Consider the following 57671-nt stretch of genomic DNA (forward strand, 5'->3'; position numbering starts at 1 on the left):
AGTATGGTGGCGTGAGAGCCAATGGTGACCCGATCGGCAATCCGGGTGCGTCCCCAGGCGTCCGGATCCGGATTGGGTGCGCCTGCGCGAAACAGATCGTTGGCAAACATCACGCCATGACCAATGAAACAATCCTCGCCGATGGTGACATATTCACAGATAAAGGTATGGGATTGGACTCGGCTGCGTTTGCCGATAGAGACGTGACGCTGGATTTCCACAAAGGGTCCGATGAAGGCTTCATCATCGATATAGCTGCCATACAGATTCACCGGCCGGACGATTTTTACGCCTTGACCAAACTGCATCTCGCGGATCCCGCTATCCAGATAAGTCGGCTCTGCCATCTATGCTCCTGTCTTGTTAGGTCCCAAGTTTGAGTCTCGGGAGCATACCATAGGCGGATCCTGGTTCTTGCGGCCGCGATCCAGTACCAGGACCCGGTTACCCGTGTTCGGGGTCGGGCAACCTCGATTGCAGTTATGCGTCGGACGGCGGCGGGCTGTCGCTGCGGACGTTGAGGATCCGTGGCAGGTTCACCTCGATCCAGTCGGCGAGCCCGGCAACCTGGGCGGCCACTTCGGTGCCGAGCGGGGTGAGACTGTATTCCACATGGGGCGGCACCACCGGGTAGGCGATGCGCAGCACAAAGCCATCCGCCTCGAGCCACTGCAGGGTCTGAGCCAGCATCTTCTCACTGACGCCGCCAATCAGGCGCCGCAAATCGCTGAATCTGTGGGTACCGCCGCGCAGGGCCACCAACACCAGCACACCCCAGCGACTGGTGACATGCTTGAGCACCTCGCGGGAGGGGCACTTTTCAGAAAACAGCACGCCGCGCTGCATCAATTCGCTCAATGACAGCGGCTGGGAAGCCGCGATATCTGGATGATCATTCATTTCATACTTACCTTTTTGTGTGTACTTACAAAAAGTTTGTTAGGCGATTATTGTAGGGTCTCTGCGTTCATAACCCCAAGGAAAATGATCATGATTGTCGTGACAGGTGCTTCTGGCCAACTGGGCCGTTTGGTGATCGATTCCCTGCTGGCGCGCATGCCCGCCGGGCAAATTGTTGCTGCCGTGCGTAACCCGGAGCGTGTGGCGGACTTGGTCCAATTGGGCGTCCAGGTACGCCAGGCCGACTACAACCAACCGGATTCACTGGTCCGTGCCTTTGCCGGTGCCGACAAGGTGCTGCTGATCTCCAGCAGTGAAGTGGGTCAGCGGGTCGCACAACATGCGGCCGTGATTGCTGCCGCCCAGCAAGCCAAGGTGAAACTGCTGGCCTACACCAGCTTGCTGCATGCCGAACGCTCCCCGCTCGGTCTGGCGGCAGAACATCAACAGACCGAAGCCTTGCTGCGGGATTCCGGATTGCCGGTGGTGCTGCTGCGCAATGGCTGGTACACCGAAAATTATCTGGCCAGCATCCCCAGTGCGCTGGAGCATGGCGTGCTGCTGGGCAGTGCCGGTGAAGGCCGCATCGCTTCGGCGGCGCGGGCCGATTATGCCGAGGCGGCGGCCATTGTCCTGACTCGGGATCAACAGGCGGGGCTGGTGTACGAGCTGGCTGGTGATAGCGGCTATACCCTGGCGGAGCTGGCGGCGGAAATCTCCCGTCATGCCGGCCGGACCATTCCGTATCAGGATCTGCCACAGGCTGAGTTCCAGAGCATTCTGCTGGGTGCCGGTTTGCCCGAAGGCCTGGCCGCCCTGCTCGCCGATTCCGATGTTGGCGCCAGTCAGGGCGCACTGTTTGATGACAGCCATCAGCTGAGTGAATTACTGGGTCGCCCTACCATGTCGCTGGCGGCTCTGGTCGCGGCCGCATTCTGATTACGGTCATCCAGAGCTGGGCCTCGCCTTATGGCGAGGCCTTTTTATTGCCGGAATCGAACTGAACCGCGATGGTGACAGGACGCTCTGTGCAGGCGCCGACAATTCATCATTCAGAACACACGGAGTGCATGACAGAACTGCAGGTATCTGGAAATATGGAGAAAAGTGACCGAGCGCCCGTGGCCGCAGACTGACTGTTCGGTGTAGCACAGGATGTCGCAGCAGGGTAAAGGAAGGCTCTGTCGCAATGATTTTGGCATCGACAAAAGCTGGCATCCGTGTGGAATTCGGGCGATCGCAGACACGTCGTGAAGACATCCCTGTCGACTCGATGGTGGCATCCCTGCCACCCATGCTATTCGCCCAAACGCCACCGCACTTGATTCACAACCAATAACCGGGACGGAACCAAAAGGAATAGCATGCTTTCTCGTTGCATCAAGATGGTGGGTTGCGCTGTGACCTTGGGTCTCCTGTTCGCCTCGACTCGTCCCTTTGCGGCGGAAGGGGTCATCGTCAGCGGCCATGAGGAATATGCGCCTTTTATGTGGCGGCAGGGGGATGAAATCGTCGGCGTCGGTATCGATGTGGTGAACATCATCTTCCACGATTTGGGGATTAACGTGACCTCCCGCTATGTTGGTCCCTGGAAGCGGATCTTGCGCAAGATCGAACTCGGTGAGGTGGATATTCTGTGCGGTGGTTATATTACCGATGACCGCCTGAAATATATGGCGTTTTCCGAGGAGCCACTGAGTGCGGATCCGACGGCGGTGTTTGTCTGGCATACCCGGGCCTTTCCTTTCGAGACACGGGATGATTTGAAGGGCATCCGCTTTGGTGAGGTGCTGGGCGAAAGCCAGGGCCAGGAGTTCGATGCCTGGCGGAAAAAATATGCCAGCGTCGAAGAGGTACCGACCAGCATCCTGAATATCAAGAAGCTGGAGGCTAACCGCATCGATGCTTTTGTCACCGGCTTATATAGTGGACTGTTACATATCAAAAAAGAGGGATACGCCGGGCGGATTATTCCACTCAAGCACCCGGTCAATACCGAATACCTGCATATCGGGATCTCGAAGAAATCGAAATATATCCAGTATCTGCCCCAGATTGATCGCAAATTACGCGAGCTGCGCCGTAACGGCACCATAGAGCGGCTGATCCAATACCATCTGGAAGACTATTCGGCGACCCAACTCGGCATCAGAACACCGCAATAAGCGAGCATTGCGTTCGCGTCGCTCGGCGCGGGAAGCCGAAGGCTGGATCATCCGCCCTCAGCATCCCCTGGACTCGGTATCCCGGATCCCAGGATCCCGCCCTCGCACCTTTGGTTATGATGGCTGACGACTGTGGTACAGCGGCTGATCCGATGGTGCCTGTTCGGCCCAGAAGTGGATGTTGAAACGGGCATCTGCGGAGAGTTCGACCCGGTGCCAGTACTGGGGCGGGCTGGTGGCAAACTCACCGGCGCGGATCACCAGAGCCAGCTCCGGCTCTTCAGCTTGTTCGTTGGCAAAACCATAGTAAGTGACACTCCCCTCCATCACGCAGAGCTGGCCGAACACGCCGGCCGCCGTATTGTGATGGCTGAGCAGGGCTGGCGGCACGTTATCGCGGGTAAAGAAAGGGGTAGAGCGGCGGACGACCCAGTGGGCCGGGATCAGGTGCATGGACATGGCAATTCTCCTCAAATGGCCGGTTCAGCCGGCCGTTGTCAACCTAACAACTTAACGGGGCAGTTGGCGCAGCAGCGGGAAGGCGGCACTCATCTGATCGCCCCCGACCACAAAGCCGCACAGCTCGCCGTTTTCTCCCCGAGCCTCGGCCACCAATCCCTGTTGGTTCCAGCGGCACTGCCAGGCCAGATCCTCGCCCCGGGTGCGGCCTGCCAGTTGCAGCGGGTAGAGGGGCGTCTTCACCTTCACCAGCATGGGCGGCAGGCTCAGCGCCGTGGGCGCGCCGAGCAGGGTCTTAGCCAGGGCATTGGCGCCGAGCAGGATTGGTTGCAGGAAGGGCAGCAATTGCCCCTGCCATTCGGCACAATCGCCCAAGGCATAGATATGCGGATCCGAGCTGCGCAACCCCGCATCGACCTGGATGCCGCGCCCGACGCTCAGCCCGGCCGCCTGAGCCAACTGGGTATTGGGCTTGAGGCCGATGGCGGAAATCACCAGATCCTGCTCGCTCACTTGGCCATCGCTTAAGATCACCCGGCAGCCCGCGTCCGGCCGCTGCGGATCGCGCAGGGCGATTTCGCGGATCCCCAGGCCCAGCAGCAGGCTCACGCCCTGAGTCAGCAGTGCCTGGTGCAGCGGTTGGCTTAACATGGCGGGTAGCAGGGCGCTGAGCGGGCTGCTGGCCAGATCCACCAGGGTCACCTGACGTCCACTACTGGCCATGTCCATCGCCAGCTCGCAACCGATGAGGCCTGCTCCCAACACCAGAATGCGCTGGGCGTTCTGCAGCCGCGCCTCAATGGCGGCGTACTCCTGCTGGCTGTTGAGGGTCACCAGTTGTTCAGCGCCCGGAATGGGTGGGCGCACAGCCGTGGCACCGGTGGCCAGCACCAGCTGGCCATAGGAGTACTCCCCCTGCGCGGTCAGCACGATGCGGCGGGCAGGATCTATGCCCAGCACAGGGCAGTGCGGTACTAGTGTGATGCGTTGCTGCTCGGCAAATTCGGCGCCGCTTTGGCGGGTCATGGCGGCGGCGCTGCTGCCCCGGCTCACCACATGGCTCAAGTCCGGCTTGTTGTACTCATCCCCGCTGTCGGCGGTGATGAGGCGAATGGGGTGCTGGGCATCCAGCTTGCGCAGGCTCTTGATCAGTTGCTGGGCGGCGAAACCACTGCCGATCACCAGGATCTCCCGACTGACGCCGCAAGTCGCGCGCTCCAGGTTGCTCATACGCAGGCCTCCACGGCGCAGGGTTCGAACACCTCCTTGCCGATGCCGCAGCCGGGGCAGAGGAAGCTCTCCGGTACCTGGGCCCAGGGCGTGCCCGCAGCCACCAGCTGATCCGGCTCGCCGAGTGCCGGATCGTAGATCCACTGGCAGACGGTGCAGAGCATGCTCTGATCCTCATCCAGCGCCGGGCCTGTCGCTGCGACGGAGGGCTGCGCAGCGGCGGCCACAGCCGGCGTCAGCTCGGTGGCCTCGTGGGCGGATAGAGCGAGTTCTGGACTAGGAGCGAGCGGGTGCAGGGCCCACTGTCGGGCGAGCTGACGGCCATGGGCGCGGCACTCGGCCAGCGCCGAGCCATCCGGGCGCCACTTGGCCTTGAGGGAGAGGCTGATGTCGAAGCCGGCGTCCATCAGCCGGGTCTGGATGCGGTCCACAGCGCCACCGGTCCAGCCATAGCTGCCGAACGCTGCGGCGCGCTTGTTGCGAAACCGCAGGCCGGTGATCTCCTCGAGCATGCCCGCCACCTTGGGCATCATGACGTTGTTCATGGTCGAGGAGCCCACCAGTATTCCCTTGGAGCGGAACACCTGAGTCAGGATCTCGTTCTTGTCATGACGGGCGACGTTGAAAATCTTCACCGCCACGCCAGGGTCCACCTCGTGGATGCCTTGGGCGATGGCATCGGCCATCATGCGGGTGTTGTTGGACATGGAGTCGTAGAACAGGGTGATGCGATCCTCCTGATACTGTTCGGCCCACTCCAGGTATTTGAGAATGATCTGGGTCGGGTTGTCGCGCCAGACGATGCCGTGGGAGGTGGCGACCATGCTGACCGGCAGGTTAAAGCCCAACACCTCGTTGATCTTGGCGGTCACCAGCGGGCTGAACGGGGTGAGGATATTGGCGTAGTAGCGCAGGCACTGCTCCATTAACTCGGTCTGATCCACTTCGTCGTTGAACAGTCGCTCGTCGCAGTAGTGTTGGCCGAAGGCGTCGTTGGAGAACAGCACCGCATCCTCGGTCATGTAGGTCATCATGCTGTCGGGCCAGTGCAGCATGGGTGTTTCGATAAACACCAACTGCTTGCCATTGCCGATATCCAGGCTGTCGCCGGTTTTGACCGGGTGGAAGTTCCACTCCGGGTGGTGATGGTGACCGGTGATGGAGTCGATGGCGTTGTGGGTGCAATAGATGGGGGTGCCCGGGATGCGGGCCATCAGCTCGGTCAGGGCACCGGCGTGATCCTCTTCGGCGTGGTTGATGACCACATAATCGATGCTGGCCAGATCGATCTCGGCCGCCAGGTTCTGCACGAACTCGCGGCTGAACTTGTGATCCACGGTATCGATCAGCACGTTCTTGCCTTCGCGGATGAGGTAGCTGTTGTAGCTGGTGCCCTTCAGGGTCTTGTACTCGGTACCATGAAAGTCGCGGACTTCCCAATCCCGTTGCCCGACCCAGTGAATGTTGTTTTTGACGTGAATGGTCATGAATTGGTTCCTCAGCATGCAATAGCGAATAGATGACTGAACCAACTATTGCAGTCGCCGTGCCAATTTATAAATTATTGTTTTTAATGGGTTAGCGGTTCAGTCATTGTCGTTATGACAATCGGCGGTTATAGTCAAAATCACAAAGACACTGTCATTTGGACAATCATCATGATTTCGACCGACAGCCTGGCGCGCATCGCTCTCGATCTGCAACTGGGCATCTCCCATCAGGACAGGTTTCACCGGCTGATCCAGAGCGTGCGCCGCCTGTTGTGCTCCGACGCCTCGGCCCTGCTGCGTTATGAGGGCGGGCAGTTCATCCCGCTGGCCATCGATGGTCTGATGCAGGATGTGCTCGGTCGCCGCTTCCGGCTGGTGGATCATCCGCGCATGGAGGCGATCGCCCGGGCGGGGGATGTGGTGCGCTTCCCCGCCGATAGCCATTTGCCGGATCCCTATGACGGCCTGATCCCGGATCACAGCGACTTCAAGGTGCATGCCTGCGTCGGGCTGCCGCTGTTCTCGGATCAGACACTGATTGGCGCTCTGACCATCGATGATATGAACCCGACCCAGTTTGACGGCATCAGCGATGAGGAGTTGCGACTGGTGGGGGCGCTGGCCGCCGCCGCCCTCAGCAATGCCCTGCTGCTGGAGCGGCTCGCCCGCCAGAGCAGCGAGCCGCTGGCCCCCTCGACCCAGGCCGGGCCCGGACAGCCGGAGATGATCGGCCACTCACCGGCCATGGCTCAGCTGCGCCACGAAATCGCCGTGGTCGCCAGCTCGGAGCTCAACGTGTTGATCCTGGGCGAGACCGGGGTGGGCAAGGAGCTGATCGCCAAGGCGGTGCACCAGGGCTCGCCACGGTCGGCAATGCCGCTGGTCTATCTCAACTGCGCGGCTCTGCCGGAGTCGGTGGCGGAGAGTGAACTGTTCGGCCATGTGAAGGGCGCCTTCACCGGTGCCATTCACAACCGGGCGGGCAAGTTCGAGCTGGCCGACAAGGGCACCCTGTTTCTTGACGAGATCGGCGAGTTGTCCTTGCCGTTGCAAGCCAAGCTGCTGCGGGTGTTGCAGTACGGTGATCTGCAGCGGATCGGCGATGACACCCCGCTCAAGGTGAATGTGCGCATCCTGGCGGCTACCAACCGGGATCTGAAGCAGGCGGTGGTCGAGGGGGCGTTCCGGGCCGATCTCTATCACCGGCTGAGTGTGTTTCCAATCCACGCCCCAGCGCTGCGCGAGCGGCCGGAGGATATCCCCCTGCTGGCGGGCTACTTTTGCGAACGCTGCCGGGTCAGTCTGGGTCTGGAGCGCCTCGGCATCCAGCCCCAGGCACTGCAGCTGCTGGGCCGCTACGACTGGCCGGGCAATGTCCGCGAGCTGGAGCATGCCATTCACCGGGCGGCTGTGTTGGCCCGAGCCGAGCAAGGTAGCCTGACGCCGACGCTGGGCTGTCACCACTTCAATCTGGCAACATCTGCACCCGCTGCCGCCGTCACTCGCCCCGGCGCCGAGGAGGTTCCTGCCCCCATGGCGGCCGGTCTGGGGCTGCGGGCCGCCACCGATGCGTTCCAGATCCGGCTGATCGAGCAGACGCTGGCCGCCGAGAAGGGTAATTGGGCGGCTACCGCCCGGGCTCTGCAGATGGACAGCGGCAACCTGCACCGGCTGGTCAGACGGCTCGGTCTTAAAGAGTAAACCTGCGCACTAGGGTGTTGGGGGGTATGGCCTTGCCGGTACCTTATGGGACTGTATATATGCCGACTGGGGCTTGCAGCGCCAGGCGATGAGGAGGCTTGGCTGCGTCGGGCCACGCGCCCGGTGGTAGTGGATGACTCTCCAACTGATTGCTCCCCTGGGCGGCGACCAGAATATGACTGCCCCGTAGCCGCAGATCCCGGGGGGTATGACCACAGGCCAGCCGCCGGGCCAGGGTGAGCCGCCCGCTTTTCGCATCGGTGTGAAAGACCACCAGACTATTTTCACCCCGCACCGAGACCAGCAAATAACGCCCATCCGGGCTGATTTGGCAGGCGGCGGCGCTGATTTCGTTGGCTACCGCACTATGGGTACCATCGTCTTGCTCCAGAACGGAGATACTTTGCCGGCAAATATATCCAGTGGCGCTATATTCCAGTACCTCGAGATGATTGCTGAGTTCGTGCAGCAAATAAGCGAAACGGCCATCGGCACTGCTGGGCATTAATCGCGGACCCGAGCCTGCGGCACAGCTCAGGGATAAATGCGGTTGCAGGGTCAATACGCCTCCGGTAAAGCGATAGAGTAATACCTGATCCGTACCCAGGTCAGTGGCATAGGCTATTTCCTGATGCGGAATAGTGGCAATAAAATGGGAATGACAAGCCTGTTGTCGTCGATCGCTAGAATTCGGTCCGCTAAAGGGATGAGGGTAAAAGGAGCGCAGATGTGCAGGATTGTCGATGGCCATCACAGCGTCGGCGCCATCGCGAAAGGAGGCCGCTAATATCCAGGAGCCGGATGGATGGAATGAGGAATAATAATAGGGCGTGATGGTTCGTCTGATATGAATAAAGCCACTCGGCTGCAGCTGGTATATATCAATTCCAGCCTCATCGGTCTGCTCGTCAAGAAATGATACCCATAGCTGTTTTCCCAAACAGATAACCGCACCTGGTTTTTCCGCCATGGATAGAAAATCAACAAGCTGTAATTCACCGCTGGGATGATTCAACTGGATTTTGGCAATGCCACGGCCATGATACTGCTCATTGCCATAACAGACCACAAACAGGATCTCATCTATATGATTAGCACCGAACATAGGATTTATTTCACTCCATCCTGCGGCCTGTTTTCATCACCGGCAAATATAATGTTGGCGGAGTGACGAGCCTGTTCCAGCACCGAGGAGACCGTGTGTGCTATATCCAGCCAGGCATAACAGCGAGCATAATCTCGCGCCATATAACAATCCCGGAAGTCCTGAAATTCGTACTCCATATGATTGGGGATCGAAGGTTGATGATGGTATTGCTGGCCATTATTCAATACCACCTCGGCTCGGCCGCAGATATTGGGTGTATCCATGATGCGGGCATAACCGAGGCTGCCTTGCACCGTGAAATGCCCTGGGCTGGCCGAGTCTTTGGCGCCACTGCAAACGGCTATAAAATCAGCGTATTGCAGCAACAAGATCCCCGAGGTATCGATGCCATTGGCTCCTCGATTACAACGATAATGTACGGCTTGGGGGGCGCCGAATAATGCGCAAGTGACATACACATTGTAGAGGTTGATATCATATAAGGCACCACCCGACATGGCCGGATCGAAGGCGGGATGAATAATGCCCCGCTGATAATCATCATAGCGACTCGAATATTGCGAATAATTGCATTGCACCAGGCGTAATGGCCCGAGACTCGGGAGTTGGGATTGCAACCATTTCCAGACCGGGGTGTGGATCGAGGTTATGGCTTCAAATAAAAACAGTCGTCGTGATTTAGCCAGTGCGATTAATTGGCTCGCCTCATTCAGGCTCGAGGTTAATGGCTTTTCACAGATGACATGCCGGTTATGTTCAAGTGCCAGGCGCGCATAAGCATAATGCAGATTATTCGGGATGCCCAGATAGATAAAATCTACCTGCTCATCCTGCAATAATTGTAGGTATTCGGTATACAGATGGGGGATGGCATATTGGTGTTGCAGATTCTCTCCCTTCTCCCGACTCGATTCGCGGACACAGAGCGCATAAATAGTGACGCCATCCACCCGGCTTAATGCATCCAGACAGGAGTGAACAATATTACCTGAACCCACTAATGCAATCTTCATTCAACGCTCCTTAGGCCACGACGCGCAAATCAATATCATGCCGGGTGAATAATTCGATAAAACTAGCCGGTGGCGGCTGATCGGTAATCACACAATCGATGTCATCCCAGCCAGCGCCATGAAATACCAGACGTTGATTGAACTTGGCATATTCACAGACGCAAATACGATAAGCCGCCTGCCGGGTCATCGCATGTTTGAATTCGGCTTCCAGCTCCTGTTCACAGCCGAGTCCATGTTCCGAGAAGGCGGGCACGCCGATAAAGGCTTTATCCGCTTGATAGCGGCTGATTTGACGAATGGCTTCGGCGCCATAGATGGCCCGATTAAAGGGATTGAACTCGCCGCCCAGCATGATTTTCCGGATGCTTTCCTTGTCACTGCATTCCGCCAGAATATCCAGCGAGTTCGTGATAAAGCAGGCTTCGACGGCGGTGGCGCGTGCGATTTCTGCCGGTATGGTGCCGGTGTCCAATAACACCACATCCTGGGGCTGGATCAGGCTGGCGGCATAACGGGCCAGTCGCAGCTTGATGGCGTCCGGCTCGCTGCGCTCCCGGTAGGAGCGACCGGCTAATTTAGGCGGCTGCGATATGGCGCCACCCCGCACCCGCAAGATCCCTGTCACCTGACCCAACTTCAGCAGATCCCGGCGCGCCGAGTCGTAGGAGATCCCGTACCGCTGGCAGATGAATTCCTGAGTGACCTTTCCCTGCTGGTGGATGATCTCGGTGAGTTCCAGAATGCGCTCGTCCTGGGTCATAGCGGCCTCATGCTGATGAAAATAGCGGTATTTGTACGTGATTGTAAGTTATTGTGCGGCATTTGACACTAATCACTTAATTTAGCTTATGTCATCTTGGCGATCTGCTGGCTGGGCGAACCCGCGGTAAGCCGAGCCTGCAGTGCGGCCTGCGTCGGTATGGCCCTGATGCGGGTATTCGCTACTAATCAAATGAATATCAAAGAATTAGCTGAACTATTGCACGCTGGACTACGCTTTCATGGACTGAGGATCGCTAACCACCTATCTTGAATTCAGGTCCATTTGTGACTGTACATTGCAATATTGGCTGACCTGAGAGTGAATTCGGGTCCGTAATCCTAATGCTCATTCCTTATGTGTAGAGGCAAGCCAACATGGAAAATAACGACATCGCTGTTCTTGAAAAAAGATTAGTTGCCAGATTTCTGGATATGTTTATCAAGCTGGGTCTCATCCTGGCACTGGGTTCCTTCTGCTTTACCGTGTTCTCTCCCTTCATGAACATGATGCTATGGGCCCTGATCCTGGCGGTCACGCTCTATCCGCTGCACCAGTTTTTTGCCGCACGTCTGGGGGGGAAACAGGGGCGGGCTTCGACCCTGTTAGTGCTGTTGGGATTGTTGGTGATAGTCGCACCCACCGTCCTCATGGTTGGCTCTTTGGGGGATAGCGTCAGTGCTCTGGTCGACCAGATAAACAACAACACCTTGGTGATCCCAGCTCCCTCCGCCGATATCGCCACCATTCCGGTGGTGGGTGCCAAGCTGCATGCGCTCTGGCTGAAGGCCTCGCAGGATCTGCCCAGTCTTCTCATCAGCTACAAACCTCAGTTGGGGGATCTGGCCAAGCAGGTGGTCGGCACCTTGGCCAGCATGGGCGGTGGTTTGGTGGGCTTCGTCTTCTCCTTTATCGTGGCGGGCGTGATCATGGCCTGGGGCGAGTCTGGGGCTGTGAGTGCCAGCCGCATCGCCATGCGTATCACCGATGAGCAAAAGGGCCATGCCCTGACCAAGCTGTGTACCAGTACCATTCGGGCCGTCGCCCAAGGCGTCATCGGAGTGGCCCTCATCCAGGCACTGCTGGCGGGGGTGGTGATGGCGTTGGCAGGGATCCCGGCTGTTGGCATCTTCTTCGTATTGGCACTGATTTTGGGGATCGCCCAGGTGCCGGTCATCCTGGTCACAGCTCCGGCCATCGCCTGGATGTGGAGTGCCGGTGACCATGGCACCCTGATGAATGTCCTCTATACAGTCCTGCTCATCGTGGCCGGTATGGCCGACAACGTCCTCAAGCCGCTACTGCTGGGGCGGGGTGTCGATGCTCCCATGCCTGTCGTGCTGCTCGGTGCTCTGGGCGGCATGGCGACCGGTGGCATTCTCGGCATGTTTATCGGGGCCACCATGCTCTCCATTGGCTACCGAATCTTCATGACCTGGGTCAATGATGGTCTGGCGACTACAGGAAAATAACCCTATGGCGGCCCTTGCTTCCTCCATGCGTCTCTTACTCACGGGCGGTGCGAGTCTATTGTTCGGGGCTTGTACCATGCTGGGTCCCGACTATCAGACGCCGCAAGTCCAGGAAATGGCCAACTGGCACAGTGCCGGCGGGGGACCGCAGGCGGCATCAGCCACCGATTATCGCCAGTGGTGGAACCAGTTGCATGACCCTGTGCTGAGTGCTTTGGTCGAGGAGGCCTTGCTCAAGAATCCGGATGTGCGGATAGCGGGTTTGCGGATCCTCGAGACTCAAGCCCAGCTCGGCATCGCGGAAAGCCTGTTGAGTCCTCAAGCCACAGTGGGCACAGCGGAGTGGCTGCGGACGGGCAAGACTCGCAGTTATGGTGCCGGTTTCAATCTCGGTTGGGAGCTCGACTTCTGGGGCAAGTTCCAGCGCGGCATCGAAGCGGCGGATGCCAACTACTTCGCTACTCTGGCGCAGTACGATGATATGCAGGTGCTGATGATCGCTCAGGTAGCCCAGCTCTATGTGAGTATTCGCACCGTGGAGGCCAGACTCCAGATCGCCCGGGAAAATGCCCGCATCCAGCAGCGCAGTCTGGAGATCACCGAGCGACTGTTCAAGAGCGGCAACAGTGCCGAGCTGGATGTGCAGCAGGCTAAAACCCAGTATCTGGGGACCCTCTCCGGCATTCCGCAACTTGAGACCAGCCTGCGTCAAAGCCAGAATGCGCTGAGTACCCTGCTTGCCAGAACGCCAGGGCCGCTGCCGGAGATGAGCAGCAACACCGGTCATATTCCGCAGGGTGAGCTGGCCTTGGTCACCGAACTGCCTGCCGATCTGTTGCGCCGTCGTCCCGATGTGCGGGTCGCGGAGCGACAACTGGCTGCCCAGTCCGCGTTGATTGGTGTGGCCGAGAGCGAGCTCTATCCCTCCATCACCCTGCTGGGAACCATGGGTGTGAGCGCCACGAACGGCGACAGCAATACTTTCTCCTGGGCCATAGGACCCTCGCTCAGCTGGAATTTGCTCGATCAAGGGCGGCTCGGTAACCAGATCCTGGTGCAGGATGCCCGCTTCCAGCAGCTTCATGAACACTATCGCGATATCGTGTTTAAAGCGGCTCGCGAGGTGGATGACGCCGCAGTGGCTTACGCCAACGGTCAGGAGGAGATCACCCTGCTGGCCCAGACCGGCGAGGCGGCCCGCCGCTCACTGGAGATCGCCAACACCCAGTACCGCGAAGGAATGGCTGATTTCCAGCGGGTGCTTGATTCCCAGCGCGCCCTGTTCAACCAGCAGGAGCGTCTGGTCAATAGTCGCGGTGCCCGGATGCGGGATCTCATCACGCTCTACAAAGCGCTGGGTGGCGGTTGGGAACAGGGGCGACTGCGTCCTCTGGTATCCCCGGAGGTGGAGGCTCAGTTGCGTACGCGCGCTGCCTGGGCTCCCTTGCTTGATGCCACCCGTCCTGCGTCATCCTCTCAAACATCAACCTCCAAGGGTAACACGCCATGACTGACAGCATTGCTTCTCCCGGTCAGGCCAGCCGCCGTTCCACGTTCGGGTTGCTGGGTCTGATCCTTCTTCTGTTGATCTGGTATCTGCTGGCTGACCGACTGACCCCTTACAGCTCTCAAGCGCGTGTCCAGGCCTTTGTGGTTCCGATTGCTGCCGAGTTGTCCGGACAGATCAAACGGGTCTATGTGCATGACAATCAGGATGTCGAGGTGGGTGCGCCGCTGTTCGAAATCGATCCTGAGCCCTATGACATAGCGCTGGCCAAGGCGCGTTCTGACTATCAGACGGTGCTGAGCGGCGTCAAGGCGAATGGCGAAGGGGTCAAGGCGGCTGAAGCCGCTCTGATGGCCATGCGTGCCGCTTATGATAATGCGGCCAAGGATGCCGAACGCCAGGAGCGTCTCTATCGTGAGGATCCCGGTGCCATCTCGGTGCGGCGTCTTGAGGTAGCCCAGGCGACTCGCGAGACAGCCCGTAGCCAGGTCGCTGCGGCCGAGGCTGATGTGCGGCGGGCGATCGAGGCGGCGGGGGTGAATGGCGACAATAACTCTCAGTTGCTCAGTGCCCGGGCGGCTGTGCACAAGGCGGAGCTGGATCGAAAGAACAGTCTGGTCGTGGCCCCTAGTCGTGGTCTAATCACCGACTTGAGCACGGATGCGGGCCAGTTTATCGGCGCGGGGGCTCCGGCCATGACCCTGATCGCCATCCATGATGTCTGGGTGTCGGCCGATCTGACGGAAAACAACCTGAGCAACATGCGACCAGGCGACAGAGTTGCCATTCTGCTGGATAGTTCGCCTGGTCACCTGTTTGAAGGTGAGGTGCGCAGCATCGGCAATGGGGTGAGCGACGGAAAAAGCCAACCAACGGGATCCTTGCCGAGCGTCGAGAATAATCGGGACTGGCTGCGACAGGCCCAGCGTTTCCCGGTGAAGATAGCATTCAAGGCCGCGGATTTTCCCCCGGTCGAGGCGCTGCGGGTTGGCGGTCAGGCTGATGTGCTGGTTTATACCGGCGATAGTTGGGTCATGAACCTGCTGGGGGCATTCTATATCCGTCTGATGAGCCTCTGCTCCTTTCTCTATTGAGGCGCCATATGCATAACGCCGACAGGGCAGTGCTGCGAATAGGCTTAGGCATAGCGCTCGCGGTGGCGATCTGCTACGGAGTGTCGCTGCCCATGCCGCACCTCGGGGTCATCATGGCTTGGGTGGTCCTATGCCGTCCCGGAGAGGTGCTGACTTTGAAGAAGGGCGTGGTGGGGGGAGTCATGCTGCTGGGGGTCATGGTCGCTGGGGTGTTGCTGGTTCCCCTGTTGACTCACTATGCCCTGGCGGCTGTGCTGATCGTCAGTTTGTTACTCTATCTGCTGATGCAGCAGGCCATGTCCGGGAAGGGGGCTGCGGCCATGCTGCTCATCATGGCTATCACGGTGATCCCGATAGCAGGCCTCATCGAGCAGGCGTTGGCCATTGCCATCGGCCAGATGATGGCGGTGGGGATCCTGGTCGGCACGCTAGTCAACCGGGTCGCGCATGGCTTGTTTCCGCCACACCGGGTGACGGGAGCGGCGGTAAAGCTCGAGCCGCAACGTCCTGAATACCCACAACGACTGGCACTGCGCGCCGTAGCCATGGTGTTGCCGGTCTGGCTGCTGGCGCTGGGCAATCCGGCCTTTTACATTCCAGCCGTCATGAAGACAGTGGCGTTAGCCCAGCAGAGTACCGCCATACGAACCAAGCAGGCGGGGCAGGAGCTGGTACTCTCGACTCTGATGGGGGCCTTGCTCGCTTTCGCGCTTTGGCTGGGACTCAGCCTGTGGCCTTCACTACTCATGTTGGTACTGATGCTGGCACTGATGACCCTCTGGCTGGCCCGGCGTCTGGTGCGACTGGTGGCGAGTCACTTTTCGCCTTCGTTCTGGAGCAATGCCTGGATCACGGCGCTCATCCTGTTTGGCCCGGCGATCGAGGATAGTGCCAGCGGCAAGGACGTCTGGCTTGCCGCGGCGATGCGTTGTGGCCTTTATCTGTTGGTGGCTGGCTACGGTTGGCTGTGTATCTTATTGCTCGAGCAGTGGTGGCCGGTCGGCCGGCCACTAGCTGAAGCTCAGTTAGGAGAGTGACATGTTTTTCATTTTTCTGGTTGGTATTCCGGTGATCCTGGCCAACATGTTGTTGCAATCGCTGGTGTCCGTGTGGTGTATCCGTTTTTATCTCAAGCACTTTGGCGAGCGCGAAGGCATTATCGCCGGTGTGTTGGCACTGTTCGGTATCATCACCCTGGTGATGCTGGGCAACCTGGCACAGATTGGTATCTGGGGCGCGCTGTTTCTGTGGCTTGGCGAGTTCAACACCTTGCAGGAGGCGGTCTATCATTCGGGGGTCAACTTTGCCACTTTAGGGTATGGCGACATTGTCATGAGTGCCAAATGGAAGTTATTGGGACCACTTGAGGCGGTTAATGGCGCTCTGATGATAGGTCTATCTGGTGCATCCATGTTATCGATCTTGCAGCACCATATGCGTAAGCAACTGCCTAGGCTGGACTGAGCAGGTTGAGTTGGCTCCGATGCCCAGGTCGCTCCGGCCGCTTTCTCCGGGCGCTGCCGAGAGTGGTGGCTCAGGAGCTGTGGGAGCGTGAATCGGACCCAGTCTTCGGCAAGGTCGATTCACGCACAGCGAAGGGAGTGAGCGACTTATTTAGCCTTATCCACCTGGGTATCCGCTCCCGAGGTCAGAATGCGGACCTTATCCCCCTTGGCAAAACTCAGCTCAGGCGTGCTCGGCTGCACCACGGATATCAGCTTGCCGGCATCGGTTTTCACCGTTAATTCAACCATCTGCTGCCCTGCGGCACTGGCCGCCGTATTGGTTTCAGCCGCTTGGCGACGGCGTGAGGCTCTGGCGCCTGCCACAGCCCCGGCTGCGGTGGCGATATCCTGTCCTGAGCCACCACCAAACTGGTTCCCGACTGCGCCACCGATGGCCGCAGCGCCGAGGGTTCGTAAGCCCTGGCGATTGCCCGATGTCGAGCCGGACGCCGCATTGGCGCTATCGGTAAAGATCCGCGCCTCTTGTACCACGCCATATTGGATCTCTTGCGCCGTACCCGCCAGGACCGTATCTGCCGCCATAACCAGCAAGAGGAGGGCGGTACCCAAGTTCCTTTTCATCATGACCATCTCATTATCCTCGTAGCGAGAGAGCATAGGTGCGTGTTAACCGGTTCGTGTCAGTACGCGCTTCAGGCTGCAAATGATGTCGATATCATCACCACCACTCCCATGCCGTGCGGCGAGTACAGCGTCTCCGTCGTTGCTGACCCTGAAGCCATGGGATGTATTGCTGCGTCGTTTGTATCGCTATGAGTGTATGACAATCTTGGGGCGACGTAGTGTGAGTTCAGAGAAGATCTCTATGGCGAGAGGTGGTTCGACGGCGACAGACGACTTCATCACTACCGTTCCTGCCAAATGCCTGATGGGTCTAACCATGACGAAAGCGCTCCCACCGGTTCAAAGTGGGCGCTCGCCATCAGAACTTCATGGTTTCGCCATCTGCCGGAATGCGAACCAGTTCCTGAATACCGTGCTGCTTGACGAAATCCCGCAGCTCTTTTCGGCTCGAGGTCATGTGGTTGATGGCCTCGCCCTGTCCGTTCAATGACCAAGACGATTAGGGAACCGCGCCAAATTTTGGTCTTCATTACTACGAAATATGGACGAATCTATTCCAACTTTTCCGCCTACTCCCCCAATGCTCGTCTCTTTATGCTGGGCTCTGTCGGATGGTTTTGCCGCGAACGCGACGCTTGAATCTGACTCTTGTTACCAGCAGCTTTCAGGGCGCTGATGGTTCACAACGTATGAGTCCCTTGTCTGGAAGGAATAAAACATGAGTATTGGCATCATAGGTTCTGGCGCGCTCGGCTCGAATGTCGCACGGGCACTGGCTAAAAAAGGTCTGTCGGCCATGATTTCAAACAGCCGCGGCCCAGCGTCCTTGGCTCCCTTGATCGCAGAGCTGGGGGGCTCGATTAAGGCTGTTACTGTAGAAGAAGCCGCCCGTGCCGATATCGTCCTCGTCGCCGTGCGCTGGAGCGACCTTGGCAAGGCATTGGCAGGGCTGCCAGCCTGGAACGGCCGTATCGTTATCGACGGCACCAATCCGGTTGAGTTTCTTGATCCCCATTCGCCGGATGCCCAGGATCCCGCCAATCCATTGGCTGCCTATGGCATCAAGGCTATCGATCTTGGCCAAAAATATTCGAGTGAGCTCTTTTGTGAGATTGTTCCTGGTGCTCGCGTGGTCAAGGCGTTGAATCATCTGGATGTTCAGGTGTTGTCGCAACCCGAGGTATCGGGTGGTCAGCGCGTACAGTTCTACTCGGGGGATGATGCAGCGGCCAAGGCCGAGGTCCGCCAACTCCTCGAAGCGATCGGATATTTTCCGGTTGACCTGGGGTCGCTCGATGTCGGTGGACGGCTGGCGCAACTGCCGTTTGGCCCTCTGGCCGCGACCAACTTTATCAAGATCTAGTTATCTCATGAGCTAGCCCCGCGAGAGTCAAGTTATGGCGCGCCAACGCGCGTCACTTTGAGTCTGCTTAGTGTGCTTTTATCACTTCAAGGAACCTAACATGACGACCATTCTGCATATCGATTCCAGCATCCTTGGCGGTTACTCGGTAAGCCGAGATCTCTCTGCCAACATAGTCGCTCGGCAACAGGCACTTTATCCCGAAGCTCAAGTCATACGGCGAGATCTTGTCGCAGATGCTGCTATGCATCTATCGGATGGCCACCTTGCTGTCTTCCAGGGTGGAGCGGTCGGCGATACAGCGCTTGGCGAGGATCTCGCCACGGGTGCGGCTTACCTCGACGACCTGTTTACCGCTGACATCATCGTCATTGGTGCTCCCATGTACAACTTCTCGATCCCCTCGCAATTGAAGGGCTGGATCGACCGAGTCTGCGTGGCTGGCCGGACGTTCAAGTACGGTGCCAATGGCCCCGAAGGGCTGGTGACGGGGAAAAAAGTTTTCGTGGCTTCGACGCGTGGCGGCATCTACTCGGACGGTACGCCGATGGCCAGTCTGGATCATCAGGAGAGCTATCTGCTTGGCGTGCTCGCCTTCATCGGTCTGACGGATGTCACGATCATTCGTGCGGAGGGGCTGGCGCTGGGCGAGGAGCCCAAGAGCGCGGCGGTGGCGAAGGCCAAGTCCCAGATCGCAGCGCTATCCGCCGGATAGCGCTTCGGCCAGCCATGCATGATCGCCGAGCGGGCAATCTCTAGTCCCTGGCCCCCGGTGATGGTTGCAGCTCACTGAGTTTCTCAACGACCAAGTCGATAAATGCCGACACCGCCAAAGGCAGATGCCGTCGGCTTGGATAGAGCAGGTGCATGCCATGGTTGGCGCGGGTGTATTGCGGCAGTACCGGGACGAGCTGACCGGCTTGGAGGTCGCGCCAGATAACGGGTTGCGGTAGGAGTGCGATCCCCAGCCCGGCTAGCGTGGCCTTGCGCAATGCCTGGATCGTATTGCCACTGAAGCGCGGAGTTATCTGGACTTTTTCAGTGACGCCATCAGGCCCGACTAAGTTCCAGGCGGTGTAGCCGCCGGGGGCGGGAAAACTGACGCAGTCATGGTGGCTCAACTCGTACAGGGTTTCGGGGCTGCCGTGCGCGGCAATATAGGCGGGGCTAGCAACAAAGCCATCAGTGCTGGCATGTAACACTGGACGGCCTATGTAGCCGGAGTCCTGCATGGGGCCGCCGCGAAAGGCCACATCGATACGCTCGGCAATCAGATCTGTCTTCGCATCGCTGAGTACCATATCCAGCCGCACCCTCGGATGATGTGCCAGAAATTCGGCCACTGCTTCCATCTGTACAAAGTCGAAGAAATCAGCCGGTACAGCGACACGGACCAGCCCACTAGGCTCTTGGCTGCCCGTCATCAACTCCTCGGCCGCTTCGGTCAAGCCTTCAACCGCACCCGCGCAGCGTTCGTGGAATGTTTGCCCGGCGCTGGTGAGTGTGAGTTTGCGTGTGGAGCGCTGTAGCAGCCGCATGCCCAGCTGCGCCTCAAGCTGCTGAACTCGCCGGCTTACGGTGTTAGGCGGTACGCCGAGGCGTCTGGCGGCTTCGGCAAAGCTGCCATGGCGCACCACTTGTACAAATAGAGCTATGTCGTTCAGATCAACCATGAGGTGATTACCAGCCAAATTGGATGAGTTCAACCCAACCTTACCATCTAATCGACCAATGTCGGCAATTGTATCCTTATCACTTCAATGGGCTTGTTTGATTCATTCGTCATTAGGCAGGCCACTTAATCGTGATGAAGGACTCCATTATGCACACAACTACCACCTCTGTAGCGACGGCGTCGCGTGCCATCGTCTTGCGCACTCGCGGCAGCACTCATGGCTCCATTACACGACTCATGAGTCCGGGCGATCTCGGCGAATACCTGAAGCCGTTTGTATTTTTGGACCTCTTCAGCTTCAAACCTGATGGTAGGCAACAGGGCTTCGGCATGCATCCACACTCGGGGATTGCGACCTTGACCTTCACCCTGGAAGGCGACGTTGTGTATGAAGACACCACTGGGCAATCGGGACTACTGCCGTCGGGCGGCGTGGAGTGGATGCGAGCGGGCAATGGTGTCTGGCACAAAGGTGGACCGGCCGATGATTCCCGCATTCGTGGTTTCCAACTCTGGGTCGCCTTACCTGATACTGAAGAGAGCTCGCCTGCACAGAGCATTTATCTTGTGCCGTCGCAGATATCGCAACAAGGCCCGGCACGTGTGCTGCTGGGGCGCTATGGCTCAGCACAGAGCCTCATTCCTGCCCCGTCCGACATGAATTACCTAGCGGTGAACTTGAAAGATGGCGAGCAGTGGCGATATGTACCGCCCTCTGGCCACAAGGTCGCTTGGTTAGCAATCAATAGCGGCCAGTTGGAGGCTGGGGAAACGGTTCATGCCGGTGAGCTGGTGATTTTCCAGGAATCCAATCAACCCATCGACTTGGTGGCGAAAGGTGAGACCTCTTTCGTGCTCGGTTCGGCAGTGAAGCATCCCCATGATCTGGTGATGGGCATCTATTCTGTGCATACCAGCGAGTCGGCTTTGGCTCAGGGGGAAGCAGAGATCCGGCGTATTGGCGCGCAGTTGCAAAACACAGGTTACTCGTCCGCAGCTTTGACTGAGTGATGGCTGACGGGACTGTGGTTTTGGGATGCAACACAATAGCGCCCACCGGTTCAAGGTGGGCGCTCGCCATCAGAACTTCATGGTTTCTCCATCCGCCGGAATGCGAACCCGTTCCTGAATACCGTGCTGCTTGACGAAATCCTGCAGCTCTTTTCGGCTCAAGGTCATGTGGTTGATGGCCTCCATATGCGAGGCAATGATGGTGGCGTTCGGCGCCGCTTGAACCGCGTGGAGCACATCATCTTTGCCCATGATGATGGAGCCGGTAAAACCAACCAGACGTGCATCGCCTGCGTTCAGCACAATCACCTCCGGTTTGAACTTGGCTAAGGTCTGATCGACCTCGGGGCGCCAGATGGTGTCACCCACCACATAGACAGTTTTTGCCCCGGGAGCCTGGAAGACGATCCCCATGGCCTGTTCCAGCAGAGCCGCAACCTGGCTATGGCTGAACATTTGGTCCGAGCCGTGTTGTCCTCCGGTCTTGGTCAGATGAACGCCCTCAAAGACGGTATCTTCCTCCAGGATACGGACATCCTTAAATCCTTGATCGCGTATTAGTTTTGCATCCGCCGCATGCTGGACAAACAGGGGGATATTTTTAGGGATGAAATTGTGGTGGCCGCCATCCCAGTGATCCAGGTGGGTGTGGCTGACGATAACGGCATCGACCCCCTTCATCACCTCGGTGACGGGTATGGGGAGATCCACCAGAGGGTTGCGCCGCTCGCTATGAAACGTGCCGGGAAAACCGGGGTATTCCCCTTTCTTGGCCAGCAAGGGATCCAGCAGGAATGTTTTGCCTGCATAGTTAATTTTTACCGTGGCGTTGCGGATTTGCTGAATTTGCACCGGTTGCGGATCCGGCTGTGCTGTCGTCTTGGTTGCACCCTGTGCCAAGGTGCTGCCTACCGCCAGGCCCAGCAGGAGGGTGATGGCTCGCATCGTGTTCATCGGTTTCATGGTTTGCTCCAACGGGTATGAATTTGTAGTGCTAGTGTGGCGGCATGGGTTTGAATTCGACATTGGCCTGAATGACAATATATGATTGTTTTAGGCCATTGTGGCGTGATCAACACCGGAAGGGGGGTCTTATGACGGGTGCATCGCCGACTCGTGTGGCGGTTCTGGCTTTCGAGGGCGTCAGCCTATTTCAGATGAGCGTGCCTTCTCTGGTATTTGGTGTGGTCAATCGGCCCCTTAATTTTCCTGAGTACGACGTGAGCTACTGTGGGCTCACGCCGGGCCGGGTGTGCAGTGACCAAGGGATTGTGATTGATGTACCGCACGATCTGTCGGCGATGAACCATGCGGACATCATCATCGTCCCTGCCTGGTCCGATCTGGCGACACCGGCCCCCAGCGAACTGACGGATCTCCTGCGCAGGGCCCATGCCCGAGGAGTGGTGATTGTTGGTCTATGCCTGGGGGCTTTTGTGCTGGGGGATGCGGGTTTACTTGATGGTCGTGAAGCGACAACCCACTGGCTGGCGCGAGAACAATTTGCGCAACGCTTTCCCCGGACTTTGTTTCGTCCCGATGTGTTGTATGTGGCGGATGATCATATCGTCACCTCGGCGGGTAACGTCGCAGCCATCGACTGTTGTCTGCATCTGTTACGGCAGCGGCATGGCTCTGATGTGGCGAACCGGATGGCTCGGCATTTAGTCACACCGCCCCATCGACAAGGTGGACAGGCCCAATATATCGAGCGTCCGGTGCCACAGATTGCCAGTGAAAACCGCCTGCAATCTGTGCTGGCATGGGCCCGCGAGCATATATCCGAGCCGTTATCGGTGGATGCTCTGGCTCGTGTCGCCATGATGAGTCGGCGGACCTTTACCCGGCGATTTAGTGAAACCACGGGTACCACGTTTATCAAGTGGCTCAATGCCGAGCGGGTGACGCTTGCCCAGCAACTATTGGAAACGACCGATATGTCCATCGAATGGATTGCTTCTGAGGTGGGGTTCGGGACGCCACTGGCCCTGCGGCAGCAATTCTCCGTGCAACTGGGCACATCCCCTTCCGAGTACCGGCGCAGTTTTTGTGATGCTCAAAACAGTCCCGGACGCCTATAGCAACTAGGCCTCACTGTGCGGTGAGGCCTGGTTGTATATGGCGCTAGAGGCGACTGTCGAGCCCGGGAGAGCGTGAGGGGCAAGCCTGGGGTCAGCCGTTAATAATCGGTGTAGCCCTCGGCGCCCGGGGTGTAAAAGGTCGCCGCGTCTGGCGCGGTCAAGGGGTGTCCCGACAGCAACTTGGCGACCAGATCCGGATTGGCGATAAACGGCCGACCGAAGGCCACCAAATCCCCCCGTTTTGCCTCGAGATCTGCATTGGCGCGGTCGACATCGTAACCTCCAGAGAGAATGTAGTACCCGTTGAAGGCGGCACGGAGCTGGGCTTTGAGTTCCGGGCTGACTTCCGGCGCGCCCATGGCGCTGTGATCCACCACGTGGATATAGAGCAGACCAAGCGTATTCAACTCCTCGATCAAACGCAGGTAGAGGTCATTCATCTCGGCATCCGCGACTTGGGCATTGAAGACGCCATAGGGCGAGATACGCATGCCGACGCGCTTGGCGCCAATGGCGGCAACGCTTGCCCGGGCGACTTCCACCGCGAAGCGGATGCGATTCTCCACCGTGCCACCCCAGCGATCCTGCCGTTGATTGGACGCCGTATTGAGAAACTGGTCGATCAGGTAACCGTTGGCGGCATGCAGTTCGACACCATCGAAGCCGGCCTGGATGGCGAGTTTCGCCGCCGCTGCATATTCGGCAATGCTATCGGCAATATCGGCCTCGCTCATTTCCTGTGGCACCGGATAAGGCTGCATGCCAGCGGAATCGGTCCAGGTTTCGCCGGGAACGGCAATTGGCGAGGGTGCTAACACGCGGGCTCCAGCTGGCATGTTGGCCGGATGGCTGACCCGGCCGGTGTGCATCAATTGCACAAAAATCTTGCTGCCAGCCTGATGGACGCCATCGGTGACTTCTCGCCAGCCCTGTACCTGCTGGTCATTGAACAGTCCGGGGATGCGGGGGTAGCCTAGGCCATTGGGCGAGGGTGAGGTGCCTTCGGTAATGATCAGTCCAGCATCCGCGCGTTGCTGATAGTAGTGAGCCATCAGCGCATTGGGCTGGTTTCCGATGGCGCGACTGCGCGTGAGCGGTGCCATGACGATGCGATTTTTCAGCGGCAAGCTGCCCAATTGGGTGGGGGTGAATAACATGCTGTTCATAGAGAGTTCCTTGGTCTTCGATTCATGTTGAGTCGGACTCAATGCCGTGCTCAGGCTTGAGGCTGATAGCGTTCGGCAGCATGGGCTTGCCGCAGGTCGGACAACAGCCCTTGGCGCGCACCATCCAGTGCATCCCAGCGTTCGGCGACATGCAGTGGCGGGATAGTCACCAACTCGCGTCGGTCGAAACCGACCAGTGCCGCATCCACCAGCTGACCCACTTCCATCACCTCGGGGAGGCTGTTGATGTCAATGCCAGCCCGCTGCCAAATCTCGGTACGGGTCGAGGCTGGCAGTACCGCCTGCACATAAACCCCCTTGGACGATAGCTCCTGATCCAATCCTTGTGACAAAAACAGCGCGAAAGCCTTGGTCGCGCCATAGATCGACATGCCGAACTCGGGCGCAAACCCGACCACTGAACCGATATTGACGATCGCCCCGGTGCCGGACTGGGCGAGGCGCGGTGCGATCGCTGCGGCGAGCCGCGTCAACGCCGTGGTGTTGAGCGTGATCAGTCGTTCGATGGCCTCGGCGGATTGCTCCAGAAAGCCCCCCGATTGAGCCATGCCGGCATTGTTAATCAAGATGCCGATACTAGTGTCATGCCGCAGGCGCGTTTCAAGGGCTGACAGCTCCGCCGGGTTGGTCAGATCCGCAGGCAGCACGTCAACGGCCACCTGGTGTTCCGCACGCAGGCGCTCGGCCAGGGTATCCAGGCGTGATTGGTCACGCGCCACCAGCACCAGGTCGTGGCCGCGGCGGGCGAAGCGCTCGGCGTAGGTGGCACCAATGCCACTGGAGGCGCCGGTGATGAAGACGGTAGGAAGTTGGGTCATGGATTTATCCTTTACGTGAGTGGTTGGGTGAGCGACAAACACAGATTGTCATTGCGCTTTGATCCTGACGACGACTTTGCCTTTGGCGTGGCCCTCGGCCAGATACTCCAGCGCCGCTTTGGCTTGTTCGAACGGGAATACCTGGTCGATCACCGGCTTGATGCGTTGAGCGTTCAGCAGGGCGCCGATTTCGGTGAGTTGGGTGCCATCGGGGTGAACGAAGAGAAACGAGTACGCGACCTTCCGCTTTGCCGCCAACCGCCTGATCTTTGCGCTCATCAGCCCGAAGACGAATCGCAACAGGACGTTCAAGCCCCTGGCTTGCGCGAATGCGGCATCCAGCGGACCAATGAGCGAAACGATCTGGCTGCCCGGTTTGAGGATGGCGATGGCTTTTGCAAGCGTATCCCCGCGGACTGTGCCCAGTACGGCGTCATAGCCGCGCAGCACGTTTTCGAATGGCTGTTGCTTGTAATCGACCACCTCATCGGCGCCCAGGTCGCGCACCAGTTCGAGGTTGCCGGTGCTGACCGTGGTGCCCACGGTGGCGCCCAAGTGCTTGGCCAGCTGGATCGCAAAGGTGCCGATCCCGCCGGATCCGGCAGGAATGAACACCTTCTGGCCCGCCTGCAGATGGGCGCGCTCTTTCAGGGCCTGCCAGGCCGTGAGACCGACCATAGGGATCGATGCCGCTTGTACGAAGTCGAGGTTTTCCGGTTTCAGCGCGGCGGCGCTTTCCGGTACCACCGCGAATTCAGCCAGCGAGCCGCGGCCCAGGTCGAAGATGCTGGCAAACACGGCATCGCCAGGCTTGAAACGAGTCACCTGGCTGCCGACGGCTATCACTATGCCCGCCAGATCGCTGCCCAGGGTGGCGGGCAGTTGAAAATGCAGAACCGGTTTGAACATGCCGGTCGGGATCATGTTGTCGATCGGATTCAGGCCAACGGCATGAACCTGTACCAGCAGTTCGTCCGCCTTCGGCGTGGGACGGGGTACATCCGCGAGTCCAATCTCCGGCGACTTGCCGTAGCGTTTGAAGGTGAGTGCTTTCATGGTTGGGTCATTCATCCTTAGCTGTGTTTGCGAGTTGGAGCCGCGTCATCCGCGAGGAATTCCAGTACCTCTGGCACAAAGCGCCGATGGTGCTGGAAGATGCCGCCGTGCCCGGAGTCGGGGTAGATAGTGAGTCGGGCATTTGGTAGGCGGCGAGCCATGTCGGCGGATAGCTTGCTGTCGACCATCAGATCATGGTCACCATTGACCACGAAAACCGGGTGCGTGATGACTGACAGATCATCGGGCACACTCAGTCCCGCGGTGCGGATCGCCTTGAGCTGGGCATACCGCGCCTGCAGGGAAATAGGGGCGTCACGGTGAGTCGTGCGCTCTTTGAGCCGGGAGAAATAGGCTTTGGCGGCGCGCTTGCCATCTGGCGTGCGGGGAAAAAATAGGAAGTGCCGTGGATCGCTCAGCGTGAGCGCCGCTTTGAGGTAAGCGCTGACGGCAATCTTGTTGATCTCATCGATACCGTCGCCGCCCCGGGGCCCCGTTCCGGCAAGGATCACCCGGCGCACCAGATCCGGCGCCTGCAGGACCACCATTTGCGCGACGCCCCCGCCCAGCGAGAAGCCGAGCAGGTCGACTTTTTTGAATCCCATGGCGCGAATAAAAGCAATGGCATCGCGCCCCATCTCCTCGATGGTCTGCGGAACCGAGCCACCCGAGGCTCCGACTCCGCGATTGTCAAACGCGATCACGCGACGTTGTGCCGCTATGCCGTCGATAACTCGCGGATCCCAGTCATCGAGCACGGCCATCAGGTGGTGCAAAAAGATCACCGGCACCTCGGAGTCAGGGCCCAGCTCTCGATAGGCAAACGAGGTCCCGTCCACGTCAATGGTGCGATTTGGAACCTCTTTCCAGGTCACATTCCCTGTCCGCTGGGTCTGGGTGACCCGGCTGATACTTGAAGGGGCTGCGGCTGCCGGGGCTATGCTTGTCTGGTGTGAACCCATGTCCGAAATCTCCGTGCTGGGTGGATTGTTGGTCGTCAGAGTGTTACTATCAAATCGATACCAACAACGTTACTATCAATTCACAATCAAGTCACTATCAAAATAGTATGGACGATAAAAATAGTTACGATACCCCATGCCCGATCGCGCGTAGCATCGCGGTTGCGGGCGATGCCTGGAGCATTCTGATCCTGCGTGATGCCCATGCTGGCCTCACGCGCTTTGACCATTTCCGGAAAAGTCTGGGCATAGCGCCGACTATGCTGACCCGCCGGCTGGCGAGCCTGACGGAGGAGGGATTGCTGGAAAAGCGCTGTTATTCCGAGCGCCCACCGCGTGAGGAGTATCTGCTGACCGCGGCCGGTCGCGACTTTCTGCCCATCCTGTTCATGATCGGCGAATGGGGACGGCAATATCGGGGCGATGACAAGATGAGCCGTTTTATCGATGTCGAGGCCGGCACAGAAATTAAACCGGTCGTGGTCGATGAAGTCACAGGAGCGAAACTTGGAACCCGAGCCATGCGCCTGGTGATGCCAGACGAGAGCTGACTGGTGGTTTGGTTGAGCAGAAGGCGCCCGGCTTCGGCCTGAAACGCTCGTCCTGACGTCATAACAAAAAGGCCCTGCATTGCTGCAGGGCATTGTGCTGTAGGGGGCCGGACTCGGAATCTGACTCTGGGCACGCGGAGGCTTATCGGGCGCGACCGGCTAACCGGCTGCGGCCCACTGGCGGATCTGCTCGATCGTGGTGGTGGCGCCGCCACAGACGATGACGGCAAGTGTCGAATAGTTATTCAGCACTGGGTGCCCATCGTACACCACCGACAGAGCCGCACCGCAGGCGGGCTCGACCAGCACACGGTGATCGGTAAGGAACTGTTCACAAGCCCCCAGCGCCGCGGGATCCGACACCTGCAGGGCCTGGATCGGATGGGAATGAGCCCAGATCAGCGCCTGATCACAGACCCGTCGTGCACCTAACGAGGTGGCCACACCGCGCACCGCAGCCAGCTCCACCGGATGACCGGCCTGTAGCGCGGCATGTAGCGAGGCGGTGCCTTCGGTCTCGACGGCGAGCACGGGGATATCTTGCCAGCCATTGCGATGCAAGCCCTCCACCACCCCACAGAGTAAGCCGCCGCCCCCGACTGAGAGCACAACCGCATCGGGTTTATGACCACTACGCGCTATTTCATCGATCATGGAGGCATGCCCTTGCCATAACAGGGGATCATCAAAGGGATGCAGGAACGCATCGCCCGCAGCCAGTAACGATTGGGCATAGGCATTGGCTTCCTGCCAGGAGGCGCCGTGCACGATCACCTCGGCCTGCTCCAACCGCAATAACTCCCTGGCTCGAGCCGGAGTGGTTTCAGGCACCACCACGATCACCGGGACGTCCAGTTGCCGTCCGGCGTACGCCACGGCAAGCCCTGCATTGCCACCAGAGGACGAAATAAAGCGCTGGGCACCCCGCGCATAATAGGTCTCGCAGGCATGGCCGATACCGCGCAGCTTGAAGGAGCCAGAGGGTTGTGCGGACTCGAATTTCAGCCAGATGGAGCGTTCGCTGCGCTCACTCAAGGCGCGAGATTCAACATATGGGGTTTCAATGTGCAGGGGCATCGGCATGGCTCCGGGGTGACGTGGATGGTTGATGGGTGCAGGCTTGCAGCTCGATCTCGACGTCCAGCCCAAACGCCAGCTGGCAACTGACCACAGAGCGAGCCGGGAATCCCGCCGGGAAATGGCGCTGATACTCCTGATTGAATGCGGCGAAATGGGCCATATCCGAAAGCCAGACCGTGACTTTCACCACCTGCTCCCAGGCTCCGCCGCAGGCGATCAGCGTCCGTTGCAGATTGTTCAGGATCAGGCGGGTCTGGGTCGGAACATCCCCGAACCGCGGGTTGCCACTGTCATCCATCGCGACCTGGCCCGAGAGAAACAAAAAACCATTGGCCGCGACCGCTTTGGCAAACGGGAAGGGCAATTCAGTGGGATAGCGGATAATGGATTGGCTCATGCTGGATTGACTCATGCTGGGTTATCAGGGGGAGCTCTTCCGAGCGGCGTCGTTACCGCTCGGCCGTCCGGGTGGTCGGTGTCGATTTGATCTCATCCAGATAGTTGTAAATGGTGTAGCGGCTGACGCCGAGGGCGGCGGCAGCCTTCTCAATCCCGCCCTTGACGATGAACATGCCCCGTTCATGCATCTGGCGTACGGCGTCAAGCTTCGCCTGTTTCTTCATGGCGCTATTGCTGGCGGCGGTGGTGCTGAGTGCGGACTGGATAATCTCGGCCATCAGTAATTCCATATCCGGTTGCTCGATGCTCTTGACCTCGGTGACGCTGCTGGTGCCGAGCAGCTGGTCGAGACAGGCGCGTGCCGCGTGCAGACCCGAGAGATCGGCATTGATGCAAAACCCGGCAAAGGGCGTGCCGTGACTATCCCGATAGATAGCCGTTGCGCTGTGCAGTACCGCCCCCGAGGCGAGTCGGGTTTCATAGTTTTCCAGTACTACAGGGTTCTCCAGCACCACGGGCTCCGGGCTGGCGGTTTCCCCCGGGGTCTGGACCACGGCATTGAAGCCCAGATCCTGGCCGGGTCCTGCCAGCACCGGGCTGCCGACCACGCGCCCTGTGATATGACCATTGGCGATTGCGACCACCGAGTGCTCAGGGTTCGTCAAATCGTGCAGGACCACTTCGGTATTCTTGCCGACGATGCTGCCGACGGTCTTCACCACGCTGCTCAAGACAGTGAACACCAGTTGCCGCTCGGCATTCAGGTCCAGACGTTCGGCTTCGGGCAGGGGATGGTTGTTGGGCATGTGATAAGACTCGGCTGATGGGTGGAGCGCGCAGGCGCAATAACGGCAAGCTATCAACATAAAGTTGAAAGATCAACAAAATGTTTACTTGTCGTGGCTCAGGTGAGGGGTTCCGTTGCGCCCGCCCTGATGCTGCAGGGATCCCTGGCGTTACCCTGTCGCTGTGGTGAGCGACCAGCTATTCGGAATAACAATGTAGAACATATATCCAGATAATAGTGAGTTGTGATATTGCTCTGACCAATTGCGTCGAATAATAACAAGTTAGATATGGCGATATTCTATTTGGATTATCTATGGATTCATGTTTATTTAAATCGAATCTTCAGTGTCGTTAATTAAATTGATATGGTTTTATTTTTCAGTTCTCATGGCGTGCCATTTATAAGTGAAATAGGGAACAATGCTTGTTCTGGTTAAATATTGGTGCCGGCGTTTGGGTTAGCGCGGGGGATTGTTATTTTTCAACGAAAATATCAGAGCTGAAAATTAATAATCGATTTGCCACTCACAAGTAAATGGAACCAATAGGATGGCCGGTAATCCACTTTCCGGTATTAAGTTCTTACTCATGAGAATCATGAACGGCAACCTGATTACGGCCTGACTCCTTAGCTTGATAGAGTGCAAAATCTGCGCGTTGCAACAGCGCTTCAAAGCTTGAGTCTTCAGGTCGTAAAGATGCAACACCAATGCTTATGGTATGGCGAATAACTTGGTCATCGTCGGCCTTCGCATCGTCGGATTTTTCAACGGCAACACGCAAACGTTCTGCTAGCGATACCGCGCCTTGTACATCTGTTTCTGGCAAAATTGCGGTGAACTCCTCACCGCCTAAACGGCCGCAGATGTCGGTGTTTCGCAACATATTTCGTAATTGCTTCGCAATATTAAAAATAACGCGATCGCCAATCGGGTGCCCCCAATGGTCATTAATTTTCTTGAAGCAGTCTATATCGATCATCAATATTGCAAGAGGCTTTTTATAACGAATGGCCCGGACAGTTTCTTGCTCACCGCACCTAAAAAGGTAACGACGGTTGGCAATCCCAGTGAGTGAGTCTGTGGTGGCAAGAATATTTAAAGTCCGACTCTGTTCGACAGTTTTTAGATGGGTCCGCAAGAAGGCGATGGATAGCAAGGCAAGCACCATGTAGCCACATGCGAATTGCCAAGCGCGTTGTTGCCAACCTTTGAGTGCAGAGGACTTGTCATAGCCAACAATAGTTATGAACGGGAAGTGTTCCAGTCGGCTCAGACCAAATATGCGTTCCCGGTTATCAAGCGGAGAGGTCGCGGTGAACGTCATAGTGCCGTTTACATGTTCGAACATGGGTTGGCCGAGAGGGGCAACGGTGCGCTTTCCCAAGTCTTTTAGTCGTGCGGGGTTACGAGCGATAACAACGCCTTCTCTATCGATAATGGTCTGCACGTCGTACCTGTTGACGGCGAATGTTTCGATCCAATGTTGGGCATAATCCAATTCGATGACCGCCATGGCGGCTGCTTGAATTCTGCCCTGCTTCGAATAAATAACCCGAGACATCAGAACTACGGGTTTACCATTTGCAGATTTTTCTGCCGGCATGTATTGGACATGTAAATTGGTCCCAGTGGTTTGATTTGGGGTCAGGCAAAAGCTCTGGTTACTTTTTTTGAATAGCAAATTCACTCGTTTTCCCATGGCTGTGAATATGCAATTTTCATCAAGAATTGCTAACTGAGTGAGCGCAGGTACCGTCGCCAGTTTTTTTTCGAGTAGTGGTGTTAGATCGGCCAAGGGAGATTGGTTTGCAATGGCCATATCGATGTGATCAGTGACATCGCGTAATACATAGTCAGCCGCAATAAACGTATCACCAAACAGACTACTGATGAGCTGGCTTTTGTGCATGGCTAGGCGTGAGGTCTCTTCGAGCGTGCGTTCTCGTTCGCGCCAAAAATCGTAGGTCAACCACATGGCCATCGCAATCAAGAGAATGATGAGCAGGCTATAGGCAGTGGCCGGGCAAGCGAAGGGCTTTTTTGATGGTGATGTATACATAACGAAATACTCTGTGAATTGCCCCAAGAATCTTAGCCGCTGAATGGTTGCGATAGAAACCGTTCTTAAAACTCTATCGGCGAGAGCCTTGATTCGCCACTCATAACAGTCAAGGAGTGAAGGCGTTTCTAGTTCTCCGGTCACCGCGCAGTCCAGGCCGACCGGAAGGTGCCAGTTTTCGACCAGACGCGCATAGCAAAAAGGCCTCACATTGCTGTGAGGCCTTTTTTGTATGTGGTGCCCGGACTCGGAATCGAACCAAGGACACGCGGATTTTCAATCCGCTGCTCTACCGACTGAGCTATCCGGGCGTGGCGCGCATTAAACCCGTTTCAGCTAATGCTTGTCAATGTGATTCTACCGTTCTGGGAGCGGTGGGCGATTTTTTATGCCGCCCGTGGGCTATCGTCTGGCGTCGAGTCGGGCGTTGCCGTCGGCAGCAGCGCAATCAGCCGGCTGGCAATCTCGGCGGCGCCATTGACCACCTGAGTGGCACCCTGCTTCTCCAGCCAGGCCACCTCCTCACCCAGATAGGCGCAGGCCAGTATGGGCAACGAATTGCCTGCCCGTTGGCTGGCGATGATCTCACCCGCCTCGAAGCTGTTGGGGATGGCCACAATCAGGGCTCTCGCCTGGCCAATTCCTGCCTGGTTCAGGGTGTCCGGTAACACCGCATTGCCGCGGATGACGGTATGCCCCTGAGCCCGCAGGCGTCCGGTTTGCTGGGCATCCAGCTCGACGATGACCAGCGGGATCTCGTTCTGTTGCAGGCGTTGGGCAACCAGGCTGCCGATCCGGCCGCCGCCGACCAGGATCACATGGTCGTGCGACTGCAGCGGAATATCTACCTCCGGCATGGCTTCGGGGCCGGGTGGCCCCAGGGTATCGCTGGTCGTGGTGTCCGGCTCCTGGGGCTGGCTGGCGCGGCGATCCAGCCAGGCAAACAGAAACGGATTGATCAGGATGGAGAGGATGGCGCCCGCCAGCACTATGTCCCGTGCCTGGGTGGGCAGCAGCTCCAGGGTGATACCTAGCCCCAGCAAGATAAAGGAGAATTCACCGATCTGCGCCAGGCTGGCGGAGATGGTCAGGGCGGTGCGGCGATCATGGCCGAACAGCCGCACTATGCCATAGGCGGCGAGGGATTTACCCAGCACGATAATCAGCAAGGTGGCGACCACGGCTAATGGCTCATTGAGCAGGATCGCCGGATTGAACAGCATGCCCACCGAGACAAAAAACAGCACCGCGAAGGCATCGCGCAGCGGCAGTGAATCATTGGCAGCCTTGTGGCTCAGCTCCGAGCCATTGAGGACGATACCGGCGAAGAAAGCACCCAGGGCAAACGAGACATCAAACAGCTGTACGGCACCGAAGGCGATCCCCAAGGCGATGGCCAGCACGGCCAGGGTGAACAGTTCGCGCGAGCCTGTCGCGGCGCTGCGCGCCAGGATCCAGGGGATCAGGCGACGGCCAACCACGATCATCAGGATGATAAAGGTGGCGACCTTGCCCAGCGTCAGTAGCACCTCGCCGAGCAGATGGGACAGGGTCGGGGATTGAGCTTCATCGCCGGTCAGATTGGCCAGCAACGGCAGCAGGACCAGTGCCAAGACCATCACCAGATCCTCGACAATCAGCCAGCCTACCGCAATCTTACCCTCCGGCGACTCCAGCATGTTGCGCGCCTCCAGAGCACGCAGCAGTACCACGGTACTGGCCACCGACAAGGAGAGGCCGAAGACGCTGGCCGCCAGTAGGGGCCAGCCGAGTAGGCTGGCCAAACCGACCCCCAGCAGGGTGGCGATGGCAATCTGACCAATAGCGCCGGGTACGGCAATACGTTTGACGGCCATCAGATCCTGGAGTGAAAAGTGCAGCCCGACGCCAAACATCAGCAGGATCACCCCGAGTTCAGCCAGCTCGGGCGCTATTTCGCCATCGGCGACATAGCCTGGAGTGAAGGGACCGCAGAGTACTCCGGCAATCAGGTAACCCACCATGGGCGATAGTCGTAGGCGATGAGCCAGCATGCCGAAGATAAAGGCCAGAACGAGTGATCCCACCAGCGTGGTGATCAGGGGAAGGGAATGGGGCATAGCTCACCTCAGGTCGATGGGCTGCACGAAAAAACAGCCTGGGGTGGAAAGAAAAACCTCGTTGATTTTTAACTGCAGACAAGAATAACAAGATTTAAGCGCTGATGTTGCAGCAATCTGTGTTGCAAGATGAACCTTGTTTAAACGGGGTAACAAACCGGACACGGAGGAAACTGTGTCGTGCTTCAAACGCCGGGTCGCGACAGTCGGTTAGCATGGAGACCTGTCTGGCAACAGGAGTTGAATCATGGGGTCACACTCTTCCACCGCCTCGGCCCGGGGCCGAGCTCACAAGCCCGCCACTCACCACCACAGCACCACGGCAACCGAGTCGTTGCCCTCCATCTGGTGGTGGCTGGCCATAGGGGCCATCGTCGCCTTGATGGTCTGGGGGGGGGTTGAAGTGCTACTCAGCAACCGGTTGACGCCGGTGATGCAGTTGTTGCTGCTTGGAGTCATTGCCTTACCGTTGATGATGAGCCGCAACTGGTGGTGGCATCCCCAGCGCAAGGGGCCTCAGACCCGGGCGATTTATGTATTGCTGTCGGCAGGGCTGCTATTCAGTGTGTTCGGCAACCTGCTGGAGGCGATGCTGGGGCAACAGTTACCCCGGCTATTTCTGTATCCATCTTTACTGGCATTGCTGGGCTTGCTGCTGATGTGGCGCTGGTGGCGTCCGCACAAACGATAAAAACACTCTTGGTGGCTCAATAATTGACAATGACAAGCGACAACGGGGCACATTGAGTGCCCCGTTGTCGTTTCTGCTGAGATGTTGTCGTCTGAGACGTGTCTGACAGCGAACAACAGCGTGGTTGACGCATGGGTTCCTGCGTCAAATTGAGCAAGAAGCGAAACCTTCGGCTTTTTTGTTATTTTTATCATTAGTGTAACGTTTAACTTCTCGGGATTGATAGAGGTCACACTATTGAAAAAAAACGCTTTGAAATCATTTTCTTAGAGTTTTTGCGCGATGAGCTTTTGTCGTCATGATCACGGTTGCACCAAAGCCGCACAAATAATATGCGCCCTCCTTGCCACTCGGCAGAAAAATGTCCCGTTTTATTAAGAAATCACACAATAAAGTTCATAGGTGTTACTCATGACGATGAAACCGACCAAGGTCGCGCTGGCGATCGTGTCACTTCTTTCCCTGTTATCCGGTTGTGGAGATAGCGGGGATACAGAGGTTCCGGCCAATAAACTAGAAGTGACGGCCATTGATGGGTATCTGCGCCACGCGCAAGTCTGGCTCGATTTGAATCGTAATCAGCTATTGGACGACAACGAACCTAGCGCCGAAACGGGGGATGGTGGTAAGGCGACGCTGGATGTAAGTGGCATTGCCGGTAGCGTCGGTGACTACCCCCTGATGAGCCGGATCATTGCAGGCAAGACGATTGATGAGGATCATCCTGACCAAGTTTTGGCGCGGGATTATCTGATGAGCGCACCAGCCGGTTATCGGGTTATCACCCCTCTGACAACCCTGCTGGCACTGCAGGTATCCACGGGACAAAGTCTGACGGTAGCGGAGCAGGAACTGCGCACCCAACTGTCTCAACCCGATGCCGTTCTGAATGGGGACTATCTGGCCAGCGGTGATGGGCTGCTGGCGGATAGTGCCCGTGTCTTGGCCGATCTGCTGCCAACGACAGCCAGTGATATGGCTGCTGAGGGTCAAGAACAGCAAATGAGTCAGGGTGTTGCATTGCTTGGGCAGGAAATAACGCAGCAGCGGAGCACCAATGGCAAGGTTGATCTAGGGGGAATTTCGGTCGTTTATGTTGCCGAGCAACAGCAAGTTTCGCTACGCAAAGATCGCGATCACGATGGGGTGGCGGATACCGACGATGTTTTCCCGGATGATGGCCAGGAATCGCTGGATACCGATCTGGACGGTCTTGGTAACAATGCCGATCTGGATGATGACAACGACGGCTGGGGTGACGCCGACGAGCTGCGGTTACACAGCGAGCCGTTGAATGCGGCCAGCAAGCCAGCGGATCTGGATGGTGATCGGATCGCCGATGGCGACGATGAGGATCGGGATGGCGATGGCGCAGCCAACGCCGAGGATGCCTTCCCGGATAACCAGGCCGAGTCCTTGGACACCGATCAGGATGGGCAGGGTGATAATGCTGATACTGATGATGACAACGATGATTGGTCTGACGTGGATGAACTGCGGTTAGGTTCTGATCCGAAAGACCCCAAGGCTAAACCTTCCGCTGATCAGAGTGACGATCGCGACGGTGATGGCGTGGCCAACGCCGAGGATGCCTTCCCGGATAACAAGGCCGAGTCCGGCGATAACGACCGCGACGGCAAGGGAGACAATGCCGATAGCGATGACGACAACGACGGCTGGAGTGACGCCGACGAGCTGCGGTTGCACAGCGAGCCGCTGAATGCGGCGAGCAAGCCAGCGGATCTGGATGGCGATCGGATCGCCGATGGCGACGATGAGGATCGGGATGGCGATGGTGTCGCCAACGCCGAGGATGCCTTCCCGGATAACAAGGCCGAGTCCGGCGATAACGACCGTGACGGCAAGGGAGACAATGCCGATAGCGATGACGACAACGACGGCTGGAGTGACGCCGACGAGCTGCGGTTGCACAGCGAGCCGCTGAACGCGGCCAGCAAGCCAGCGGATCTGGATGGTGATCGGATCGCCGATGGCGACGATGAGGATCGGGATGGCGATGGTGTTGCCAACGCCGAGGATGCCTTCCCGGATAACCAGGCCGAGTCCCGCGATAACGACCGTGACGGCAAGGGAGACAATGCCGATCTGGATGATGACAACGACGGCTGGAGTGACGCCGACGAGCTGCGGTTGCACAGCGAGCCGCTGAACGAGGCCAGCAAGCCAGCGGATCTGGATGGCGATCGGATCGCCGATGGCGAAGATGGCGATCGGGATGGCGATGGTGTCGCCAACGCCGAGGATGCCTTCCCGGATAACAAGGCCGAGTCCGGCGATAACGACCGCGACGGCAGCGGGGATAACGCCGATAGCGATGATGACAACGATGGCTGGAGCGATAGTGACGAGCTGCGGTTGCACAGCGAGCCGCTGAATGCGGCCAGCAAGCCTGCGGATCTGGATGGCGATCGGATCGCCGATGGCGAAGATGGCGATCGGGATGGCGATGGTGTCGCCAACGCCGAGGATGCCTTCCCGGATAACAAGGCCGAGTCGGGCGATAACGACCGCGACGGCAAGGGAGACAATGCCGATAGCGATGACGACAACGACGGCTGGAGTGACGCCGACGAGCTGCGGTTGCACAGCGAGCCGCTGAATGCGGCCAGCAAGCCAGCGGATCTGGATGGCGATCGGATCGCCGATGGCGACGATGAGGATCGGGATGGCGATGGCGCAGCCAACACCGAGGATGCCTTCCCGGATAACAAAGCCGAGTCCCGCGATAACGACCGCGACGGCAAGGGAGACAATGCCGATAGCGATGACGACAACGACGGCTGGAGTGACGCCGACGAGCTGCGGTTGCACAGCGAGCCGCTGAATGCGGCCAGCAAGCCAGCGGATCTGGATGGCGATCGGATCGCCGATGGCGACGATGAGGATCGGGATGGCGATGGTGTCGCCAACGCCGAGGATGCCTTCCCGGATAACCAGGCCGAGTCCCGTGATAACGACCGCGACGGCAGCGGGGATAACGCCGATAGCGATGATGACAACGACGGCTGGAGCGATAGTGACGAGCTGCGGTTGCACAGCGAGCCGCTGAATGCGGCCAGCAAGCCAGCGGATCTGGATGGTGATCGGATCGCCGATGGCGACGATGAGGATCGGGATGGCGATGGTGTCGCCAACGCCGAGGATGCCTTCCCGGATAACAAGGCCGAGTCCCGTGATAACGACCGCGACGGCAAGGGAGATAATGCCGATAGTGATGATGACAACGACGGCTGGAGTGACGCCGACGAGCTGCGGTTACACAGCGAGCCGCTGAACGCGGCCAGCAAGCCAGCGGATCTGGATGCTGATCGGATCGCCGACGGCGACGATGAGGATCGGGATGGCGATGGTGTCGCCAACGCCGAGGATGCCTTCCCGGATAACCAGGCCGAGTCGGGCGATAACGACCGCGACGGCAGCGGGGATAACGCCGATAGCGATGACGACAACGACGGCTGGAGTGACGCCGACGAGCTGCGGTTGCACAGCGAGCCGCTGAACGCGGCCAGCAAGCCGGCAGATCTAGATGGCGATCGGATCGCCGATGGCGAAGATGGCGATCGGGATGGCGATGGTGTCGCCAACGCCGAGGATGCCTTCCCGGATAACCAGGCCGAGTCCCGCGATAACGACCGTGATGGCAGCGGGGATAACGCCGATGGCGATGATGACAACGACGGCTGGAGCGATAGTGACGAGCTGCGGTTGCACAGCGAGCCGCTGAACGCGGCCAGCAAGCCGGGCGATCAGGATGGCGATGGCATCGCGGATGCGGACGATGAGGATCGGGATGGCGATGGTGTCGCCAACGCTATCGATGCGTTTCCGGATAATAAGGACGAATCAGCGGACAGCGATGGCGACGGTGTCGGCGATCATGCCGATGCCTTCCCGCTGGACAAAAATGAGTCACAAGATAGCGATGGTGATGGCGTCGGTGACCATGCCGATGCCTTCCCGTTGGATAACACCGAGGTGCGAGATACCGATCGGGATGGGCAGGGGGACCATGCCGATACCGACGATGACAACGATGGCTGGTCCGATGTTGACGAACTGCGTCTGGGCACGGATCCGCTGAACGCCGCTAGTCAGCCCGCCGATCAGGATGGCGACAAGGTCGCGGACAGCGAGGATGCGTTCCCGCTGGACCGTTTCGAGAGCCGGGATAGTAACCAGGATGGTTGGGGGGATTTTGCCTCCAGCGACGATGATGGTGATGGCATCCCCGATAGCCTCGATCCGACGCCGACCGGCTCGGCGGGGGAGTCGACCGCGGTGACCACCTATACTGAGGCGTTGATCTATTACAAGCGTGCCGATGGCGATTACACCGGCTGGGGCGTGCATCTGTGGAACAACGGCAACTGCAGTAGCGTGGCCAGTGATACGCCTTGGAATTCACCCTTCACGGCGGGTGAGCCGGCTGGCGAGAAGGGGATGCTGTATCGGGTGCCATTGAAGTCCGGGCATAGTGACTGTCTGAATTTTGTCATTCACAAGGGGGATAGCCGGGCCTGGGGGGGCGATGCCTATCTCGATCTGCGCCAGGGGAATAGCGTCTATACCTTCGACGGCAATCCCACGCTTTATTATCAACAACCGGCGCAGACCCCGGTGGTGATCAAGGATGCCTCGGCACACTGGCTGTATCGCGATACGCTGGCCTGGAATGGCCCAACGGGTGCTGACCATTATGAACTCTGGGCCACGCCGCAGGGCGATGCCGATCTCAGTCGGCCGGAGCGCTTTACTCGGCAGCGGATTGAATACACCGGCAAGGTGTACGGCGATCGCTTCCCGCATCTGAATGGGCGTTCCACCTTCAGCACCGGTTTGTCCGCCGCCCAGGCAAAGGCGCTGCTGAAACAGGAGCTGTTGGCCGTCGCGGTCGATGCCGCGGGCAAGGCGCTGGCCGCCACCCGCGTACAGACGCCGTTCGTGCTGGATGATCTCTATACCGCAGGATCGAATGATGCCGACGAGGCGCGACTGGGTAGCTGGATCGAGGCCGGTCAGGCCAAGTTCCGGTTATGGGCGCCGACGGCGCAGCGGGTGGAGCTCTACCTGTACGATGCGCAGAAACGTCCTCTGCCGCAGGATCCGATCACGCTGACGGAAGATCCCAATACCGGCATCTGGCGTCATGATGGCGATGCGACCTTGCAAGGCTGCTACTATCGCTACCGGGTACAGGTGTTCCATCACAAGACCGGCAAGCTGGAGTGGGTGACGACGACCGATCCCTACTCGCTGTCGCTGAGTACCGGCAGTCGATACTCACAGTTGGTGGATATGGCCCAGGCGCAAACCAAGCCGGATGGCTGGGATAGCCAGACGGTTCCGCCGATCAATAAGCCGGAAGATAACATTCTGTACGAGCTGCAAATTCATGACTTCAGCATGAATGACAGCAAGGGCACCCGGGCCCTGAATGGCAAATATCTGGCCTTCACCGAAGGCGAGCGCGACAGCGTCAAGCATTTGCAGTCGCTGCGTGAGGCCGGGCTCAACACCATCCATCTGATGCCCAGTTACGACATCGCCAGCCTGCCGGAGAACTCGAGCCAGCGCATGGATCTGGACGATGACATCAGCAAGCTGTGTGATGCGCAGCAGGGGATCAACCCGAAGGCGGCGATCTGCAGCAAGGCCAGCTCCGGCACCTTGCAGTCGATCCTGGCCGCGCTGGATCCAACCACCGGAGATGCCCAGCAACTGATGGCGGATATCCGTCCCATCGACGGTTACAACTTTGGTTACGACCCGTACCACTACACGGCACCGGAAGGCAGCTATGCCAATGACAGCGAGGGGATGCCGCGGATCCGCGAATACCGCACCATGGTCAAGACCCTGCATGACATGGGTTTCCGGGTCATTCAGGACGTGGTCTACAACCACACCTTTGCCTCGGCGCTCTACAACAACTCGGTGCTGGACAAGGTCGTACCCGGTTACTACCACAGACGCAACCCGGATAACGGCTATGTCGAGAGCTCGACCTGCTGCGACAACACGGCATCCGAGCACCGGATGTTCAGCAAGCTGTTCACCGACAGCCTGGTGACTTGGGCCCAGCAGTACAAGATCGACGGTTTCCGTTTCGATCTGATGGGCTTCTTGATGCGTGCGGATGTCGAGCGCGCCTTCAACGAGGTGAAGAAGGTCGACCCGGATACCTGGTTCTATGCCGAGGGCTGGGACTTTGGTGAAACGGCTAACAATGCGCGTGGCGTGAATGGCACCCAATGGAACATGGCTGGCTCCGGCTTTGGTAGCTACAACGACCGTCTGCGGGACGCGGTACGCGGGGCGAATGCCGACCCGATGAACGATGTGCCTGGCTATGCCAATGCCGGCGATCGATTCGATGCGGCCATGAACACCAAGATGGATCTGGTGCGGTTGGGCATGACGGGCTCCTTGCAGGATTTCCCGTTACCGACCGCCTCCGGTGCCACCGTGCTGGGTAAGAACTACGATTTCGGCGGTAAGGGGGCTGGCTATGCCATGGATCCGCAGGAATCGGTCAACTATGTCTCCAAACATGACAACCAGGAGTTGTGGGACATCATTCAGTACAAGGCCAAGAGCGACGTCTCGGTGGCCGATCGGGCGCGCATGCAGGTCATCGGCATGTCGACCGTGCTGCTGGGGCAGGGCGTCCCCTTCCTGCATATGGGCTCTGAGCTGCTGCGTTCGAAGTCGATGGAGCGCGACAGCTATGACTCCGGCGACTGGTACAACCGTGTCGACTTCAGCATGCAGAGCAACAACTGGAATGTTGGTCTGCCGCGGCAGGATAAGGATGGTAGTAACTGGACCTGGATCAAGAGCATCGTCAGCAATCCGAATACCCAGGCAACCCCGGCGTTGATCGCCTGGAGTGATGCGCGCTTCAAGGAGTTGCTGAAGATCCGCTCCGGCAGTGAACTGCTGCGCCTGGGGACCAGCAACGAAATCGTCAAACGGGTGAAGTTCCACAATACCGGGCCTGGGGCCAAGGCCGGCACCATTGTCATGACGGTTGATGATGGCGTGGCGATGGGCAAGGATCTGGACTCGAACGTCCAGGCTCTGGCGGTGGCCATCAATGCCAGCCAGTGGGAGCAGCGCGTCGCGATCCCGGGGGCCAGTGACTTTGTGCTGCATCCGGTGTTGGTGGCGGGCAACGAAGATCGGATCAAGTGGGCGCGGGTGGAAAATGGCGAGCTGGTGATCCCGGGGCTGACCGCCGCGGTGTTCGTCAAGCCGCAGGGCAGTACCCAGGGTCCCGGCATGGATGTGGCTCCGCTGGCCGAGGCTCTCTACCTGCGTGGTGGCTTCAATGGCTGGGATACCTCCTTGCCGCTGAGCTATCAGGGGGCGGGGCGCTATGAAGGCAGCGTGGAGCTGACGGCAGGTGTTAGTCAGGCGTTCAAGATTGCCGCTGCCGTGTGGGGTTCACCGCATCCGGAATACAACAAGTGGAACGTGACGAGCGGGATCGGCTCCTATACGTTCGACAAGCTGGATAGTGGCGACCTGCGCATCACGGCGACTCAGAGCGGTAGTTATCGATTCATGCTGGATCTGGGCAACCTGAGTCAGCCGAAACTGACGATCGTCGCGCCGGGTAGTGTGGCGCCACCCTACTGGAATGAAACCCTGTCCGCCCTCGGCGCAAGCCTGAGTTATCAGGGCAACGGTCTGTATCAAGGCCGCAGCAATTATCTGCAACCCGGGGTGTACACCTTCAGCATGGGCTCGGTGGATATGAGTGCCCTGCAAGCCCTGGCCGGCTCCTTGAGCTGGCGCGACTTGGGTAATGGCAACATCGAGGTGACGATTCCGAAGCAGGGGGTTTGGGATCTGACGCTGGATGCCAGTGATGTCGCGCAGCAGAAACTGGGGCTGAGCTATGGGGGTAACTACGCCTGCTATGGCGCTGCGGAGAATTCGGCCTGTGATTTACGGATGTACCAGGTGATGGTGGAGTCGTTCGTCAATGGCGACGACAGCATCAACTATGGTGTCGGCTACGGCCCGTCCCAGCACAAGGGGGATTTGCAGGGGGTGATCGACAGCCTCGATTACATCAAGAGTCTGAACGTCAACGCCATCTGGCTGACCCCGGTGTTTGACTCCTGCTCGGGCAGCGGCGACGAGAAGCTCAATGCCACCGGCTACTTTGCCTGTGACTTCTTCAACGTCGATCCGAAGTTCGGTAGCAACGCCAAACTCAAGGAGCTGATCGACAAGGCGCACGAGAAAGGGTTGTACGTGTTCCTTGATGGCGTGTTCGGTCACGTCGGCCATGCTGGCGTGCCGAACGCTTCGCCGAGTGGTCTGCTTCCTGCGCTGAAGAGTGGTGGCAGTGGTTATCCCGGCTTCATTGTCGATTACAGCCAGCCGCAGAGTCTCGACTACTTCAAGGAGGTGGCGGGTTACTGGGTGCGTGAATATGGCATCGATGGTTGGCGCCTGGATCAGGCCTACCAGTTGCCGCTGGAGGCTTGGCGCGCGATCCGCGGTGTGGTTGAAACGGAGGCGCAGGCCCGCAAGGATGCCAACCAGAGCTGGGGAACCCTCGGCTACATGGTGGCCGAGGTCTGGGATGGTCCGGATGCGATTCGGGATAAGGCGTACGGCCCGGCCAACGCACCGGCGTTGCTCTCAGCCTTCGACTTCCCGCGTCGTTATGGTGTCGTGCAGGCGCTGGCCGCCGGTGAAGATGGTACCCATGCCAACGCCCGGGTGCTGGATACCGACTGGAACAACATCAGCAAGTATCCGTTCCATGCCATGCCGAACCTGATGCTGACCAACCACGATCTGGTGCGTTTCGGCGATCTGCTGGAGCGCAGTGGCCTGGTGAGCGGCGTCGCGGATCCGGCCTACTGGCAGCGCCACAAGGCAGCATTCAGCTTCATGGCCGCCTGGTCTGGCCCGATCACCCTCTATTATGGCGACGAGATTGGGGATGAGGTGCCAGGTTTTGCAGGCAAGGAACGCAACTTGCAGACCGGGGTTTGCTTGCTGACCGCCTGCCGTGATGATGACAACATCGCGCGGACCGATGGTCATGTGGCCGGGGTCAATGGTTTCGTACCCAATGCCGAGCAAGCCGATCTGCAGGCCTATGTGACCCAGTTGATGGCGCTGCGCAGTCAACATCCGGCACTGTACGCCGGTGAGCGCCTGAATCGCTGGATCGACGATAGCCTGTACGCCGATCTCAAGCAGACGGAAGGGGAGCAGATCCTGTATCTGCTGAATACCGGTACCGGTGAGCGCAGCTTCAACAACATCGATAGCGCTCTGTTGCGTGGTGCCACCCAGCTGCGTGACTTGCTGACCGATGAGGTGGTTCCGGTGGGTGCGATCACCGTGGCCCCGTTGAGTGGACGCCTCCTGATCGCCGAATAGTCGATCGCACGAGTTGCATCACCTGTAACGAAGAAGGCTCCCGCGGGAGCCTTCTTGTTTTGCTGCGAACGGTGGAGCGCCGAATGTAGGCTCAGCGGATAGCCTCACCCTGGGCCAGCATCACCCGATTGCGTCCGGCATGTTTGGCGCGATACAGGGCTTCGTCGGCTCGTTCGGTCATCTGGCTCAATGTCTCATCAGGCTGATAGCAAGCCAGGCCGAAGCTGGCGGTGATCGCCAGATCCTGCTGCAACAAGTTGCGAATGCGATCGGCCAGGGCGAACAACTGTTCGGTCTGGCTGTCGGCGACCAACAACATAAACTCCTCGCCGCCGAAGCGCACGGCCAGATCGGTGCTGCGCAGACACTGCCGTAACTGTTCGGCAACCCGGATCAGCAACTGATCCCCCTCCGGATGACCATAGGTATCGTTGAAGCGTTTGAAGTGGTCGATATCCAGCAGGATCAGACCGAAGGGTTGCTGACTACGACTGGTGCGCGCCTGGAGGTTGCTGTAGGCAATCTCCAGATGACGGCGGTTGGCGAGTCCGGTGAGTGGATCGTGGAGCGATAGCACCCGCGTTTCTTCAAACAGACGGATATTTTCCAGTGCCATACCGATCTGCCGTCCCAGCGACTCCAGCAGCTCCCGTTGCTGCGGGTCGAGTTGCAGGCCGATCCGGGTCTGGGCGCACAGCAGGCCAATCGGTTGCAATTGTGCCAGGAGCGGGATCACCATTCGCCCCGCCGGGCTGGTGCCGGGTTCACACTCCGAGGCGATGGGGCCAGTCAGCAGTTGCAGATGACGCACGCTGAAACAGGGCTGGCAATGATGATTGGCTAATTGACCGGTGTTGCGCTCATGTTCGTTGAGCAGGCGGATATGTACACCACCTATGATGCCAAACAGGGTGGACTGGTTCAGGCGATCGCAGACCAATTGGCACAGGGCACCGGGATCCCGGCTCTGGTTGACCAGCGATTCGATGCCATGCACCAGACGCAACTCCTCATTGGTCTGGCGAATGGCCCGATCTCGAGCCGACAGTTCAGCCAGGATCTGCTGGCTCTGCTGGTGGGCATCATTGGCCTCGGCCACGGCCAACTGTAACTGGCCATTGAGCTCACTGAGCTCGTGCTGGGTGGTAATCAGCTCATCATTGCGCAGCACCATGGCTTCGTAAGTCGCCATCAGCAGATCCAGGATCCGTTGCCGATCGGTGTTGATATGAAACCACTCGCCCTGAAAGAAAATGTCCGATTCGGTGTGTTCCGGTAACAGGCCGGCGCGCCGCTGACGCATGGTTTCCAGGATGCTGGCCATCCGCGACAGCAGGTAGGATTCGTTGTAGGGCTTGGTGATGAAATGGTCGGCCTTGCACTGCAAGGCCAGCAAAATATCACGGGCGCTGGAGAGCGAGGTCAGCAACACCACCGGCAGATCATGATGCCGGGGATGCTGGCGGATGGCGTGGCACAGGGCGTAGCCATCCATCTCCGGCATCAGGATATCGCTGATCACCAGATGGGGATCACTCTGCTCCAGCAGCGCCATCGCTTCCTTGCCATGCAGGGCTTGCTGGACGGCGAAGCCGTGCTTTTCCAGCAGGTAGCGCAGTTGGTTGGCCTGGGTCTGACTGTCTTCGACGATCAGCACCGAGAGCGTTTCGTGTTCGTTGAGCCATGACGAGAACATGGTGTTTCCTCGTATCAGGAACGCTGCGGCTGGCCGAGCAGCTGGCAGAGCGTTGTGGCCATCGCGGCCGGGGCTAATATCTGGCTGGCTGCCTGCAGGCGAACTGCTTCGCCGGGCATGCCATGGACCACACTGCTGTCCGCGTCCTGCACCAGGGTGCAGGCTCCGGCATCATGCAGGGTCTTGAGTTCGGCGGCACCATCGCGGCCCATGCCGCTGAGCAGGATGCCGATCGCTGCGCCCCCATACAGCTGGTGGGTCGAGCGAAACAAAAAGGAGACCGACGGACAGACACCATGTTCTGGCGCTGCATGGGCGAGCTGGATGCGGCGATCCGGCCCCAGTCCCATGTGACGATCTTCCGGGGCGACATAGATGCAGCCGGGTTGGGGCATCTCGCCACTGCGGGCCAACTGCACCGGCAGCGCCAGTCGCAGGCCGAGCCAGCGGCAGAAGCCATCGGTAAAGCCATTGGCGATGTGCTGCACCACCAGGATTGGCAGTGGAAAACTGGCGGGCAGTGGTTCGAGCAGGCTTTGCAGCGCCTGGGGGCCGCCGGTCGAGGCGCCAATCACCACCACGCGGGGCGGTTGGTGAGTGAGTACTTGCCGGGGGGCGGTGGCACTGGTGCGGCGACGCACAACCCTGACGCCGGCCATGGCGCGAAAGGTGAACAGCAACTCCTCGCGATGCTGCGCCAGATCGCTGGCCGTACTGACGCGAGGCTTGCGAAGCGCCCCCAGCGCACCGGCCGCCTGGGCGCGATGACTCAGGCTGCCGAGCTGGTCGTCGGCTTCGGCACTGACGATGACGATGGGCACCGGTGTGCTGGCCATGATCTGGCGGGTGACTTCAAAGCCGTCGAGATCGGACATCAGCACATCCATGCTGACGATATCCGGTTGCAGCCGCGCGCACAGCGCCAGAGCTTCACTGCCGCTGGTGGCACAGCCGACCACCTCGAAGTCGCCGGCCGCCAGAAACAGCTCATTGAGTAACTGCGCCGAGGTGGGTGAGTCATCGACTATTAAAACCCGTATCATGCTTCACTCCTGGCTTTCAGGATCAGAGGAACTTGCGGATGATCTCCAGCAAGTTGCTCTGATCAAAACTCGATTTGACGATGTAGGCATCGGCGCCCACATCGACACCCCGCTGCCGATCCTCGACAGACTCCAGGCTGGTGACCAGCACCACAGGTAAACGACTGAATTGCTCGTCGGCCCGCAGGTGTGCCGTGAGTTCAAAGCCATCCATCTTCGGCATTTCCACATCCGAACTGACCAGGTCGAAGGTTTCGTTCTGCAGCAAGGTCAAGGCATCTAGACCATCACAGGCGGTCTTGACCTCATAGCCATAGGATTCCAGCACGTTCTTCAGCAGGGTCCGCGAGGTGATCGAATCATCGACCACCAGGATACGGTGTGCGCTGCTGGCGCGAGGGACGTCACTCTCGATCACTTCGGGGAGCTGGCTCGGGGCACCACGGGCTGATTTCAGCAGATCATGGGTGTTCAGCAGCGGCAGCAGAGTGCCATCGCCAAGCACAGATACACCGGCGATATGCCGTACCCGGATCAGTTGGGGGCCGAGTTGCTTGACTAGCAAATCGTCCTCACCCAATACATCATCCACGGCAAAGGCAATGGGTTCCTGCTCCTGCCCCAGTAACAGCAGATCCTGCTGGCCGGAGGCGGCCGGGGCATCGGCGGCGATGCCGAGTAACCCGGCCAGCGAAACGATGGGCACGGTGCGCTGATCCAGGCTGAAGGTGGGGCGGCCCTCGATGGAGTGGATCTGCGAACTGTCCAGCCGCATTACCCGCTGAGTACTCAGGGTCGGCACGGCAAAACGCCGTTGACCGACCCGGATCTGGATGCCGCGGAAACTGGCCAGCGCCAAGGGTAACTCCAGCACAAATCGGGTGCCTTGGGCCGCCTGGCTGCTGACACGGATGTGGCCGCCGAGCTTTTCGATCTGCTCCTGCACGATCGCCATGCCCAGGCCCCGGCCGGAGAGATTGCTCACCTCGCGGCGGGTCGAGAGCCCGGAGCGGAAAATCAGTTGCAACGCTTCCTCATCGCTCAGCTGCGACACCTGCTCCGCAGTCAGGTAGCCGTCGCGCAGGGCGGCCTCCTGCAGAGCCTGGCGGTCGATGCCGCGGCCATCATCCTGGATCAGGATCTCGGCCTTGCCCTGTTCGGTGCAGCGGGCCTGGATCAGGATCCGGCCGCGGGCTGGCTTGCTGTTCCGCTCACGCTCGGCGGGAGGTTCGATACCGTGATCGATGGCATTGCGCAGCAGATGGATCAGCGGATCGCGCAGGCCTTGCAGAATGCGGCGATCCAGCTCCAGGCTCTCGCCCTGGATCTGTACTGTGAGCTGCTTGCCCTGCTCCTGAGCGATGTCACGCAGCATGGCGGCCAGCCCTTCGGTTAGCGAGGCAAACGGAAACATCAACAACGCCTTGGCATCGGCAATCAGTTTTTCGATCAGGCTTCCGGCCTGGCGAGCTTCCTGTTCACCGTGCCGTTTAACGCGCAGCAGAGACTTGCCCAAATCAGCCAACTGGCGATCCAGATCTTGAGGATCATCGAATGCGGATTGTTGCTGGCGTCGACGCAACTGGCCAAGGGTATCGAGGCAGCCTTTGAGCTCCAGCACCTGCTGACGCAGGGCCAGTTTCAGCGCTGTCATCTCTTCAGCCTGCAGCAGCAAGTCATCCAGCCGGGCGACCGGCAAGCGCACGCTCTCTTCCCGCCCCGGATATAACACCCGGTTCAGCGGATCCAGCCCTTCTTCGGTCGCTGGTGACGAAGCCTGTGGCGGCTTCGTTGCCTGAGCGGGGGGTATGTGCTCGTTGATCTGGCGCGGCGGGCTGCTGCCTGTAGCCGACATCGCCGGGGCGATTGAAACGGCACTCGGAGCCTGATCCTCCGACACCATCAGCGGGAGAGTCACTGCCTGCATCGCTGGTTCGACGGCGATCGAGTCGGGGGGAGGCTGAGTGACGGGAGCCGGTGCGACGGGCTCTGTTGGCGGCGTCGGTCGGGTAGCCGAACCGCTGGCTAGCTTGTCCAGACTCTGGCGCAGCGCCAAAGCGCGGGTGGTCAGTCGGCCAGGCAGTGGACCTTCGGCACCCTGCAGCTGGCTCTCCAGATTCTCGACACACTGCCGTAGCAATTCGAGCAGCGCCGGTTGCAGCGACAAGACTCTGCGTCGCAGCAAGGCCAGCACACTCTCCAGGGACTGACACAGATATTCCAGACTCGGCAGATTGACGATGCGGGCACCACCTTTGAGGCTGTGGGCGGCGCGATAGAAAACTTCCAGCGGCTGGACGGCGTCACCACCCAGCTCCAGCTCGTCGAGGGTGCGCGTCATCAGGCTCAGCTGCTCGCTGGCCTCCAGCAGAAAAGTTTGCAGCAGCCGAGCCCGCAGCTGACTCTCCAGATCGGTCATCAGCGGATCCTGAAGCGTTCGACCAGATCCCACATCCGGTTGCTCATCTGGTTGAGCGACGCCGTCGCCTCTTCGGCCTGGCGCATGCTGATCACGATCTGGTCGCTGGCACCGCGAATGTTGTCCATGGCGATGGCGACCTGATTCAAGCCCGCTACCTGCTCGTTGGTCGAGGCGAGGATCTGGGCGGCGGCCTGAACCGTGCCAGTGGCGCCCTGACCTATGGTCTGGATGGCGGTTTCGGTTTCCGCCGATTGCTGCACCCCGATCTCGACCGTCTTGCCGCCTTGTTCGGTGGCCATGACGGCACCGCTGATCGCCTTCTGGATATCATTCAGGATGCGGCGGATCTGCTCGGTCGACTCCTTGGATTGCTCGGCCAGACTACGCACTTCTTGCGCCACGACCGCAAAGCCCTTGCCATGTTCGCCCGCTTTGGCAGCTTCGATGCTGGCATTGACCGCCAGTAGGTTGGACTGCCCGGCCAGATCGCTGACCGAGGTGATGATTTCGCCAATCGCCATGCTCTGTTCACTCAAGCGGACAATGCTTTCAGCGATGAAATCCATCTGCTGACGGATCTTGTGCATGCCTTGCAGGGTGTCGCCGACGCTCTTCTGGCCGTGCTGGGTCATCTGGGCTGTGCTGCGCGCCGAATCGGAGACAAAGGCCGATTTCTGATTCACCTGCTGGGCGGTCACCTTGATCTCCTCCAGGGTGGTGGAGGTTTCGGAGACGGCGGCGGCGGTTTCCGTGGAGCTGGCGGCCAGTTGCGAGGTCAGGGCGGCAATCTGTGAGGAAGAGCCGCTGATCTGACGGGCTGCCTCCTGCACTTCGGTGACCAGATTGCGCAGGTTGCTGGTCATGGCGACAAAGGCATGACCCAGCTCATCCCGCTCGGACAGCGGGGTGATATCGGCTTGTAGCTGGTTGTTGGCCAATGCCTTGGCGACCTCGGACATGCTGTGCAGGTAACCACTCATGCGGGTAAAGGCCTGGGCCAGAATGGCTATTTCGTCACTGCGCTGGCCGATCTGGGGCGGCGGCAGACTGAGATCGCCCAGGGAAATTCGCTCGGCGACGGCCGTCAGATCGTGCAGTGGTGAGCTGATGCTGCGCACCAGATAAAAGCTGCCGGCACCAATACCCAGCAGGGTCAACAGGGTGGCCCACAAAATAAAGCTCAGGGCGATGTGATTGCTCTCCAGCAGTTCCTGTTGGCGCTGGGTCGCCAGTTGTTGTTCCAACTGCTCGATCTGCTGCTGGTTCTCCTGAACCTCGTTCATCAAGCGCAGGCCAACCCCTTGCTGGATCAGTTTCTGATACTCGGCGATTTGCCCTTTGTCATACATGCTGACACCGAGGTCCAGGCTGTCGAACCGGCTGTTCAGCTTGCCTTCCAGGGTACTGAGCAATGCGCGAGTATCGTTGCTGCGCACGGAGGCGTGCAGATTGCTCAGGTAGCGACGGGTTTGCGACTGATGGTCCCGGTAGGCTTGCAGATAATCCGGATTGCCGGACATCAGGTAACCCCGTTGCGCCGCTTCAGCCGCGAACAGTTGGGTGATCAACTGGCTGTTGCCGTTGATCATGGTGAAGGTATGGGTGACCTGCCCGGTATTGCTGATCATGCGATCGATATTGCTGTAGGTGATGAAACTGATGGTCCCCAGTGTCAACAGCATGATGCCCACCAGGGTGGCCAGTTTCTTTCCGATGGTCCAGCGCATGAACGGTTCCCTCGTTAGTCATTTTAAATTAATCAATCTCGTCTTCGATGCGCAGCCTGGGGTCGAGCAGCATGGCTTGGGCATCGAGCAGTATCAGTTGTTCCGGGCCTATGCCGTGCAGATAACGGCGTCCCTGATCACTCAGGGTGGGCAGCTGCTCCTGCAGGCTGTGCAATGGCAGGCGGCAGACGCCGGTCAGGGTGTCGATCAGCAAGCCGAACTCCTGATCCGCGCCAGCCAAGACGATCACCAACGAACGCTCCTTGGGAGCGGGGGCTGATAATCCTAACAGATGACGCGGCTCCATCAGACACAGAATGCGTCCGCGCAGATTCATGATCCCGGCGACAAAAGCGGGTACGCCGGGCAGCGGGGTAATCTGGCTGACCGGGATGATCTCGCGGATAAAACGGGATTCAAACCCGTAACACTCCTGGGCCACGGTAAAACAGGTGATGTCCAGATGCCGGGTCTGTTCTTCGCTGTGCACTCTGGGTTGGGCCAGCTTACGAGCCCGGGCTTGCAGGATCTCGGTGGTGTTATCGGGTATGTGGCTCATCATGGCTCCTTAACCTTGCAACCGTCGACGCTGCAGCAGCATATCCTGCAGTTGTCCGGCGGAAAGTCCTTCCGAGCCGGGCAGCAATTGCTCCGGCGAGAGTGCCGCCAGCAGTCGTTGCACTTGATCCAGATGACGCTCACCGCTACGGGTATCGGCGGCCTTGAGCTCCAATAAACCCAGTGCGTAGTGGGCCATGGCACACTCCGGCGCCAGATAGAGTACCCGTCGCAAGGCGGTACGTGCCGCCATGACCTCCCCCAACTCCTGCAGGATCATGGCGTGCAGATAGTGTCCTTCCGAGAACAGCTTGTGATGCTCTAGCGCCTGTTCACACAGGGCTCTGGCGGTATGCAGCTCACCCTGATCGGCCAGCTGGCGGGCCTGGGCGAATAGTTCGGTGCTGCTGACCGGGCTGTCGACGGACTCGATTTGCTGCCGCGGCTTGAATGGGTTGAGGGTCTCATTCGGAGTGGGTGGCGGGGCCGTATGGCCCGGATAAGCCGGGGTCAAGGTTGCTACATTCAGGGTGCGGCTTGCATCGCGTTTACGATACAAAAAGGCACCACCAATCTGCACGGTGTCGAACTCGGCTTGAAACAGTTGCGAGCATTCGGTCTGGCTCAAGACCAGCCAGCCCCCCGGACGCAAGCAGCGGGCGAAGCGGTCGGCAATCTGGGTGATGGTGTCGTCGCTGAAATACATCAGCACATTCCGGCAGAAGATGACGTCCAGCTCGTGGGTACCATTGAGGATGGATGGATAATCCGGGGCCGCCAGGTTGAGTTGGGCAAACTGCACCTGTTGCCGCAACGCCGGGTCCAGTAACCAACGCCCATCACCCTGTGGCCGGAAATAGCGTTGCTTGTAGTGGGTCGGCGTGGCACGAAATGACCAGGAGGTGTAATAGCCCTGCTGGGCTTTTTCCAGCGACTGGCGATTGATGTCGGTGGCCAATAGCGAGAAACCTGCGTGGTTATTGCGCAGAGTCTGGCTGTCTAGCGCCATTGCCAATGAGTAAGGCTCTTCACCACTGGCGCAACCGGCGCTCCACAGGCGTAAGGGTTGGTGAATGGGCCGCAGCCGTCTGAGCTCGGGCAGTATCGAGTCGAGCAGCGCCTGAATGGCTTCCGGCTCGCGAAAAAAATAGGTCTCACCTATGGTCAGCCCTTCGATCAGTAACTGCTCCTCCTCGGCGGTCAGCTGGTTACCGAGAAGGCGTTCACTCAGTTGGGCGCCATGGTCGAGCCCCAGTCGTGGCGCCAGTTGCTCCAGCTTGCGCTCCAGCTCTGGTAGCCGCTCGGGACTGTGGTACAGGCCGTAGTGGCGCGCGATATAGTCACCCATCCACTGACGTTGCAGAGGATTCAGTCCTGGTTGTGGGCAGAGTTCAACCATGATGCAGTCCATCGGTCGTGAGCAGGGCGTAACGTCGCAGGGTTTGTTCCAGATCCAGGATCAGGACCGCATGCCCGTCCTGCTCGAACCAACCGAGCCAGCAACCGCTATGACTCAAGAGTGGGCTGTCGTAGCAGAGTGCCTCAGGGGGAAGATCCAGCACCTGATGCACGGCGTCGGCAGGCATGACCCAGCCCTTGTCTGCGACATGGAGCAGTAAAAACAGGTCATCGACACCAACTGGACGCGAGGGGGAATCGACCAGATAACGGCTATCCAGTACCGGCAACAAGCTGCCGTGCACATTCAGCAGACCGAGCAAGGCGGGAGGCAGTTGGCCGACACGGGTGACGGCGGCGGCTTGGGTCACGGATCCCACCTGCTGCAATGGCAGAGCGTAGCGTTGGCCATCCAGGCTGAATACAAACAGGGATAACGGGGAGGCGTTCCGGATCAAACTCCTGGTCCTTCAGATCACAACTACAGAAAACAGACATCACCCGGGAGGGGCAAATTTGCGCAACCGAGGGGCGATTCTGTCAGGTAGGCCGGGGGATGACAAGGGACAGCTACGACTTGAATGACTCTTTTACATTTGCTGAACCTTCATCGTCATTACAGGCTCAAAACGAAAGAAGTCAGCTTCACTTGATGTCGTTTTCTGCTATTTCCAGGCTGTGATAACGAAATCCCTGCATCTCCTGCGGCCAGCCCGTCAGTGGCCAGCCGCCTTTGTGCAGCAGGTGATTCAGAAACTCCTCCGGATCCGGAAGCTCGCGCCAGACGGCGGGTAGAAAGGTGGCCCTGTGGCCGGGTGATTGCAACCAGAGACCATCTGCTTTCGGGATCAAAGCCTGTAACAATTGTGCTCGGGTTTGCGTCGGTATTGGCTGCAGAGGGCCCAGCAGCGAGATACTAAGCTCGCATTCGTCGAGCTCGGCTTCGCTGAGCGCGACAAAGCGCGGATCGCCAAAAGCCGCTGCTTGCGCAAAATAGGCCAGAGCATCCGCCAGGGGCTTCTCCGGCTCCAGACAGCCAATACAACCGCGCAATGCTCCCCGCTTGTGGAGGGTTACAAAGCAAGCCATCGGCTCCTGGGCCAGCGGCAGTTCGGCTTGTGCCTGTTGCAGATCGTAGATGAGTGCGGGATGCCAGTGGCTGCGGATGGCCAGACGCGCAAGGCTCAGCAGACTCTCTTGCTCCCGTGTTGACAGTATGGGTAGGCCATCCTGGCTTCGCTGCAGCTTGTCAGCGGGATCAGGCATAGAAGGCCACGGCGGCATAACCGACCACGTTGAGTTTTTCGCCGGTAATATCGCCAGAGTTGTGCTGTCCCAAAAGGCGAGGACGGAGGCCCAGTTTGCGGGCCAGCAACAGCATGGCGTTCAGTGCTTCACTGCCGCAGGCTTGTTCCGGCACCAGATCCGCTTCCAACGCCATGATCTGGGTGAGGGTGAAGGTATCCTGATGTTGAGCTTCGAGGTAGCTCAGGTAGTGGCTGAGATCACTACTGACGATGAGCAGGGTTTGTGGATTTAGTAACGGGCGCAGCAGACGGGCCAATTTCTTGGCCGGATAATGGCCGACGATCAGTGGCGTCAGCTGGAAGTGGCCGAGCTGATGCTGCAGCAACGGCAGTTGTACCTCGATGGCATGCTCGTGACGATGCGCCACTTCCGAGTATTGGGTATCGGCTTGCTGATAGAGATAGTCCAGTACCTCCCGATCTAACGGCACCTCGCCCAACGGCGTGGCGAATGCGATGCACTGTTCGGCGGGTAACAGTACTCCTTTGGCCGCCACTCTGTGGCCAGGGGCCAGCAGGATGACTCGGAAATAGCGATCCCGCGGGATCTGCTGGATAGCGAGTGCCGCCAGGGCTCCGGAATAGACATAGCCTGCATGGGGCATCAGCAACATACGCGGTGGATAAAATTCCAGTGGTTCGGATACCGGCAATGTTGCCAGCCAGTTGGTGATCTCGGCCGCGTCCGCCGGATAGAAGTGACCAGCCACTGCAGGTTGACGAATTGCGCTCATGAGGACTCCATCTATCGACATCAGTTCAGGTGAAATACTGCCTCCTGCCCTAGGATTATAGAGTGGGCGGGAGGTGTGTCGTGACAGAAATCAGTGAAAAATGCAAAACCCGTTACTGGCGTCAACTCGATGATGGCCGGGTGGAGTGTACGCTGTGCCCACGGCTATGCCAGCTCCGAGAAGGAAAGCGTGGGGTCTGCTTCGTGCGAATGGCCGAGTCGGGCCAGATAGTGCTGACCGCCTATGGCCAATCCAGTGGCTTGTGTATCGATCCTGTTGAAAAGAAGCCGTTATTCCATTTTTTACCGGGTACGCCGGTTCTCTCCTTCGGTACCGTTGGTTGTAATCTAACCTGCCGGTTTTGCCAGAACTGGGATATCAGTAAATCACGAGACTCGGCTACGTTGCAGGTTGCGGCCACACCGGAGCAAATCGCGAGTACGGCTCTGCGGTACGGATGCCGCAGTGTTGCCTTTACCTATAACGACCCGGTTATTTTCATGGAGTTCGCGCTGGATGTGGCGCGCGCCTGTCATGCCCTGGGCATACAGACGGTTGCGGTGACGGCGGGATATATCAATCCGCAACCGGCAGTGGAGTTTTTTGCCGCTATGGACGGCGCCAATGTCGATCTGAAGGCTTTCAGTGAGGGTTTTTATCACAGGATCTGTGGCGGGCATTTGCAGCCGGTGTTGGATACCTTGCGTTATATCCACCATCAAACCAAGGTGTGGCTGGAGCTGACCACCTTGTTGATCCCGGGGGAAAATGACAGTGATCAGGAAATCAGCGCGCTGTGTGACTGGATCGGCGGTGAATTGGGTCCCGAGGTGCCGCTGCATTTTACCGCCTTTCATCCCGATTACCGGTTGCTGGATCGGCCAGCGACATCGGTTGCGACCCTGCAGCGTGCTCGGCAGCTGGCTCAGGTCGCGGGGTTACATTACGTCTATACCGGTAATGTGCAGGATAGCGAGGGGGAAAGTAGCCGGTGTCCGGCCTGTGGCGCCTTGTTGATCGGTCGCGATCGCTATCGACTAACCGACTGGCAACTGCTTGATGGTTGCTGCGCCGCCTGTGGCCACCGAGTGCCGGGGCGGTTTGAAGCCAGGCCGGGTGATTGGGGAGCACGCCGCCTGGCTGTCAAACCAGTCTAGTTTCGAGGGTCGACGGTGGGCTATTCGAGGCTGGCGGCCTGCGCTGCTCCTGGTTGCCAGATGCGGTAGTGCACATCAATGCCCTGTGGCACATACAGTACTATGGGCAATCGGCTGTTGTATCGCACCAGATAGCCATTCCCGCTGACCGGAACTGCGGCCTCTTTCTTCGCCGTGTTTGGACAGGCCATCATGGTGCTCGCCGGACCCATTACCTTGTCCAGTTGGTAATAGTTGTAGCCCCAGCCTTGCAACGTCTTTTCCTGTAGGTCGCCGCCCAGGCGCTGCCGGTTGCAATCCACCATCAGTTGCTTGCTGAGCAGGATTTCAACTTTGCGGCTGGATTCATCCGCTTGTTTGGGTAAGCGAATGACCAGGCGCTGCATCGAGGGCTCCGCCGCCGGAAACATGCTGATGTCATGCGGAGTGGCGGCTGACAGCGGCAGGCTGCAGGCCAGCAACAGGGCAGAAAGACAGAGTGTGCGCATGAAGGACTCCTGAGGATAAAAGCAGTGACGGAAACAGTCTAGCAAGTGTGCAACGGGAAACCCTGAATGGAATGTGAACCTCCCGTTATTTTCTGGTGCGTTTGAGATCCGGGTCTTGCCGGGTACTAAGTACCCAGATGGATTTATCCTGATTAGTCAGGAGAATATGGTGTTCATCCAACAGGGTCAGTGGACGACTGCGATTGAAGAGGGCTAACCAGATATCCTTCAGGGGTTGTGCATGTCGAGCCAGAAGTTTCTTTCCTGTATCGTTGAAAGGGAGTGCGGTGTAGCTACTGGATTTGAGGATCAAGAATCCATCACTGAGCAGCCAGCTTCCCTGGATCGAAATTCGCAGGTCGGCGGTTAACCCGCGCTGCTCTTTTAATTGCACAGCCAGATCCAGCTGCGCTTCGCCATTACTGAGCAAGCGCAAATTCCCCCTTTCCCACCAGTTTTCAACCGGGGTACTCAGGATCAGACTGGCTAATTCCGATTCACTGAGGGTTTCCCGCTGGTAGCTCCACAGTTTGCCCGCAATCCTCTGTTCAAGGCGCCAATCTGAATCCAGCCAGACACACAAGCCAATCGCGGTGACCAGCATGAGTGCCAACAGGGATTGTTGCTGATTCGAGTACAGCCATCTCATGGACACAACTCCTGGATATGGCCCTTGATGTAAAAATTGATGCTTCCTTCGGTGCTGACCCAGGCCAGATACCAGGAGTCCGGAGTGGTACTGATGATGATCTGCTGAGCGGCGGGAAGGTGTCGCTTTTGTCCCCAGGCTACCAGACAACGGGAGAGTTTCTGGTCCTCCAGGCTTCTACTGCTCCCCTGTTGCCAGAGGAGCAAGCTCGCAGGCTTGTCGGGGTGCAAGGGGGAGAGGGACTC

At 58.7% G+C, this 57671-nt stretch carries 47 protein-coding genes, 1 tRNA gene and 2 pseudogenes (2 of these 50 cut by a window edge); 17 read left to right on the forward strand and 33 right to left on the reverse strand.

Going from position 1 to position 57671, the window contains the following annotated elements:
- Together ACZYUB_RS02935 and ACZYUB_RS02940 are read right to left on the reverse strand one after the other, a co-directional pair.
- Positions 1–347, reverse strand: the 5' portion of a protein-coding gene (locus tag ACZYUB_RS02935) for an acyltransferase (RefSeq protein ID WP_463945393.1). 118 nt of this gene lie to the left of the window's left edge; the window shows 347 of its 465 coding nt (coding positions 1–347); its start codon is at positions 345–347; its stop codon lies beyond the left edge, outside the window.
- Between the two features lie 133 nt (positions 348–480).
- A complete protein-coding gene (locus ACZYUB_RS02940; RefSeq protein WP_463945394.1) occupies positions 481–900 on the reverse strand; it encodes a winged helix-turn-helix transcriptional regulator in 420 nt (139 codons plus the stop codon).
- Between the two features lie 90 nt (positions 901–990).
- Here ACZYUB_RS02940 and ACZYUB_RS02945 point away from each other — a divergent pair, with 90 nt between their 5' ends.
- Entirely contained in the window at positions 991–1839 is an 849-nt protein-coding gene (locus ACZYUB_RS02945; RefSeq protein WP_463945396.1) for an SDR family oxidoreductase, read from the forward strand.
- A gap of 425 nt (positions 1840–2264) precedes the next feature.
- The gene (locus ACZYUB_RS02950; RefSeq protein WP_463945398.1) at positions 2265–3065 is read left to right on the forward strand and encodes a substrate-binding periplasmic protein; all 801 of its coding nucleotides are present in this window, start codon (positions 2265–2267) and stop codon (positions 3063–3065) included.
- Positions 3066–3179: 114 nt separating this feature from the next.
- Here ACZYUB_RS02950 and ACZYUB_RS02955 read toward each other — a convergent pair whose 3' ends face one another.
- From ACZYUB_RS02955 to norV, 3 genes are read right to left on the reverse strand one after another with little or no spacing between them, the layout of a single operon-like run.
- A complete protein-coding gene (locus ACZYUB_RS02955) occupies positions 3180–3524 on the reverse strand; it encodes a TehB family protein (protein ID WP_463945400.1) in 345 nt (114 codons plus the stop codon).
- A gap of 51 nt (positions 3525–3575) precedes the next feature.
- The gene (gene norW, locus ACZYUB_RS02960; RefSeq protein WP_463945402.1) at positions 3576–4754 is read right to left on the reverse strand and encodes an NADH:flavorubredoxin reductase NorW; all 1179 of its coding nucleotides are present in this window, start codon (positions 4752–4754) and stop codon (positions 3576–3578) included.
- Positions 4751–6241, reverse strand: coding sequence for an anaerobic nitric oxide reductase flavorubredoxin (gene norV, locus ACZYUB_RS02965; RefSeq protein WP_463945404.1), 1491 nt, complete (start codon positions 6239–6241; stop codon positions 4751–4753). The genes norW and norV overlap by 4 nt, the downstream gene beginning before the upstream one ends.
- Before the next feature lie 171 nt (positions 6242–6412).
- Between norV and norR the strand changes: the two genes are divergently transcribed.
- Entirely contained in the window at positions 6413–7945 is a 1533-nt protein-coding gene (gene norR / locus ACZYUB_RS02970) for a nitric oxide reductase transcriptional regulator NorR (RefSeq protein WP_463945405.1), read from the forward strand.
- Between the two features lie 43 nt (positions 7946–7988).
- Here the strand turns inward: norR and ACZYUB_RS02975 are convergent, their stop codons facing one another.
- The 3 genes from ACZYUB_RS02975 to ACZYUB_RS02985 are packed head-to-tail and all read right to left on the reverse strand — an operon-like array spanning position 7989 to position 10829.
- Positions 7989–9050, reverse strand: coding sequence for a beta-propeller fold lactonase family protein (locus ACZYUB_RS02975; protein WP_463945407.1), 1062 nt, complete (start codon positions 9048–9050; stop codon positions 7989–7991).
- Between the two features lie 5 nt (positions 9051–9055).
- Entirely contained in the window at positions 9056–10066 is a 1011-nt protein-coding gene (locus ACZYUB_RS02980) for a Gfo/Idh/MocA family protein (RefSeq protein WP_463945409.1), read from the reverse strand.
- A 10-nt stretch (positions 10067–10076) separates the two neighbouring features.
- A complete protein-coding gene (locus tag ACZYUB_RS02985) occupies positions 10077–10829 on the reverse strand; it encodes a DeoR/GlpR family DNA-binding transcription regulator (protein WP_463945410.1) in 753 nt (250 codons plus the stop codon).
- Between the two features lie 434 nt (positions 10830–11263).
- Between ACZYUB_RS02985 and ACZYUB_RS02990 the strand changes: the two genes are divergently transcribed.
- The 5 genes from ACZYUB_RS02990 to ACZYUB_RS03010 are packed head-to-tail and all read left to right on the forward strand — an operon-like array spanning position 11264 to position 16366.
- On the forward strand, positions 11264–12301 hold the full coding sequence (locus tag ACZYUB_RS02990) for an AI-2E family transporter (RefSeq protein ID WP_463945411.1): 1038 nt from the start codon (positions 11264–11266) through the stop codon (positions 12299–12301).
- Positions 12302–12305: 4 nt separating this feature from the next.
- Positions 12306–13811 carry an efflux transporter outer membrane subunit gene (locus ACZYUB_RS02995; RefSeq protein WP_463945413.1) on the forward strand — a complete coding sequence of 502 codons (1506 nt, stop codon included), beginning with the start codon at positions 12306–12308 and terminating at the stop codon, positions 13809–13811.
- Entirely contained in the window at positions 13808–14902 is a 1095-nt protein-coding gene (locus tag ACZYUB_RS03000; protein ID WP_463945415.1) for an HlyD family secretion protein, read from the forward strand. The genes ACZYUB_RS02995 and ACZYUB_RS03000 overlap by 4 nt, the downstream gene beginning before the upstream one ends.
- Before the next feature lie 8 nt (positions 14903–14910).
- Positions 14911–15939 (forward strand): hypothetical protein, encoded by a 1029-nt coding sequence (locus tag ACZYUB_RS03005; RefSeq protein ID WP_463945417.1) that lies wholly within the window; start codon positions 14911–14913, stop codon positions 15937–15939.
- A gap of 1 nt (position 15940) precedes the next feature.
- On the forward strand, positions 15941–16366 hold the full coding sequence (locus tag ACZYUB_RS03010; protein WP_463945418.1) for an ion channel: 426 nt from the start codon (positions 15941–15943) through the stop codon (positions 16364–16366).
- Positions 16367–16512: 146 nt separating this feature from the next.
- On the opposite strand, the gene ACZYUB_RS03015 is transcribed toward ACZYUB_RS03010, so the two are convergent.
- On the reverse strand, positions 16513–16992 hold the full coding sequence (locus ACZYUB_RS03015) for a glycine zipper 2TM domain-containing protein (protein ID WP_463945420.1): 480 nt from the start codon (positions 16990–16992) through the stop codon (positions 16513–16515).
- A 718-nt stretch (positions 16993–17710) separates the two neighbouring features.
- On the opposite strand from ACZYUB_RS03015, the gene ACZYUB_RS03020 reads away from it, so the two are divergent.
- A complete protein-coding gene (locus tag ACZYUB_RS03020) occupies positions 17711–18355 on the forward strand; it encodes an NADPH-dependent F420 reductase (protein WP_463945422.1) in 645 nt (214 codons plus the stop codon).
- Positions 18356–18455: 100 nt separating this feature from the next.
- Positions 18456–19070 (forward strand): FMN-dependent NADH-azoreductase, encoded by a 615-nt coding sequence (locus ACZYUB_RS03025; RefSeq protein ID WP_463945424.1) that lies wholly within the window; start codon positions 18456–18458, stop codon positions 19068–19070.
- A gap of 40 nt (positions 19071–19110) precedes the next feature.
- On the opposite strand, the gene ACZYUB_RS03030 is transcribed toward ACZYUB_RS03025, so the two are convergent.
- A complete protein-coding gene (locus ACZYUB_RS03030) occupies positions 19111–20028 on the reverse strand; it encodes a LysR family transcriptional regulator (RefSeq protein WP_463945426.1) in 918 nt (305 codons plus the stop codon).
- Between the two features lie 149 nt (positions 20029–20177).
- Between ACZYUB_RS03030 and ACZYUB_RS03035 the strand changes: the two genes are divergently transcribed.
- Positions 20178–21041: a pirin family protein gene (locus ACZYUB_RS03035; RefSeq protein ID WP_463945428.1), complete on the forward strand. Its 864-nt coding sequence runs from the start codon at positions 20178–20180 to the stop codon at positions 21039–21041.
- A 69-nt stretch (positions 21042–21110) separates the two neighbouring features.
- Here ACZYUB_RS03035 and ACZYUB_RS03040 read toward each other — a convergent pair whose 3' ends face one another.
- A complete protein-coding gene (locus ACZYUB_RS03040; protein WP_463945430.1) occupies positions 21111–22004 on the reverse strand; it encodes an MBL fold metallo-hydrolase in 894 nt (297 codons plus the stop codon).
- Between the two features lie 131 nt (positions 22005–22135).
- Here ACZYUB_RS03040 and ACZYUB_RS03045 point away from each other — a divergent pair, with 131 nt between their 5' ends.
- Positions 22136–23122, forward strand: a complete 987-nt coding sequence (locus ACZYUB_RS03045; protein WP_463945432.1) for a GlxA family transcriptional regulator — start codon at positions 22136–22138, stop codon at positions 23120–23122.
- A gap of 98 nt (positions 23123–23220) precedes the next feature.
- Here ACZYUB_RS03045 and ACZYUB_RS03050 read toward each other — a convergent pair whose 3' ends face one another.
- The 4 genes from ACZYUB_RS03050 to ACZYUB_RS03065 are packed head-to-tail and all read right to left on the reverse strand — an operon-like array spanning position 23221 to position 27145.
- Positions 23221–24288: an alkene reductase gene (locus ACZYUB_RS03050; protein ID WP_463945433.1), complete on the reverse strand. Its 1068-nt coding sequence runs from the start codon at positions 24286–24288 to the stop codon at positions 23221–23223.
- Between the two features lie 50 nt (positions 24289–24338).
- Positions 24339–25127, reverse strand: coding sequence for an SDR family NAD(P)-dependent oxidoreductase (locus ACZYUB_RS03055; RefSeq protein ID WP_463945435.1), 789 nt, complete (start codon positions 25125–25127; stop codon positions 24339–24341).
- Positions 25128–25175: 48 nt separating this feature from the next.
- Positions 25176–26183 carry an NADP-dependent oxidoreductase gene (locus ACZYUB_RS03060; RefSeq protein WP_463945436.1) on the reverse strand — a complete coding sequence of 336 codons (1008 nt, stop codon included), beginning with the start codon at positions 26181–26183 and terminating at the stop codon, positions 25176–25178.
- 17 nt (positions 26184–26200) lie between these two features.
- Complete coding sequence (locus ACZYUB_RS03065) at positions 26201–27145, reverse strand: alpha/beta fold hydrolase (protein WP_463945438.1); 945 nt, start codon at positions 27143–27145, stop codon at positions 26201–26203.
- A gap of 107 nt (positions 27146–27252) precedes the next feature.
- On the opposite strand from ACZYUB_RS03065, the gene ACZYUB_RS03070 reads away from it, so the two are divergent.
- Positions 27253–27696 carry a winged helix-turn-helix transcriptional regulator gene (locus ACZYUB_RS03070; RefSeq protein ID WP_463945439.1) on the forward strand — a complete coding sequence of 148 codons (444 nt, stop codon included), beginning with the start codon at positions 27253–27255 and terminating at the stop codon, positions 27694–27696.
- Positions 27697–27855: 159 nt separating this feature from the next.
- Here the strand turns inward: ACZYUB_RS03070 and ACZYUB_RS03075 are convergent, their stop codons facing one another.
- From ACZYUB_RS03075 to ybaL, 6 genes are all read right to left on the reverse strand, one after another.
- Positions 27856–28773 carry a pyridoxal-phosphate dependent enzyme gene (locus ACZYUB_RS03075; protein WP_463945441.1) on the reverse strand — a complete coding sequence of 306 codons (918 nt, stop codon included), beginning with the start codon at positions 28771–28773 and terminating at the stop codon, positions 27856–27858.
- The gene (locus ACZYUB_RS03080) at positions 28757–29173 is read right to left on the reverse strand and encodes a RidA family protein (protein WP_463945442.1); all 417 of its coding nucleotides are present in this window, start codon (positions 29171–29173) and stop codon (positions 28757–28759) included. The genes ACZYUB_RS03075 and ACZYUB_RS03080 overlap by 17 nt, the downstream gene beginning before the upstream one ends.
- 52 nt (positions 29174–29225) lie before the next feature.
- Positions 29226–29981 (reverse strand): helix-turn-helix transcriptional regulator, encoded by a 756-nt coding sequence (locus ACZYUB_RS03085; protein WP_463945444.1) that lies wholly within the window; start codon positions 29979–29981, stop codon positions 29226–29228.
- Between the two features lie 565 nt (positions 29982–30546).
- Positions 30547–32025 carry a sensor domain-containing diguanylate cyclase gene (locus ACZYUB_RS03090; RefSeq protein WP_463945446.1) on the reverse strand — a complete coding sequence of 493 codons (1479 nt, stop codon included), beginning with the start codon at positions 32023–32025 and terminating at the stop codon, positions 30547–30549.
- A 235-nt stretch (positions 32026–32260) separates the two neighbouring features.
- Positions 32261–32336, reverse strand: a tRNA-Phe gene (locus ACZYUB_RS03095).
- Positions 32337–32411: 75 nt separating this feature from the next.
- A complete protein-coding gene (ybaL, locus tag ACZYUB_RS03100) occupies positions 32412–34124 on the reverse strand; it encodes a YbaL family putative K(+) efflux transporter (RefSeq protein ID WP_463945448.1) in 1713 nt (570 codons plus the stop codon).
- A 247-nt stretch (positions 34125–34371) separates the two neighbouring features.
- Here ybaL and ACZYUB_RS03105 point away from each other — a divergent pair, with 247 nt between their 5' ends.
- The 3 genes and pseudogenes from ACZYUB_RS03105 to ACZYUB_RS03115 form a co-directional block, all read left to right on the forward strand.
- Complete coding sequence (locus ACZYUB_RS03105) at positions 34372–34815, forward strand: hypothetical protein (protein WP_463945449.1); 444 nt, start codon at positions 34372–34374, stop codon at positions 34813–34815.
- A gap of 1002 nt (positions 34816–35817) precedes the next feature.
- A pseudogene (gene pulA / locus ACZYUB_RS03110) lies at positions 35818–42084 on the forward strand (pullulanase-type alpha-1,6-glucosidase); the annotation flags it as partial.
- A gap of 669 nt (positions 42085–42753) precedes the next feature.
- Positions 42754–44247, forward strand: a pseudogene (locus tag ACZYUB_RS03115) (alpha-amylase family glycosyl hydrolase); the annotation flags it as partial.
- 91 nt (positions 44248–44338) lie between these two features.
- Here ACZYUB_RS03115 and ACZYUB_RS03120 read toward each other — a convergent pair.
- The 9 genes from ACZYUB_RS03120 to amrB form a co-directional block, all read right to left on the reverse strand.
- Complete coding sequence (locus tag ACZYUB_RS03120; RefSeq protein ID WP_463945451.1) at positions 44339–45943, reverse strand: GGDEF domain-containing response regulator; 1605 nt, start codon at positions 45941–45943, stop codon at positions 44339–44341.
- A gap of 14 nt (positions 45944–45957) precedes the next feature.
- Complete coding sequence (locus ACZYUB_RS03125; RefSeq protein ID WP_463945453.1) at positions 45958–46986, reverse strand: chemotaxis protein CheB; 1029 nt, start codon at positions 46984–46986, stop codon at positions 45958–45960.
- Positions 46987–47008: 22 nt separating this feature from the next.
- Positions 47009–49405, reverse strand: a complete 2397-nt coding sequence (locus ACZYUB_RS03130; RefSeq protein ID WP_463945455.1) for a hybrid sensor histidine kinase/response regulator — start codon at positions 49403–49405, stop codon at positions 47009–47011.
- On the reverse strand, positions 49405–51135 hold the full coding sequence (locus tag ACZYUB_RS03135; RefSeq protein ID WP_463945457.1) for a methyl-accepting chemotaxis protein: 1731 nt from the start codon (positions 51133–51135) through the stop codon (positions 49405–49407). Before ACZYUB_RS03135 ends, ACZYUB_RS03130 begins: the two co-directional genes overlap by 1 nt.
- A 28-nt stretch (positions 51136–51163) precedes the next feature.
- Positions 51164–51694, reverse strand: a complete 531-nt coding sequence (locus tag ACZYUB_RS03140) for a chemotaxis protein CheW (RefSeq protein ID WP_463945459.1) — start codon at positions 51692–51694, stop codon at positions 51164–51166.
- Between the two features lie 9 nt (positions 51695–51703).
- Positions 51704–53092, reverse strand: a complete 1389-nt coding sequence (locus ACZYUB_RS03145) for a CheR family methyltransferase (protein ID WP_463945461.1) — start codon at positions 53090–53092, stop codon at positions 51704–51706.
- Positions 53085–53549 (reverse strand): chemotaxis protein CheW, encoded by a 465-nt coding sequence (locus ACZYUB_RS03150; RefSeq protein WP_463945463.1) that lies wholly within the window; start codon positions 53547–53549, stop codon positions 53085–53087. Before ACZYUB_RS03150 ends, ACZYUB_RS03145 begins: the two co-directional genes overlap by 8 nt.
- A 187-nt stretch (positions 53550–53736) precedes the next feature.
- A complete protein-coding gene (amrA, locus tag ACZYUB_RS03155; RefSeq protein WP_463945465.1) occupies positions 53737–54357 on the reverse strand; it encodes an AmmeMemoRadiSam system protein A in 621 nt (206 codons plus the stop codon).
- Positions 54350–55132 (reverse strand): AmmeMemoRadiSam system protein B, encoded by a 783-nt coding sequence (gene amrB / locus ACZYUB_RS03160; RefSeq protein ID WP_463945466.1) that lies wholly within the window; start codon positions 55130–55132, stop codon positions 54350–54352. Before amrB ends, amrA begins: the two co-directional genes overlap by 8 nt.
- An 80-nt stretch (positions 55133–55212) precedes the next feature.
- Here amrB and amrS point away from each other — a divergent pair, with 80 nt between their 5' ends.
- Entirely contained in the window at positions 55213–56289 is a 1077-nt protein-coding gene (amrS, locus tag ACZYUB_RS03165) for an AmmeMemoRadiSam system radical SAM enzyme (protein ID WP_463945468.1), read from the forward strand.
- A 20-nt stretch (positions 56290–56309) separates the two neighbouring features.
- On the opposite strand, the gene eco is transcribed toward amrS, so the two are convergent.
- From eco to ACZYUB_RS03180, 3 genes are all read right to left on the reverse strand, one after another.
- The gene (gene eco / locus ACZYUB_RS03170; protein ID WP_463945470.1) at positions 56310–56777 is read right to left on the reverse strand and encodes a serine protease inhibitor ecotin; all 468 of its coding nucleotides are present in this window, start codon (positions 56775–56777) and stop codon (positions 56310–56312) included.
- 85 nt (positions 56778–56862) lie between these two features.
- Positions 56863–57426, reverse strand: coding sequence for a hypothetical protein (locus ACZYUB_RS03175; protein ID WP_463945472.1), 564 nt, complete (start codon positions 57424–57426; stop codon positions 56863–56865).
- Positions 57423–57671, reverse strand: partial view of a hypothetical protein gene (locus ACZYUB_RS03180; protein ID WP_463945474.1) — the 3' portion only. It continues 147 nt past the right edge of the window; 249 of the gene's 396 nt are visible here — the last part of the coding sequence; the start codon falls outside the window, past its right edge — the gene reads right to left on this strand; its stop codon occupies positions 57423–57425. The genes ACZYUB_RS03175 and ACZYUB_RS03180 overlap by 4 nt, the downstream gene beginning before the upstream one ends.

The organism is Pseudaeromonas sp. HNCC25DJ182 (assembly GCF_055413365.1).

Bases quoted from the DNA above. Each gene is read 5' to 3' on its own strand.
- ACZYUB_RS03040 (WP_463945430.1), bottom strand. From the start codon at position 22,004: ATGAAACCGATGAACACGATGCGAGCCATCACCCTCCTGCTGGGCCTG.
- ACZYUB_RS03060 (WP_463945436.1), bottom strand. From the start codon at position 26,183: ATGAAAGCACTCACCTTCAAACGCTACGGCAAGTCGCCGGAGATTGGA.
- ACZYUB_RS02945 (WP_463945396.1), top strand. From the start codon at position 991: ATGATTGTCGTGACAGGTGCTTCTGGCCAACTGGGCCGTTTGGTGATC.
- norW (WP_463945402.1), bottom strand. From the start codon at position 4,754: ATGAGCAACCTGGAGCGCGCGACTTGCGGCGTCAGTCGGGAGATCCTG.
- ACZYUB_RS03065 (WP_463945438.1), bottom strand. From the start codon at position 27,145: ATGGGTTCACACCAGACAAGCATAGCCCCGGCAGCCGCAGCCCCTTCA.
- ACZYUB_RS03130 (WP_463945455.1), bottom strand. From the start codon at position 49,405: ATGACCGATCTGGAGAGTCAGCTGCGGGCTCGGCTGCTGCAAACTTTT.
- ACZYUB_RS03175 (WP_463945472.1), bottom strand. From the start codon at position 57,426: ATGAGATGGCTGTACTCGAATCAGCAACAATCCCTGTTGGCACTCATG.
- ACZYUB_RS03090 (WP_463945446.1), bottom strand. From the start codon at position 32,025: ATGTATACATCACCATCAAAAAAGCCCTTCGCTTGCCCGGCCACTGCC.
- ACZYUB_RS03070 (WP_463945439.1), top strand. From the start codon at position 27,253: ATGGACGATAAAAATAGTTACGATACCCCATGCCCGATCGCGCGTAGC.
- ACZYUB_RS02975 (WP_463945407.1), bottom strand. From the start codon at position 9,050: ATGTTCGGTGCTAATCATATAGATGAGATCCTGTTTGTGGTCTGTTAT.
- ACZYUB_RS03030 (WP_463945426.1), bottom strand. From the start codon at position 20,028: ATGGTTGATCTGAACGACATAGCTCTATTTGTACAAGTGGTGCGCCAT.
- ACZYUB_RS03045 (WP_463945432.1), top strand. From the start codon at position 22,136: ATGACGGGTGCATCGCCGACTCGTGTGGCGGTTCTGGCTTTCGAGGGC.
- ACZYUB_RS02995 (WP_463945413.1), top strand. From the start codon at position 12,306: ATGGCGGCCCTTGCTTCCTCCATGCGTCTCTTACTCACGGGCGGTGCG.
- ybaL (WP_463945448.1), bottom strand. From the start codon at position 34,124: ATGCCCCATTCCCTTCCCCTGATCACCACGCTGGTGGGATCACTCGTT.
- ACZYUB_RS03145 (WP_463945461.1), bottom strand. From the start codon at position 53,092: ATGGTTGAACTCTGCCCACAACCAGGACTGAATCCTCTGCAACGTCAG.
- ACZYUB_RS03015 (WP_463945420.1), bottom strand. From the start codon at position 16,992: ATGATGAAAAGGAACTTGGGTACCGCCCTCCTCTTGCTGGTTATGGCG.
- ACZYUB_RS03055 (WP_463945435.1), bottom strand. From the start codon at position 25,127: ATGACCCAACTTCCTACCGTCTTCATCACCGGCGCCTCCAGTGGCATT.
- ACZYUB_RS02955 (WP_463945400.1), bottom strand. From the start codon at position 3,524: ATGTCCATGCACCTGATCCCGGCCCACTGGGTCGTCCGCCGCTCTACC.
- ACZYUB_RS03120 (WP_463945451.1), bottom strand. From the start codon at position 45,943: ATGTTCTCGTCATGGCTCAACGAACACGAAACGCTCTCGGTGCTGATC.
- norR (WP_463945405.1), top strand. From the start codon at position 6,413: ATGATTTCGACCGACAGCCTGGCGCGCATCGCTCTCGATCTGCAACTG.
- ACZYUB_RS03010 (WP_463945418.1), top strand. From the start codon at position 15,941: ATGTTTTTCATTTTTCTGGTTGGTATTCCGGTGATCCTGGCCAACATG.
- ACZYUB_RS03080 (WP_463945442.1), bottom strand. From the start codon at position 29,173: ATGAGCCAATCCATTATCCGCTATCCCACTGAATTGCCCTTCCCGTTT.
- ACZYUB_RS02950 (WP_463945398.1), top strand. From the start codon at position 2,265: ATGCTTTCTCGTTGCATCAAGATGGTGGGTTGCGCTGTGACCTTGGGT.
- eco (WP_463945470.1), bottom strand. From the start codon at position 56,777: ATGCGCACACTCTGTCTTTCTGCCCTGTTGCTGGCCTGCAGCCTGCCG.
- ACZYUB_RS03125 (WP_463945453.1), bottom strand. From the start codon at position 46,986: ATGATACGGGTTTTAATAGTCGATGACTCACCCACCTCGGCGCAGTTA.
- ACZYUB_RS02985 (WP_463945410.1), bottom strand. From the start codon at position 10,829: ATGACCCAGGACGAGCGCATTCTGGAACTCACCGAGATCATCCACCAG.
- ACZYUB_RS03035 (WP_463945428.1), top strand. From the start codon at position 20,178: ATGCACACAACTACCACCTCTGTAGCGACGGCGTCGCGTGCCATCGTC.
- norV (WP_463945404.1), bottom strand. From the start codon at position 6,241: ATGACCATTCACGTCAAAAACAACATTCACTGGGTCGGGCAACGGGAT.
- ACZYUB_RS03000 (WP_463945415.1), top strand. From the start codon at position 13,808: ATGACTGACAGCATTGCTTCTCCCGGTCAGGCCAGCCGCCGTTCCACG.
- ACZYUB_RS03140 (WP_463945459.1), bottom strand. From the start codon at position 51,694: ATGAGCCACATACCCGATAACACCACCGAGATCCTGCAAGCCCGGGCT.
- ACZYUB_RS03075 (WP_463945441.1), bottom strand. From the start codon at position 28,773: ATGCCCCTGCACATTGAAACCCCATATGTTGAATCTCGCGCCTTGAGT.
- ACZYUB_RS03025 (WP_463945424.1), top strand. From the start codon at position 18,456: ATGACGACCATTCTGCATATCGATTCCAGCATCCTTGGCGGTTACTCG.
- ACZYUB_RS03020 (WP_463945422.1), top strand. From the start codon at position 17,711: ATGAGTATTGGCATCATAGGTTCTGGCGCGCTCGGCTCGAATGTCGCA.
- ACZYUB_RS03105 (WP_463945449.1), top strand. From the start codon at position 34,372: ATGGGGTCACACTCTTCCACCGCCTCGGCCCGGGGCCGAGCTCACAAG.
- amrA (WP_463945465.1), bottom strand. From the start codon at position 54,357: ATGCCTGATCCCGCTGACAAGCTGCAGCGAAGCCAGGATGGCCTACCC.
- amrB (WP_463945466.1), bottom strand. From the start codon at position 55,132: ATGAGCGCAATTCGTCAACCTGCAGTGGCTGGTCACTTCTATCCGGCG.
- ACZYUB_RS02990 (WP_463945411.1), top strand. From the start codon at position 11,264: ATGTTTATCAAGCTGGGTCTCATCCTGGCACTGGGTTCCTTCTGCTTT.
- ACZYUB_RS03085 (WP_463945444.1), bottom strand. From the start codon at position 29,981: ATGCCCAACAACCATCCCCTGCCCGAAGCCGAACGTCTGGACCTGAAT.
- ACZYUB_RS03135 (WP_463945457.1), bottom strand. From the start codon at position 51,135: ATGCGCTGGACCATCGGAAAGAAACTGGCCACCCTGGTGGGCATCATG.
- ACZYUB_RS03050 (WP_463945433.1), bottom strand. From the start codon at position 24,288: ATGAACAGCATGTTATTCACCCCCACCCAATTGGGCAGCTTGCCGCTG.
- ACZYUB_RS02980 (WP_463945409.1), bottom strand. From the start codon at position 10,066: ATGAAGATTGCATTAGTGGGTTCAGGTAATATTGTTCACTCCTGTCTG.
- ACZYUB_RS03005 (WP_463945417.1), top strand. From the start codon at position 14,911: ATGCATAACGCCGACAGGGCAGTGCTGCGAATAGGCTTAGGCATAGCG.
- ACZYUB_RS02940 (WP_463945394.1), bottom strand. From the start codon at position 900: ATGAATGATCATCCAGATATCGCGGCTTCCCAGCCGCTGTCATTGAGC.